This window comes from Coprococcus sp. AM11-30B (assembly GCF_027674365.1).
GTDB lineage: Bacteria > Bacillota > Clostridia > Lachnospirales > Lachnospiraceae > Allocoprococcus > Allocoprococcus comes.
Window position 1 is genome coordinate 270 of sequence record NZ_JAQDVB010000027.1, and the last position, 49,693, is coordinate 49,962.

At 43.5% G+C, this 49,693-nt stretch carries 43 protein-coding genes, 1 tRNA gene and 1 riboswitch; of the genes, 35 read left to right on the top strand and 9 right to left on the bottom strand.

All coding sequences use genetic code 11. The annotated features are described in order from the left end of the window. Window positions 1-3: 3 nt before the first annotated feature. The 17 genes from PGU50_RS15320 to PGU50_RS15400 all read left to right on the top strand — a co-directional run bounded on the left by PGU50_RS15320 (window position 4) and on the right by PGU50_RS15400 (window position 21,278). Window positions 4-74: transfer RNA gene (locus tag PGU50_RS15320), tRNA-Cys, on the top strand. A gap of 272 nt (window positions 75-346) precedes the next feature. Next, window positions 347-430: riboswitch (cyclic di-GMP riboswitch) on the top strand. A 149-nt stretch (window positions 431-579) separates the two neighbouring features. Then, window positions 580-2,229, top strand: a complete 1,650-nt coding sequence (locus PGU50_RS15325) for a sensor domain-containing diguanylate cyclase (RefSeq protein ID WP_270247344.1) — start codon at window positions 580-582, stop codon at window positions 2,227-2,229. 19 nt (window positions 2,230-2,248) lie between these two features. Continuing rightward, window positions 2,249-4,180 (top strand): GGDEF domain-containing protein, encoded by a 1,932-nt coding sequence (locus PGU50_RS15330; protein ID WP_270247345.1) that lies wholly within the window; start codon window positions 2,249-2,251, stop codon window positions 4,178-4,180. Window positions 4,181-4,249: 69 nt separating this feature from the next. Next, window positions 4,250-5,395 (top strand): beta-aspartyl-peptidase, encoded by a 1,146-nt coding sequence (iadA, locus tag PGU50_RS15335; RefSeq protein WP_270247346.1) that lies wholly within the window; start codon window positions 4,250-4,252, stop codon window positions 5,393-5,395. Window positions 5,396-5,501: 106 nt separating this feature from the next. After that, a complete protein-coding gene (locus PGU50_RS15340; protein WP_044998914.1) occupies window positions 5,502-5,984 on the top strand; it encodes a LeuD/DmdB family oxidoreductase small subunit in 483 nt (160 codons plus the stop codon). Window positions 5,985-5,987: 3 nt separating this feature from the next. After that, window positions 5,988-7,238 (top strand): 3-isopropylmalate dehydratase large subunit, encoded by a 1,251-nt coding sequence (locus tag PGU50_RS15345; RefSeq protein WP_055249408.1) that lies wholly within the window; start codon window positions 5,988-5,990, stop codon window positions 7,236-7,238. Between the two features lie 33 nt (window positions 7,239-7,271). Next, window positions 7,272-7,763, top strand: a complete 492-nt coding sequence (locus tag PGU50_RS15350; protein WP_008371705.1) for a LeuD/DmdB family oxidoreductase small subunit — start codon at window positions 7,272-7,274, stop codon at window positions 7,761-7,763. Between the two features lie 17 nt (window positions 7,764-7,780). After that, window positions 7,781-9,025, top strand: coding sequence for a 3-isopropylmalate dehydratase large subunit (locus PGU50_RS15355; RefSeq protein ID WP_055157887.1), 1,245 nt, complete (start codon window positions 7,781-7,783; stop codon window positions 9,023-9,025). A gap of 11 nt (window positions 9,026-9,036) precedes the next feature. Continuing rightward, the gene (locus tag PGU50_RS15360) at window positions 9,037-9,915 is read left to right on the top strand and encodes an NAD(P)-dependent oxidoreductase (protein WP_022220458.1); all 879 of its coding nucleotides are present in this window, start codon (window positions 9,037-9,039) and stop codon (window positions 9,913-9,915) included. A gap of 512 nt (window positions 9,916-10,427) precedes the next feature. Beyond that, the gene (gene asnS, locus PGU50_RS15365) at window positions 10,428-11,819 is read left to right on the top strand and encodes an asparagine--tRNA ligase (RefSeq protein WP_270247347.1); all 1,392 of its coding nucleotides are present in this window, start codon (window positions 10,428-10,430) and stop codon (window positions 11,817-11,819) included. A gap of 110 nt (window positions 11,820-11,929) precedes the next feature. Next, a complete protein-coding gene (gene vanR, locus PGU50_RS15370; RefSeq protein WP_008371692.1) occupies window positions 11,930-12,619 on the top strand; it encodes a VanR-ABDEGLN family response regulator transcription factor in 690 nt (229 codons plus the stop codon). Then, a complete protein-coding gene (locus PGU50_RS15375; protein WP_117836170.1) occupies window positions 12,609-13,838 on the top strand; it encodes a sensor histidine kinase in 1,230 nt (409 codons plus the stop codon). Before vanR ends, PGU50_RS15375 begins: the two co-directional genes overlap by 11 nt. Next, window positions 13,744-14,805 (top strand): metallophosphoesterase family protein, encoded by a 1,062-nt coding sequence (locus tag PGU50_RS15380; RefSeq protein WP_195368745.1) that lies wholly within the window; start codon window positions 13,744-13,746, stop codon window positions 14,803-14,805. The genes PGU50_RS15375 and PGU50_RS15380 overlap by 95 nt, the downstream gene beginning before the upstream one ends. After that, window positions 14,802-16,355 carry an ATP-binding protein gene (locus tag PGU50_RS15385; protein ID WP_270247348.1) on the top strand — a complete coding sequence of 518 codons (1,554 nt, stop codon included), beginning with the start codon at window positions 14,802-14,804 and terminating at the stop codon, window positions 16,353-16,355. The genes PGU50_RS15380 and PGU50_RS15385 overlap by 4 nt, the downstream gene beginning before the upstream one ends. Window positions 16,356-16,375: 20 nt before the next feature. Next, complete coding sequence (locus PGU50_RS15390; RefSeq protein ID WP_117559018.1) at window positions 16,376-17,383, top strand: LacI family DNA-binding transcriptional regulator; 1,008 nt, start codon at window positions 16,376-16,378, stop codon at window positions 17,381-17,383. A 218-nt stretch (window positions 17,384-17,601) separates the two neighbouring features. After that, the gene (locus PGU50_RS15395; RefSeq protein WP_117824501.1) at window positions 17,602-19,275 is read left to right on the top strand and encodes a glycoside hydrolase family 13 protein; all 1,674 of its coding nucleotides are present in this window, start codon (window positions 17,602-17,604) and stop codon (window positions 19,273-19,275) included. Window positions 19,276-19,286: 11 nt separating this feature from the next. Then, window positions 19,287-21,278: a glycoside hydrolase family 31 protein gene (locus PGU50_RS15400; RefSeq protein ID WP_270247349.1), complete on the top strand. Its 1,992-nt coding sequence runs from the start codon at window positions 19,287-19,289 to the stop codon at window positions 21,276-21,278. 91 nt (window positions 21,279-21,369) lie between these two features. Here PGU50_RS15400 and PGU50_RS15405 read toward each other — a convergent pair whose 3' ends face one another. The 4 genes from PGU50_RS15405 to murC form a co-directional block, all read right to left on the bottom strand. Further along, complete coding sequence (locus PGU50_RS15405; protein WP_270247350.1) at window positions 21,370-22,557, bottom strand: ribose-phosphate pyrophosphokinase; 1,188 nt, start codon at window positions 22,555-22,557, stop codon at window positions 21,370-21,372. Then, the gene (locus PGU50_RS15410; RefSeq protein ID WP_270247351.1) at window positions 22,557-23,552 is read right to left on the bottom strand and encodes an ATP-binding protein; all 996 of its coding nucleotides are present in this window, start codon (window positions 23,550-23,552) and stop codon (window positions 22,557-22,559) included. Before PGU50_RS15410 ends, PGU50_RS15405 begins: the two co-directional genes overlap by 1 nt. Window positions 23,553-23,566: 14 nt before the next feature. After that, window positions 23,567-24,667: a DnaD domain protein gene (locus PGU50_RS15415; RefSeq protein WP_270247352.1), complete on the bottom strand. Its 1,101-nt coding sequence runs from the start codon at window positions 24,665-24,667 to the stop codon at window positions 23,567-23,569. A gap of 121 nt (window positions 24,668-24,788) precedes the next feature. After that, the gene (murC, locus tag PGU50_RS15420; RefSeq protein ID WP_270247353.1) at window positions 24,789-26,168 is read right to left on the bottom strand and encodes a UDP-N-acetylmuramate--L-alanine ligase; all 1,380 of its coding nucleotides are present in this window, start codon (window positions 26,166-26,168) and stop codon (window positions 24,789-24,791) included. A 210-nt stretch (window positions 26,169-26,378) separates the two neighbouring features. Here murC and PGU50_RS15425 point away from each other — a divergent pair, with 210 nt between their 5' ends. From PGU50_RS15425 to spoVG, 3 genes are all read left to right on the top strand, one after another. Then, window positions 26,379-27,653: a glucose-1-phosphate adenylyltransferase gene (locus tag PGU50_RS15425; RefSeq protein WP_055157904.1), complete on the top strand. Its 1,275-nt coding sequence runs from the start codon at window positions 26,379-26,381 to the stop codon at window positions 27,651-27,653. Beyond that, the gene (gene glgD / locus PGU50_RS15430) at window positions 27,650-28,768 is read left to right on the top strand and encodes a glucose-1-phosphate adenylyltransferase subunit GlgD (protein ID WP_117559025.1); all 1,119 of its coding nucleotides are present in this window, start codon (window positions 27,650-27,652) and stop codon (window positions 28,766-28,768) included. Before PGU50_RS15425 ends, glgD begins: the two co-directional genes overlap by 4 nt. 106 nt (window positions 28,769-28,874) lie before the next feature. Continuing rightward, on the top strand, window positions 28,875-29,162 hold the full coding sequence (spoVG, locus tag PGU50_RS15435) for a septation regulator SpoVG (protein ID WP_008368997.1): 288 nt from the start codon (window positions 28,875-28,877) through the stop codon (window positions 29,160-29,162). Between the two features lie 96 nt (window positions 29,163-29,258). Here spoVG and PGU50_RS15440 read toward each other — a convergent pair whose 3' ends face one another. Genes PGU50_RS15440 through PGU50_RS15455 form a run of 4 tightly spaced genes read right to left on the bottom strand, consistent with a single transcriptional unit; the run spans window position 29,259 to window position 33,703 of the window. Then, on the bottom strand, window positions 29,259-30,071 hold the full coding sequence (locus PGU50_RS15440; RefSeq protein ID WP_270247355.1) for a Cof-type HAD-IIB family hydrolase: 813 nt from the start codon (window positions 30,069-30,071) through the stop codon (window positions 29,259-29,261). A gap of 12 nt (window positions 30,072-30,083) precedes the next feature. Continuing rightward, window positions 30,084-31,460, bottom strand: coding sequence for a UDP-N-acetylmuramoyl-tripeptide--D-alanyl-D-alanine ligase (locus PGU50_RS15445; RefSeq protein WP_022221116.1), 1,377 nt, complete (start codon window positions 31,458-31,460; stop codon window positions 30,084-30,086). Window positions 31,461-31,487: 27 nt separating this feature from the next. Next, the gene (locus PGU50_RS15450; protein ID WP_270247356.1) at window positions 31,488-32,942 is read right to left on the bottom strand and encodes a nicotinate phosphoribosyltransferase; all 1,455 of its coding nucleotides are present in this window, start codon (window positions 32,940-32,942) and stop codon (window positions 31,488-31,490) included. 26 nt (window positions 32,943-32,968) lie between these two features. Further along, window positions 32,969-33,703: a lysophospholipid acyltransferase family protein gene (locus PGU50_RS15455; protein WP_022221115.1), complete on the bottom strand. Its 735-nt coding sequence runs from the start codon at window positions 33,701-33,703 to the stop codon at window positions 32,969-32,971. Between the two features lie 132 nt (window positions 33,704-33,835). Here PGU50_RS15455 and PGU50_RS15460 point away from each other — a divergent pair, with 132 nt between their 5' ends. The 9 genes from PGU50_RS15460 to PGU50_RS15500 all read left to right on the top strand — a co-directional run bounded on the left by PGU50_RS15460 (window position 33,836) and on the right by PGU50_RS15500 (window position 41,339). Continuing rightward, window positions 33,836-34,282 (top strand): protease complex subunit PrcB family protein, encoded by a 447-nt coding sequence (locus tag PGU50_RS15460; RefSeq protein ID WP_270247357.1) that lies wholly within the window; start codon window positions 33,836-33,838, stop codon window positions 34,280-34,282. Window positions 34,283-34,292: 10 nt separating this feature from the next. Then, complete coding sequence (locus tag PGU50_RS15465; RefSeq protein ID WP_055157918.1) at window positions 34,293-35,855, top strand: DUF3794 and LysM peptidoglycan-binding domain-containing protein; 1,563 nt, start codon at window positions 34,293-34,295, stop codon at window positions 35,853-35,855. Window positions 35,856-35,918: 63 nt separating this feature from the next. Next, a complete protein-coding gene (gene ispE / locus PGU50_RS15470; RefSeq protein ID WP_055157920.1) occupies window positions 35,919-36,794 on the top strand; it encodes a 4-(cytidine 5'-diphospho)-2-C-methyl-D-erythritol kinase in 876 nt (291 codons plus the stop codon). 2 nt (window positions 36,795-36,796) lie between these two features. Further along, the gene (locus tag PGU50_RS15475) at window positions 36,797-37,486 is read left to right on the top strand and encodes a GntR family transcriptional regulator (RefSeq protein WP_008368980.1); all 690 of its coding nucleotides are present in this window, start codon (window positions 36,797-36,799) and stop codon (window positions 37,484-37,486) included. A 64-nt stretch (window positions 37,487-37,550) separates the two neighbouring features. Further along, the gene (gene spoIIR / locus PGU50_RS15480; protein ID WP_173692356.1) at window positions 37,551-38,168 is read left to right on the top strand and encodes a stage II sporulation protein R; all 618 of its coding nucleotides are present in this window, start codon (window positions 37,551-37,553) and stop codon (window positions 38,166-38,168) included. A 67-nt stretch (window positions 38,169-38,235) separates the two neighbouring features. Further along, window positions 38,236-39,417: a cation diffusion facilitator family transporter gene (locus PGU50_RS15485; RefSeq protein WP_022221113.1), complete on the top strand. Its 1,182-nt coding sequence runs from the start codon at window positions 38,236-38,238 to the stop codon at window positions 39,415-39,417. A gap of 5 nt (window positions 39,418-39,422) precedes the next feature. Next, window positions 39,423-40,130: an acyl-[acyl-carrier-protein] thioesterase gene (locus PGU50_RS15490; protein WP_117824490.1), complete on the top strand. Its 708-nt coding sequence runs from the start codon at window positions 39,423-39,425 to the stop codon at window positions 40,128-40,130. A gap of 3 nt (window positions 40,131-40,133) precedes the next feature. After that, entirely contained in the window at window positions 40,134-40,955 is an 822-nt protein-coding gene (locus tag PGU50_RS15495) for a CvfB family protein (RefSeq protein WP_117835151.1), read from the top strand. Window positions 40,956-41,105: 150 nt separating this feature from the next. Then, window positions 41,106-41,339 (top strand): hypothetical protein, encoded by a 234-nt coding sequence (locus PGU50_RS15500; protein WP_008368971.1) that lies wholly within the window; start codon window positions 41,106-41,108, stop codon window positions 41,337-41,339. Between the two features lie 420 nt (window positions 41,340-41,759). On the opposite strand, the gene PGU50_RS15505 is transcribed toward PGU50_RS15500, so the two are convergent. Beyond that, window positions 41,760-42,347, bottom strand: coding sequence for a TetR/AcrR family transcriptional regulator (locus tag PGU50_RS15505; RefSeq protein ID WP_270247358.1), 588 nt, complete (start codon window positions 42,345-42,347; stop codon window positions 41,760-41,762). A gap of 239 nt (window positions 42,348-42,586) precedes the next feature. Between PGU50_RS15505 and PGU50_RS15510 the strand changes: the two genes are divergently transcribed. The 6 genes from PGU50_RS15510 (at window position 42,587) to pcp (ending at window position 49,323) form a co-directional block, all read left to right on the top strand. Further along, complete coding sequence (locus PGU50_RS15510; RefSeq protein WP_270247360.1) at window positions 42,587-45,634, top strand: M14 family metallopeptidase; 3,048 nt, start codon at window positions 42,587-42,589, stop codon at window positions 45,632-45,634. Window positions 45,635-45,715: 81 nt separating this feature from the next. Next, window positions 45,716-45,862, top strand: coding sequence for a hypothetical protein (locus PGU50_RS15515; RefSeq protein WP_270247362.1), 147 nt, complete (start codon window positions 45,716-45,718; stop codon window positions 45,860-45,862). Between the two features lie 33 nt (window positions 45,863-45,895). After that, window positions 45,896-46,588, top strand: coding sequence for a 5-oxoproline transporter, DUF969 family subunit (locus tag PGU50_RS15520; protein WP_117824487.1), 693 nt, complete (start codon window positions 45,896-45,898; stop codon window positions 46,586-46,588). Between the two features lie 14 nt (window positions 46,589-46,602). Then, on the top strand, window positions 46,603-47,556 hold the full coding sequence (locus tag PGU50_RS15525; protein WP_117824486.1) for a DUF979 domain-containing protein: 954 nt from the start codon (window positions 46,603-46,605) through the stop codon (window positions 47,554-47,556). Window positions 47,557-47,665: 109 nt separating this feature from the next. Then, the gene (locus PGU50_RS15530) at window positions 47,666-48,655 is read left to right on the top strand and encodes a peptidase (protein ID WP_243002857.1); all 990 of its coding nucleotides are present in this window, start codon (window positions 47,666-47,668) and stop codon (window positions 48,653-48,655) included. A 23-nt stretch (window positions 48,656-48,678) separates the two neighbouring features. After that, window positions 48,679-49,323 (top strand): pyroglutamyl-peptidase I, encoded by a 645-nt coding sequence (gene pcp / locus PGU50_RS15535; RefSeq protein WP_270247364.1) that lies wholly within the window; start codon window positions 48,679-48,681, stop codon window positions 49,321-49,323. Window positions 49,324-49,693 lie beyond the last annotated feature (370 nt).

Below are 49,693 nucleotides of genomic sequence, written 5' to 3' on the forward strand. Positions count from 1 at the left end.
TCTGGCGCCATAGCCAAGTGGTAAGGCAAAGGTCTGCAACACCTCTATCACCAGTTCAAATCTGGTTGGCGCCTCTAGGAGAAATCTGGAAACAATTGTTTCCAGATTTTTTAGTATACAAATATAATATACCATATATAAAAATGCGGTATGTGAAGAATGTGCTTCCTACATCAAAAAATAACAGAAAATATATTGAAAATCAGCTTTCGGGAGCCATTGAGCAGATGGAAGAATATATCAGAAAGTATCCGATGTTTCTTGTTATGGATTATGTGTAAAACTATAGATTATTATAATAATTAAAATATTGTTTCGTCATCTTGAATATGCTATACTTGAATTATGTTTATAGGGGCAAAGCTGTTGAAAAACTGTGACGCAAAGCCAAAGGGACTAAGGCAGTACGCTATGTCAGCCGGTTGCAATAAGAAGATGCGGATAGGTTAATAGAGTAAGTGAAAAAAGCTATTCGGCTTAAATTTTAGTCACCTGCGTTATACAGGTGACTTTTTTACATAGGAAATTACATTTTCTATGTAGAAAAGCTTCCGGCAGAATGCATAGGAGATGAGGGAAATGAAAAAAGGAAAGAAATGGAAAAAAATTGAAGCATTCTGCATTATGCTCATTGTGACATTGTTGCTTATTTTTGTCAGAATACTGTATCAGCCGGGTACGGAGTCGGAAAGGGGCGAGTTGTACACCTTCAGCAATGGATGGTATCAGCTGAAGGATGGGAATAAGACGGAGCTCAAATTGCCGTGTTTTGTTACAGCGGATAAAGATGGGCAGATCATTCTTTACAATGATATGTTATCAGAGGCTGATAAGGGAAAAATCTTGTCGATCCGAGGAATACAGGATCAGCTGGAAGTCTGCATAGGAGACCGGCTTCTCTACCAATATAAGGATAACAGATTTGAAAAAAACAGGCAGATGAAAGGGAAAATATGGGCAGATATTTCTTTGCCGGAGAAAATCGGGCAGGAAGTGTTATCAATCAGCTATGAAACTAAAAAGAATGCCAGACTATATGTGTATGCCCCGATGATCGGAGAGTTTTGTTCTGTTTTCAGACAGCATCTGCTAGGATCGATTTTTTCGATACTGGTAGTTTTGGGAATGACCGGTCTCGGTCTCGTTTCGGTGATTGTCTTTTTCTATACCAGATACAGGCAGATTGTAGAAAAGAGATTTTTAAATGTAGCATTGTTTTTGCTTTTATGCAGTTTGTGGTGTATTCTGGATTCAGGAATTTACCAGATGTATGGCAGTCAGAGTGCAGCAGGAACGTTGGTATCCTTTTATGCGTTTATGACGATGTCTGTTCCTATGCTGCTATTTATACAAAATACAGTAAGTGAAAGTGTAAGATGGATACCGCAGGTTTGGATTTTTCTTCTTTATGCAAATGCTGTTTTACAGGGGATCCTGCATCTTCTGTTTAAGATTCCTTTTATACATATGTTATATATCACACATCTCTTATTGTTTACGGGGGTTGTGTCTATGATTCTTCTTTTGTGGAAAGAGTATCGGAAAACGCAGGAGAAGGAAGTAAATCTCTGTCTAAAGGCATTTGGTGTATTAGGGATAAGCGGTGTAATCGCACTGGTACTGTACTGGGTATTATCCATTTACTGGTATGAATCTATTTTCCAGTTTGGCATTCTTCTTTATATTGCTGTTTTGTTTTGGGGATTGCTTTGTAAAGTATCCAACAACATTCAGTTTTGCCTGGAACAGGAGGTTTATAGGAGAATGTCCTTGGAAGACCGGATGACAGATATGAAAAACCGGAAATCATTTGAGATGTATCTTGAAGAGATCCAGGAGGGTGCGATTTTACTTGAAAATGTATTATTGTTGTTTGTGAAAATTGCAGAACTGAAGAAGATTAATGATATATCTGGAAGACAGATGGGTGATGAAACGGTTATCCGAACGGCAAGAAGCATCCAGAGTGCAGAAAGGAGTGTTCTGGAACAGCAGGCAGTAAGTTTTCGTGTTGATGGTGGTGAGTTTGCGATTATCGTAAAAAACCCGCAAAAGACACCGGAAGAATGGGAGCATTTTATAAAAAAAGAGATGGAAGAAGAATGTGGAAACAGACAGCCTGTGCGGCTGAAGTTCGGGTATAGTTATCTGAGAGAAAAGAATGGTAGTCTTCTTTCATTCAGTGACTGGAAACAGCAGGCAGACGATATGCTTTGTTCAAATAAATAAAAACCGGCGGAGGATAAATATGACTTATAATATAGATTTTCTTATTGCGGCAATGGTTATATTGTTGCTGGTTTTATGGTATTTTCTGGGACAGAAAAGAGCAGAGGATCTGAATAATCAGGTATTCCTTTTTTTTGCCATCATCGGTATTTTAGATGTGGTTGCGGAACTTGCCAGTAATTATTATATTTCTTTTCCAGATAGTAATTGTGAAATTGCTGCAATGCTTGCAACAACGATCTTTTATCTGCTTCAGGCATTGCTGCCGTTTACGGTGATCTGTTATATTCAGACATTACATGATAATAAGATCATTTCGGCAAAAAAGATGTTTTTATCAGGTGTGCCGACATTCATTCTGATGGGGATGATTCTGACAAACCCGTTCACGGAAAAGCTGTTTTATTTTGATATACCGGCAGGCTATATGAAAGGTCCATGGTATATGCTGATGTATTACAGTGCACTTTGTCATATGGCAGCAGCCTTGATCCTTATTGTCATATGGCGGAAAAAACTGGGCTATCAAAAAGTGAAGAGTCTGCTGGAAATCCTGTTGATATCCGGTGCGGGAGTGGTGATCCAGCTTTTATATCATCCGCTTCTTACAACAGGGTTTGGTATGAGTCTGGGAATTCTGGTACTATTTATTACGATCAACAATCCTCATGCAAATATCGATACACTTACCGGATTATACAATCATCTGTATCTGGTCAGAAAAAGCAATGAGCTGATCAGTGCGGAAAAATCATTTCACATTATTACGGTGTATCTTTATCAATTGAGGCACATTAATAAAATCGCAGGGGTACAGGGCGGTAATTCAATCTTAAAGCTGACAGCAAGAAAACTTGGTGAGATGTGCGGGAAAAAAGCATTTCGTACAACGGGAAAGCGTTTTATGATACTTACCGGTTCACTTGAAGAATATGAATATTATCTTACGCAGCTGAAGAGAATGTTTGATGGGAACAGTAAGCTGAATGTCAACAATAAAATTATTACGGTGCCTGTGATCATAAGCGGGATCATGAATGCGCAGAAACTTGGAGACAGTGGGCTTATTCTGGAATATGCAGAATATCTGGAAGCTTTATCTGCGAAAAGTGGTCTGACAGAGGTGATACAGGATGATCATCAGACGATGAATGGTTTTCTGTATAATAAACGGGTGGAGCAGTATCTGCATAAGGCGATTACAGAGGATCTGTTTGAAATTTACTATCAGCCGGTTTATTCTACACGGAAAAAATGCTTTATCACATTGGAAGCACTAAGTCGCCTTCAGCATCCGGAGCTTGGCTGGATCGCACCGGATGTATTTATTCAGATCGCAGAAAAGAATCACATGATCGAACAGATCACAGATTTACAGTTTAGCCGTGTCTGCAGATTTTTGGGAGAAAACCGGTATCTGATGGAGCATCTTCTGAATGTAAAAGTGAACCTGTCTTCTCTGGATCTGATGAGAAATGACTGTAGCAGACATTTTATCCGGATTATGGATGCTTATAAGATTCCACATAACTGGATACAGTTTGAGATCACGGAAACGGTTGCGACTGAATACAATGCAGGTCTGAGAAGAGTTGCGGAGGAATTTACGGCCGCTGGCATCGGTTTTTGTCTGGATGATTTTGGTTCCGGATATGCAAATCTGAATACGGTAATGAGGCTTCCGTTTTCTGTGATCAAGGTTGACAGATCTCTGCTTTTTGATATCTGTAGGGATGAGAAACGGGCAATTTTCTATGAAAGCGTTGTAGAAACATTTCATAAAATGAATTATCATATCGTTTCCGAAGGAGTGGAAACACAGGAAGAAATGGAACAGATCAGCAGCTGGGGAGTCGATATGATCCAGGGCTATTATTTTTCCAAGCCGCTTCCTGAAAAAGAGCTTTTGGAATTGCTGAAGAAGCAGGATAATATAGAAAGAGAAAATTAAGAGGCAATTCATCAGGCAGACAAATTAATGTATGAAAATAAAAGAATGTCATAAAGAGGAGAAAAGAAAATGTTACTTATTAAAAATGCAAAAGTTTATGCACCGGAGTATGTTGGAAAAAAGGATCTTTTAGTATGTGGGGGAAAAATTGAATGTATTGAAGATAAGATCGAGGATTTTCCGATCGCATGTGAAGTTATTGATGCAGAGGAAAGAATTCTTACACCGGGGTTTATTGATCAGCATGTTCATGTTACCGGAGGTGGTGGGGAAGGAAGCTTTCATACCCGTACACCGGAACTTCAGCTGTCAGAACTGGTAAAAGGCGGAATTACAACGGTTGTAGGACTTCTTGGAACGGACGGACTTACAAGGAGTGTTGAAAATCTTTACGCAAAAGTACAGGCTTTATGCGAAGAAGGGGTAAGTGCGTATATGCTTACCGGTGCATATGGATATCCAAGTCCGACTATTACCGGAGAGATAGATCGGGATATTATGTTTGTTGAAAAAGTACTTGGCGTGAAACTTGCCATTTCAGATCATCGGGCACCGAATGTGACGGAAAGTGAACTGATCCAGCTTGCGAGCAAGACCAGAACGGCAGGTATGTTAAGCGGAAAACCTGGAATCGTGGTGCTGCATATGGGAGATGCAGATGCTGGATTGTCGCCGGTGTTTGAAGCTTTGGAAAAGAGTATGATTCCGATCAAGATTTTCCGTCCGACTCATGTGAACCGCAGAAAAGGTCTTCTGGAAGAGGGGTATCAGTTGCTTGAAAAGGGTGGATACATCGATCTCACCTGTGGCATCAGTGAGGACTTTTGTCCGGGCGGATGTATTTTAGAAGCAAAAGAAAAGGGAATCCCGACAGAGCATATTACCATCAGCTCCGACGGACACGGAAGCTGGTCAAAATACAGAGAAGACGGAAGCCTGTTGGAAATCGGTGTTTCCTCAGTAGATGCGCTGCGGGAAGAACTTCTGTATATGGTACATGAGCTTGATATGAAGCTGGAAGATGCACTTCCATATATGACATCACATGTAGCGGAGGCACTGGGATTGCAGGGTAAGAAAGGGACAATACAAAAAGGAGCCGATGCAGATCTGCTTTTGTGGGACAATGACCTGAAGCTTGACAGTTATATTGCAGGTGGAAAAATCTTTATGCAAAAAGAAAAAATCATTTGCAAGGGAACCTATGAAAAATAGGAATTGAATAAAGTACAACGTTAGCCTGTTAAAATATTCCCTTGCGGAAATGCCGGAAAAGCCTTAAAATAAAGGAATCATGTGTATACAGAAAGGAATATGCTTTATGGAAAAAGGGACTATTTTTAAATTTCATAACGATCTGGATACAGACCAGATCATCGCATCCCAGTATCTGTTGCTGCCGAATCTTGAGGAGATGAAGAGCCACGCATTTGAATCTCTGGATCCGGATTTTGCACAGAAGGTAAAACCGGGAGATTTCGTGGTTGGAGGAGAGAACTTTGGATGTGGATCTTCCAGAGAGCAGGCTCCGGGTGTGTTAAAAGCGTTAGGTGTAAAAGCTGTTATCGCAAAATCATTTGCAAGAATTTTTTATAGAAATGCTATCAATATCGGACTTCCTGCTATCGTCTGTAAAGACCTTCCGGATGAAGTAAAGACCGGAGATCAGATGGAGCTTCATATGCTGGAAGGAACCGCTGAGGCAAATGGAAAGGTTTATTCCTGCACAAAACTGCCGGAATATATGCAGAATATTTTGAATCAGGGCGGACTTATTGCGTCTCTGAACCGTGAGGAGGAATAGACGATGGGAATGACAATTGCTGAAAAGATCATTGCAGCGGCAGCCGGTGTGGAAAGCGTAAAGCCGGGTGACATCCATACAGTAGAACTGGATCGTCTGATGAGTAATGACGGAACTACACATCTTACCGTTGATATGTATAATAATAAATTAAAAAATCCACATATTGCAGATACAAGCAAGCTGGTATTTATCGTAGATCATAACGTACCGTCTGACTGTCCAAAGACAGCCGCATCCCAGAAGAAGATGCGTGATTTTGCAAAGGCAAACCACATTGATTTCTGGGAAGGGAAAGGTGTATGCCACCAGATTATGATGGAAAATTATGTTCGTCCGGGAGAACTGATCTTTGGTGCAGACAGCCATACCTGTTCTTACGGTGCACTTGGTGCATTCGGAACCGGTGTTGGATGTACAGACTTCCTTTACGGTATGGTAACAGGAACTTCCTGGGTAATGGTACCGGAGACTGTGAAATTCAACCTGGTTGGAAAGCTGCCGGAAGGTGTATATGCGAGAGATCTGATCCTCACCATCATCGGTGAAGTCGGAGCCAACGGATGTAACTATCAGGTGATGGAATTTACCGGAGAGGGCGCGAAGACTCTGACAATCAGTGACCGTATCGCACTTTGCAATATGGCAGTAGAAGCCGGAGCTAAGACCGGTATTTTTGAAGTTGATGATGTGGCAATGGAATATTTAAAAGAGCATGGACGCGAGCCAAAGGCTGTATATCACAGCGATCCGGATGCGCATTATGTAAGAGAATATACATTTGACTTATCCAAGGTAGAGCCGGTTGTTGCAAAACCGGATTTTGTAGACAATCTTGCGCCGGCAAAAGACGTGCGCGGTATCAAGATTGATGAGGCATTCCTTGGATCCTGCAACAACGGACGTATCGAAGATCTCCGTGTAGGCGCACAGGTTATCAAAGGAAAGAAAGTATCTGAAAAAGTAAGATTCCTTGTTGTTCCGGCAAGTCAGACTATTTACAGACAGGCTCTGGAAGAAGGACTGATCGACATCTTCATGGATGCAGGTGCGATCGTGATGAACCCGAACTGTAGTGTATGCTGGGGAAGCTGCCAGGGCGTAATCGGTGAAAATGAAGTCCTGATCAGTACAGGAACCCGCAATTTTAAGGGACGTGCAGGACATCCGAGTTCCAAGGTATATCTTGGATCGGCTGCAACCGTTACAGCATCTGCCATTGCCGGAGAAATTGCACTGGCAAGTGATGTGTAAGAGACGAAATTACGTTTGACGAGGTGACATAAGATGGATAAATTTACAGGACGTGTATGGGTTCTTGGAGATGACATTGATACCGATATCATCATTCCAACTGAATACCTTGCACTCAAGACAATCGATGATATGAAGCAGTATGGCTTTTCTCCTCTTCGTCCGGAACTTGCCGGACAGATCCAGAAGGGGGATATCATTGTAGCAGGAAAGAACTTTGGTTGCGGTTCGTCAAGAGAACAGGCACCGGAGATCATCAAGGCAATGGGTGTGCAGTGTGTGATCGCCAAATCATTTGCAAGGATCTTTTTCCGTAATTCGATCAACAACGGACTTCTTCTGATTGAACAGCCGGATCTTTATGATGATATGAAAGAGGGCGACGAGATCACGGTAGTGATGAATGAGCATGTGGATTATAATGGCAAGGAATATCCGATTGCTTCTCTGCCGGAGAATCTGATGAGCATTATTCAGGCTGGCGGTCTGGTAAAAGCCATGCGCAAGCTGAATGGACTGGATTAACCGGAAAGGAGAAGAAAATGGGCGAGACGATTATTGAAAAAATTATCAGACACAATACAGGAAAAGCCGTAAAGCCGGGAGACATTGTGACAGTTAACGTTGACCGCGTGATGATCCATGATATTTTCATCCCCTTTGTGGCAGAAAAATTTGAAGAAATGGGATTTACGAAACTGCATGATCCGGACAAGGTTGTTCTGATCTATGATCATCTGGTTCCGGCAAGTCAGCAGGATGATACCAGACATTTTCGTACCGGAGATGCATTTGCAGATAAATACGGACTTACACATGTACACAGAAGTGATGGAATCTGTCATCAGCTTATGACAGAAGCAGGTTATGTTAAACCGGGAGATATTGCATTCGGGACCGACAGCCATACCACAACTTATGGATGTGTTGGAGCATTCTCATCCGGTATCGGTTATACCGAGATGGCAAGTATCCTTGGAACCGGAACGATGTGGATCAAGGTGCCGGAGACGATCAAAGTTGTGATCGATGGTGAACTTCCGGAAAATGTCATGTCAAAGGATATCATCTTACGACTGATCGGTGATTTGAGAGCAGACGGTGCGACTTACAGAGCACTTGAATTTGCCGGAAGCACCATTGAAAATATGACAGTTGCAAGTCGTATGACAATGGCAAACATGGCAATCGAAGCAGGAGCAAAATGCGCACTTTTCACACCGGATGAGAAAACTGCCGAGTATTGCAATATTGAATTAAATGATTATCAGAAGAGTCTGGTTGGTGATCCGGATGCAACTTATATGAGAACGATCACTTATAAAGCAGAGGACTTTGTACCGGTTATGGCCCTTCCGTCACAGGTTGACAAAATCAGAAATGTATCCGAGGTAGAAGGAACCGAGATCGATCAGGTATTTATCGGCTCTTGCACAAACGGACGTCTGGAGGATCTTCAGGCAGCAGCAGAAGTGTTAAAGGGCAAAAAAGTTGCGGATTTTGTAAAACTGATCGTGACTCCGGCGAGCCGTAAGATCTACAAACAGGCAGCAGATATGGGAATCCTTACGACTTTATCTGAGGCAGGTGCGATCATTACCCATCCAGGTTGCGGACTTTGCTGTGGACGTACCGGAGGAATTCTGTCAGACGGAGAACGTGTGGTTGCAACCAACAACCGTAACTTCCTTGGACGTATGGGAACTTCTAAGGTCGAGATTTATCTGGCATCTCCGAAAACAGCGGCAAGCTGCGCGGTGGCAGGAAAGATTGTAAGTCCAAAGTAGAGGAGTTCACTATGAAAAAAATTGGATTTATCGGTGTTGGCATCATGGGAAAATCCATGGTGCGCAACCTTATGAAAACAGGATATGAACTGCATATTTACGCAAGAACAAAAGCGAAAGTCGATGATGTGATTAGCGAGGGTGCAATTTTCCATGAATCTATCAAAGAATGTGTACCTGGATGTGATGCAGTGATCACCATCGTTGGTTTTCCGAGAGATGTGGAAGAGGTTTACTTCGATGAAGGCGGTATTCTGGAAAATGCAGATCCGGGAACCTATCTGATTGATATGACAACTACAAGCCCGATGCTTGCAGAAAAGATTTCAAAAGAGGGCACAGAAAAAGGATTCCATGTGCTGGATGCGCCTGTAACAGGTGGGGATACCGGAGCAAAAAACGCTACATTATCCATCCTTGTCGGCGGCGAGAAAGAAGATTATGAAGCTTGTATGGAGCTTTTCAAAGCAATGGGAACAAACATCAATTATCAGGGAAAAGCCGGATGTGGACAGCATGCAAAGCTTGCTAATCAGATTATGATCGCCGGTGCCTTAAGTGGTGTATGTGAGGCCTTTTCCTATGCGCAGGCCAAAGGACTGGATCTGAATGTCCTTTTTGATTCGGTCTCTACCGGGGCAGCAGGAAGCAAACAGTTGGATGCTTTCGGACCGAAGATCATTGCCGGAGATTATGCACCTGGATTCTTTATGAAGCATTTCATCAAGGATATGAAGCTTGCGCTGACTGAGGCGAATATGAGCGGACTGAGTCTTGAGGTGCTGAGTCTGGTACTGTCAAATTATGAAGAGTTGGCACAGGAAGGGCTTGGAGATCTTGGGACACAGGCGCTGATCAAGTATTATGATGTGCAGGATGTAGAAGAATAATTGTATGTGATTTAGGGAGCTGTTTTGCAGCTCCCTGATATTTTGTGTTTCATAAACAGTAACGAGAAAACCCACTGATCTTTCGACCAGCGGGTTTTCTTGTGCTTTTATTTAATTTCTAAAGGAATGAGAGTAAAGTGCGGCAATCGGGGTAACCCGATTGCGCTTACTTTATGAGGGGGGGAGATAGTTGTTTATCAACTATCTGACTCTTAGTATACAGATAAATTGTGTTCAAAATATGTCTATATCATAAAAGAAAAAGAAAATTTCTTAAGGAAAAATGAACTATCGATTAAGGAATATTGATTAGAGTACAATAAAAAAATCATTGCGAAAGTACTTTCAAATGTAATCAGATTCTTTTTACATCGTTGCAACTGCGGTAGTTTAATGGTATACTGGACATATTGCAAAAGTAAAAAATGGCAGCAGAAGCTGTCGGCAATGCTTACAAGGCTCATTGGGGTTATGTGAAATATATAAGAGAGTAATACGGAGGAACAGAACAGATGGATTTGGTAACAGTAAGAGAATTATACAGAAACAGAGAGGAATATCTGGATAAAGAAGTGACCATCGGGGGATGGGTGCGCAGTATCCGTGATTCTAAGACATTTGGATTTATCGTTGTAAATGATGGATCTTTCTTTGAAAACCTTCAGGTAGTATATCATGATAATATGGAGAACTTTGGCGAAATTTCCAAGCTGAATGTTGGTGCGGCAATCATTGTAAAAGGAACACTCGTTGCAACACCACAGGCAAAGCAGCCATTTGAGATCCAGGCAACAGAGGTTACAGTAGAAGGTGCGTCTGCACCGGATTACCCGCTTCAGAAAAAGCGCCACAGCTTTGAGTATTTAAGAAGTATCGCACATCTCCGCCCGAGAACTAATACTTTCCAGGCAGTATTCAGAGTTCGTTCCCTGACCGCATATGCGATCCACAAATTTTTTCAGGAGAGAGGATTTGTATATGTACACACACCGCTGATCACAGGAAGTGACTGCGAGGGTGCAGGAGAAATGTTCCAGGTAACAACACTGGATATGAACAATGTGCCGAAAAATGCAGACGGAACTGTTGATTATTCCAAAGATTTCTTTGGAAAAGAGACAAACCTTACCGTAAGCGGACAGCTGAACGGTGAAACTTATGCACAGGCATTCCGCAACATTTACACATTCGGACCGACATTCCGTGCGGAGAATTCCAACACCACACGTCATGCCGCCGAGTTCTGGATGATCGAGCCGGAAATCGCATTTGCAGATCTGGAAGATGACATGATCCTTGCAGAAAACATGCTGAAATATGTTATCCGCTACGTGATGGAAAACGCTCCGGAAGAGATGAATTTCTTCAATTCTTTCGTAGACAAAGGACTGATCGACCGTCTGAACAACGTTGTAAATTCTGATTTCGCAAGAGTTACTTACACAGAAGCAATCGAAATCCTTGAAAAGCACAATGACAAATTTGAATACAAAGTATCATGGGGAGCAGATCTGCAGACAGAGCATGAACGTTATCTGACAGAAGAGATCTACAAACGTCCGGTATTCGTTACCGATTATCCGAAGGAGATCAAAGCTTTTTACATGAAGATGAATGATGATAACAAGACCGTAGCAGCAGTTGACTGTCTGGTTCCTGGAATCGGTGAGATCATCGGAGGAAGCCAGAGAGAGGACGACTACGATAAGCTTGTTGCAAGAATGAAAGAGCTTGGACTTAAGGAAGAAGATTACGGATTCTATCTGGATCTGAGAAAGTACGGATCTACAAGACATGCAGGATTCGGACTTGGATTTGAGAGATGCATCATGTATCTTACAGGAATGTCCAACATTCGTGACGTAATTCCGTTCCCAAGAACTGTGAATAACTGCGAACTGTAAAAAAGAAGAATGAAGAAAAAGGGGACCGGGAACTGCATCAAAAGGGTGTGTTTTCCGGTCCGCTGTTTTATAACGCAAATCTTTCTATATACGGAAAGGAAAAGTGAAATATGAATATTTTAGTTGTAGATGATGAAAAAGAAATTGCGGATGTCGTAGAATTATATCTGCAAAATGAATACCATGTTTTGAAATTTTACACAGGGCAGGAAGCATTGGAATGTATTGAGAAGACAAATGTGGATCTGGCGATCCTGGATGTGATGCTGCCGGATATTGACGGTTTCACGATTCTGAGAAAGATCCGTGAGAAATACACATTTCCGGTGATTATGTTGACCGCGAAGACGGAGTACCGGGACAAGATCACCGGGCTTACGATGGGGGCTGACGACTATATTCCGAAACCATTCAACCCGCTGGAGCTGGTAGCGAGAGTGAAAGCACAGATGCGCAGATACACGCAGTACAACGATGGTAAGAAAAGTGATTCTGAGAATATCATTGATTTTGCAGGACTCTTGTTAAATAAAGAATCCCATGAATGCATCTATAATGAGCAGTCTCTTCCGCTGACACCGACGGAATTTGAGATTCTGTGGATTCTTTGTGAGAATCGCGGAAAGGTGATCAGCTCACAAAGATTATTTGAAGAGGTCTGGCATGAAGAGTATCTGAAGAACAGCAACAATACGGTGATGGTACATATCCGGCATCTGCGTGAGAAATTGAGTAAACCGACTGGAAAATCAGATCTTATCAAGACTGTCTGGGGAGTGGGATACAAAATTGAAGAATAATTACAGAAAATTAAAACTGAGCATATTGCTTCAGACGGTTTTTATTACGGCCCTGACGGTGCTGGTTGGCAGATTTATTCTGGAGTATTTTATCGATGGTATTTATAATGACAGCTTTGCCAATGGCTTTTTGCGAATATTGGAAGCTTTTCATGTGAGTGAAGAGACCGCAACATCTTTGTATTGGCAGTGGATCGGCAATAATAAAGTGTTCTTTATGATCCTCGGTTTTTTACTTTTATTTTCGTTGTTTTTTTATGTGGCACTTTCAAAAATGACGCGTTATCTGGAACAGGTAGAAGATGGGATTGAAAATATTATTTCAGCGTCTGACCAGCCAATCCGGTTGATTACGGAGTTAAAACCAATCGAGGATCGTCTCAATGAGATTAAAGAGACATTAAGGAGCCAGGAGGAAGAGGCAGAAAAGCTTGAGCAGAGGAAAAATGATGTCCTGCTTTTTCTGGCACATGATTTAAAAACACCGCTTACTTCTGTGGTGGCGTATCTGAGTATGCTGGATTCTCATCCGGAGATGCCGGCAGAGGAGCGCGCCAAATATACGCAGATATCTCTGGAGAAGGCGAATCGACTTGGGGATCTTTTGAAAGAGTTTTTTGAAAGTATAAAGTTGAATCTGCAGGATATTGAACTGGATAAGGTGGATATTGATCTGACCATGATGCTGGAACAGATTGCAGACGAACTCTATGGGGTACTTCAGGAGAAGATGCTGACCTGCAAGGTGGAAGCAGAGGAAGAGATCCTGATCGAGGGAGATCCGGATAAGCTTGCCAGGGTTTTTGATAATATTCTGCGAAATGCCATAGCATACTGCCGGGAGAAAAGTGTGCTTCTGATCCAGGCTGCCAAGGAGGAGAACCAGGTAAGAATCTGTTTTGAAAATGAAGGAGATACGATACCGGAAGAGAGCCTGAAGAGGATCTTTGATAAATTTTATCGCGCGGATGCGTCGAGATCCAGCAGTACCGGAGGAGCAGGACTGGGGCTTGCCATTGCAAAAGAGATTGTAGAGCTGCACAAGGGACAGATCATTGCCGAGAGCAGTGGGGGAAAGACACGTTTTATCGTGACACTTCCCCTTAAAGGAGGAGTAGAAAGTAATGAAATTCATACACACAGCGGACATTCATCTGGGGGCAGAGCCGGACGCAGGAAGTTCTTACACCGCAAAGCGACCGGAAGAACTGTGGAATAGCTTTGAGCGTCTTTTAAATATCTGTGAAGAAGAACAGACAGATCTTCTTCTGATCGCAGGGGATCTGTTTCACAGACAGCCGCTTTTAAGAGAGCTGAAGGAACTGGATTATTTATTTTCCAGACTGACACATACACAGGTCGTGCTGATGGCGGGCAACCATGATTACCTGAAAAGTACGTCCTATTACCGGAATTATAAATGGCAGGGACCGGTGCACATGTTTTTGTCTCAGAAACCTGCCTGTATGGAATTTAAAGAGCTTGGAGTCCGCATATACGGACTCAGCTATGAGGAACGGGAGATCACAGAACCGCTTTATGAGAAAATCCTTCCGGAAAAAAGAGGAATAGCCTCCATCCTTCTGGCCCATGGCGGCGATGAAAAGCATATCCCGTTCCGAAAGAACGAATTACTGAAGCTGGGATATGATTATATTGCTCTTGGGCACATTCATCTTCCGGCAGAGCTTGCAAAGGACCGGATGTATTACGCAGGATCCCTGGAGCCTACAGATAAAAATGACACCGGGAAGCATGGTTATATCAAAGGGGAGATTAAAAATGGAAGAACCCGGACGGAATTTATTCCTTTTGCATCCAGAGAATATGTGCATATGGAAGTAGAAGCAGGAAGAGAGATGACCGGACGGGAAATGAAAGAAAAAATTTCCCTTGCCATACGGGAAAGAGGTATACAGAACATTTATAAAATCATTCTGCGGGGATTTCGGGATCCGGATATGATCTATGATACCGACCGGATGGATTCCTATGGAAATATTGTCGAAATTCTGGATGAAACAAAGCCGGCATATGATTATGAAAAGTTGAAAAAACAAAATGCAGGAAATCTTCTGGGCTGGTATATAGAAAGTTTTGCAGAAGCAAAGGATGACAGTGTGGAGGCAATTGCATTGGCTGAGGGAGTACAGGCCATGCTGGAGGCAAAGGGGAGCAAATTATGAAGATAACAGAACTGATCCTGAAGAATTTCGGTAAGTTCACGAATAAGCAGATCCTGCTTGCGGATGGGATCAATATTATTTACGGAGAAAACGAATCGGGAAAAACAACGCTGCATACCTTTCTGAAGGGAATGCTTTTTGGAATGGAAAGAAAGCGCGGGCGTGCCGCCGCAACAGATACATTCCGTACCTATGAGCCTTGGGAGAATCCAAACTTTTATGCGGGAATCCTGCGGTTTACCTGTGGCGGTCGAAAATTCCTGCTGGAGCGAAATTTCGATCGGTATGCGAAAGGCGGCTCTCTGATCTGTGAAGATGATGGAGAAGAATTGTCACTTGAGCATGGGGATCTGGAAGTTCTGTTAGGTGGTATGACAGAAAGTGATTATGAAAATACAGTTTCGATAGGACAGCTCCGGGTACAGACCGGAGAAATACTGGCGGCGGAGCTGAAGAATTATGCGGCAAATTATTATGCAACCGGGAACAGCGAGATTGACCTCGAAGGGGCGCTTGCCCTTTTAAAAGAGCGGAAGAAAGAGCTGGAAAAAGAAGAACGTGAAAAGAGACAGCTGATCAGCGAAAAGAAAGAGCGGGCAGAGATGGAGGCATCCTATGTCTGGCGGGATCTGCATCAGTTAGAAAATGAAGCGGAACAGCTGAAAAGAAGCTGTGAAGAGAAACGCAGAGAATGGGAAAGCTGGGTAAATGAAGATAAAAAGCGGAAGAAACGGGAAGAGGCAGCAGGATATTTTGCCGGGTGGAGGATTCATCCACTGGAGGCAGTGAGTATGCTGGGGGCATTTTTTGTGACTTTTCTGCTTTTTCATAAGCCGTGGAATTTTCTTGTGGCAATCGTGGTGGCACTGGCTGAAGGACTGTATGTCTGGAATTGTCTGAAAGATGGAAAGAAGAAAAAGAAAGCCAGATTACAGGAGATAAAAGAACAGGGCATTTCTTTCAAGGCAGATTATGAGAGGCAGAAAGGAAAGCTTGCAAAAGTACAGGAAACCTATCATGAAAAAGAAGTGTTGTATGAAAATCTGCAGGAACGAGTCGGCGAGTTCGATGAGATGAACAGTGAAGAGATAGAGCGATTAAAAAACAAGCAGGGTGTTGAACTTGCTATGGAACAGTTGACCAGACTTGCCGCACAGATGCAGAGCCGGACAAGCGATCTTATGAATACAGAAGTATCTGCAGTCATGGATGCCATCACAGATGGAAAATATAACAGACTCTGGGTAGACGAAAATCTGCATGTGCAGCTTATGAGTAATGGGAAAAAGATATCCATGGATCAGGTGAGCCGGGGAACCCTGGAGCAGATCTATTTTGCAATCCGGATGGCGGCTACAAAAATTCTCCACGAGGAAGAATGCCCGATAATCCTGGATGATGCATTTGGCTATTATGATGACAGGAGACTTATCCAGACACTTCGCTGGCTGAAAGACAGTAAGCGGCAGGTGATCATATTCAGCTGCCAGAAGAGAGAGATGGAAATGCTGGAAAAGATGGGGTGTGGATATCATAAGATAATGTTGTAAAGAAAGAGGAGGAAGATTTTATGATTCGACTTCAGGATATTGCAGAAATGGCAGGTGTCAGCCGTACTACGGTATCTAATGTTATAAATGGCAATACCAAAAGAGTTTCCCAGAAAACGATTGATAAAATCACGACTATTCTTAAAGAACAGAACTATGTTCCGCATATGGGTTCCGTGATGCTTTCCGGCCATGGTTCCAGAATTATAGGTGTAGTACTCGGATTTTCTTATGCCCATGGTATGCAGTCACTTCAGGATCCATTTGTGGGAGAACTGATCGGAACGATTCAGATGGAAACGGAAGAAAATGGATATTATGTTATGCTTATTGGCGGTGAAAGTATTCAGAATGTAGTGGATATTGCCTCAAAATGGAATGTAGAGGGATTGCTTATCCTTGGCTACAATGAAGAACAGTATCGCAGGCTTTCGCGCAGATTAAACAAGAAAATGATTCTGATCGATGCTTATCCGGAAGGTGCTTATACCTTCCAGAATGTCGGTATAGATGATTATTCGGGAGGGTATCAGATCGGAGAATACCTGTATTCCTGTGGATATAAGAAAGCATTGTTTGTTGCGGAAACGGAGAGAGACAGTGATTACTATCGGTGGATGGGATTCAAACAGGCGATGGAAAAATCGGGGGGATTCTGCAGTCGCTCCCGATATATAATTATTCCGAGTGAAAAAAGATTGCGTCTCAGAAAATACAGAGAGCTTCTCCCACGTTTTTTAGAAGCAAAAGCACTTGCGTTTTCCTCAGATTATAATGCGATGGAAGCGATAAATTTCTTTTTTGATGAAGGCATCATGGTTCCAGATCAGATTTCTGTTACAGGATATGATGACAGTGTCTACGCAAGTATGGTTCGACCGAAACTGACAACGGTTCATCAGGATGTTCCGCAAAAGGCGCATGTGGCGCTGAAACGTCTGCTGAAATTAATTCAGGGAGAGACACTGGACGAATTAAATATAAAAAATCCAGTCTATCTGGTAAAGAGGGATTCTGTCAGGGAATGACAGGATCCTTTTTTCAACTTTGCATGTATACAGGTAAGCCGGTGGAATGGTCTGGTTGTTTTTGTGCAGACTGTATAAAAACAGGAAATAAACTTTGTTGTCTTTTATAGTTTCGCGAGAAACCTCTTGATTTTGCTAAGATGTATGGGGTATCATGAATAGTGTTATTACAGGAGCGGTTAAATAATACTAAACAATTATAAACGAGGAGATTTGGCATGGAGAAAAAATGGTGGAAAGAAAGTGTAGTATATCAGATATATCCAAAGAGTTTTAAAGACAGTAACGGTGATGGTGTGGGAGATATCAGAGGAATCATACAGAAACTGGATTACCTCAAAGAACTTGGGGTAAATGTATTGTGGATTTCTCCGATGCTGGAATCACCTCAGGACGATAATGGTTACGATATTTCTGATTACCGCAGAATTTATGAAGAATATGGAACGATGGAGGATTACGAGGAATTGTTGTGTGAAGCACACAAAAGATCCATCAGGATTCTGATGGATCTCGTAGTCAACCATACTTCAGATGAACATAACTGGTTTATTGAAAGCAGAAAATCAAAAGATAATCCATATCGTGATTATTATATCTGGAAAGATCCGGTAAACGGAAAAGAACCTAATAACTGGGGCGGAGTATTTGGCGGTTCTGCATGGGAATATGATCCGCAAACTCAGATGTATTATCTGCATCTGTTTTCAAAAAAACAGCCGGATCTCAATTGGGAAAATGAAAAAGTACGCCAGGAAGTTTATGACATGATGAAATTCTGGTGTGAAAAAGGAATCGATGGCTTCCGAATGGATGTTATCAGTATGATTTCCAAAGATCAGAGATTTCCGAACGGAGAAATGAATAACGGTCTTTATGGAGACTTTGGACCATATTGTGTACATGGTCCAAGAATCCACGAATTCCTTCAGGAAATGAATCAAAAAGTTCTTTCAAAATATGATATCATGACAGTCGGTGAGACCGCAGGAGTCACAATAGAAGAAGCACAGAAATATGCGGGTGATGACCGAAATGAATTGAACATGGTATTCCAATTCGAGCATGTGGAGAGTGGATGCGGAGATTATGGAAAGTGGACAACTGCAAAATATGACTTCAAAGAGTTCAAAAATATTATGATCAAATGGCAGGAAGAACTTCAGGGTAAGGCGTGGAACAGTTTGTTTTTAGGTAATCATGATCAACCGAGAAGTGTCAGCCGTTTTGGAAATGACAATCCGGTATACAGAGAAACCTCCGCAAAAATGCTGGCGACCTGTATTCATATGATGCAGGGAACGCCATATGTATATCAGGGTGAAGAGCTTGGTATGACAAACATTTACTTTGACAAACTGGAAGATTACCGTGATATTGAAAGTATTAATTACTTTGAAGAGTTTACGGAATCAGGTCTTATGACTCCGGAACACATGATGAAATGTCTGATGCTGAGAAGCCGTGACAATGCGAGAACTCCGATGCAGTGGGACGACAGTAAACAGGCTGGATTCACAGAGGGCGAGCCGTGGATCAAAGTGAATCCGAACTACAAGAAGATCAATGCAGCACAGCAGCTTGAAGATCCGGATTCTGTTTTCCACTACTATCAGAAACTGATCCGATTGCGTAAAGAAAAAGACATTATTGTTTATGGTGAATTTGAACCTCTTTACCGTGAGGATGAACAGATTTTTGCGTACACAAGAAAACAGGATCAGGAAAAGCTTCTGACTGTCTGCAACTTCAGCGATAAGAATGCAGAAGTAGAAGTGCCGGAAGAATTTAAAGGCGCAGAGTGTCTGATCACAAACCTTGGAAGAAAAGAATTTGAAGGAAAAATTGTTCTGAATCCATATGAAGCATTTGTACTATATTATAAACACTAGGTGGTAAAGAAATGATTAGAAAATATAGATATGGAACTCCGTTTGATACGGAGGCACTGACTGAAAAGATTGAAACAACTAAGGGCGTTCTCCCGTATGGAGAGGTCAGTCAGGAGGAAGGATTTGTTTTTACTTATATCATGGATGAAGATGACATTGTCTATGGTCTGGGTGAAGCCAATCGTGGAATCAACAAGAGAGGGTACTGTTATATCAGTAATTGTACAGATGATCCGGTACACACAGAGGACAAGCGTTCTTTGTACGGAGCGCACAACTTCATTATTGTGAGCGGAAAGAGGACGTTCGGATTGTTTTTTGATTATCCGTCAAAACTGACCTTTGATATTGGATATGACAGAGAGGATACCCTCAGGGTATCTTGCGAAAATCCTGATCTGGATATTTATGTGATCGAAGGAGAGAATGCTTACGATATCGTAAAACAGTTCCGCCATGTGATTGGGCGCAGCTATATCCCACCGAAGTTTGCCTTTGGTTTCGGACAGAGCCGCTGGGGTTATACGACGAAAGAAGATTTCCGTACTGTCGCAAAAGGATATCGGGAGAATCATATTCCGATCGACATGATTTACATGGATATTGACTATATGCAGTCATTTAAAGATTTCACAGTGAGTGAAGAGAATTTCCCGGATTTTCCGGAATTTGTACAGGAAATGAATGACCAGAGTATTCGCCTGATTCCGATCATTGATGCCGGTGTCAAGGTTGAGCCGGGATATGAGATTTACGAGGAAGGTGTCAAAAACAACTATTTCTGCAAGAGAGAAGACGGAAGTGATTTTGTTGCAGCTGTATGGCCGGGAGATACCCATTTTCCGGATATGCTGAATCCGGAAGCCAGAAAATGGTTCGGGGACAAATATCGTTTTCTGATCGAACAGGGAATAGAAGGTTTCTGGAATGATATGAACGAGCCTGCGATCTTTTATTCTTCCGAAGGCCTTGCAGAGGCAAAAGAACTTGCCGGAGAGTTTGCAAAGGATACCGAAGGCAAGATCCATTCCTGGGAAATGCAGGACAAGATGCTCAGTATTGCAAATAATCCGGAAGACTATAAAAGATTTTATCACAATGTGGATGGCAAAAAGATCCGCCATGACAAAGTACATAATCTTTTTGGCTATAATATGACAAGAGCGGCCGGAGAAGCATTTGAACGCATTGACCCGGAAAAACGTTTTCTGATGTTTTCCAGATCTTCTTACATCGGAATGCATCGTTATGGAGGAATCTGGACCGGAGATAATAAATCCTGGTGGTCACATATCCTTCTTAACCTGAAGATGCTGCCGTCTCTGAACATGTGTGGTTTCCTGTATACAGGTGCTGACCTTGGAGGTTTTGGTGCTGATACAACAAGAGAATTGCTGCTACGTTTTCTCGCACTTGGTGTATTTACACCATTGATGCGTAATCATTCGGCGACGGGAACAAGAGAGCAGGAGTGTTATCAATTCGAAAATATCGAGGATTTCCGTGCTGTCATTAACACCAGATATCGTCTTGTGCCGTATCTGTACAGCGAGTACATGAAAGCTGCGCTGAGTGATGACATGTATTTTAAGCCGTTAGGGTTTGTTTATCCGGATGACAAGAGAGCAATCCGAGTAGAGGATCAGCTGATGCTCGGAAACGAGATTATGATTGCTCCGGTTTACGAGCAGAACGCAAGAGGCCGTTATGTTTATCTGCCGGAAGAAATGAAATTTGTCAAGTTCCTGCCGGATGGAAGCATTTCGGAAGAGATTCTCGCGAAAGGTATCCATTATGTAGATGTGGCATCAAATGAAGTACCGCTCTTCATTCGAAATGGTAAATGTATCCCGGTTGCAGAAGCGGCAGAGTGTGTGAAGGATATTGATACCGAACATCTGCAGCTTATCGGATATAAAAACAGCAGTTATACCATGTATGAGGATGATGGAATCTGCAAAGATTACGATAAGAAAGAAAATTACCGAGTATTCACAAATTAACGTTTAAGAGTAAAAAAATACTGCTTAGATATCAAAATGATATTCAAGCAGTATTTTTTGTCATATAGCGGAAAAATTTCGCTCGTATAAATTAATCGATCGCTTCCCCTTTTTTATATTTCTCAACTACATTCTGGATACGTTCGCTTGGATCAAGGATGCTGCTGATAGAAGCATCATGGTTCAGTGTATCGATCACCAGTGCGATGTACTTGCTCATGTCGCAGTTGATGTAGTAAGGACGGCTGAGCAGTTCCGGTGTCTGATAGATCAGGTTTGTTGTGAGGATTCCGTTGATCAGTCCTTCTTCGTAAGCCTGGTCGAATTTTTCCATACCGTTTGTGAAAAGTCCGAAGGTTGCAGCAGCGTAGATACGTTTTGCTTTACGCATCTTGAGCTGGCGTGCTACATCGAGGATACTGTCACCTGATGAAATCATATCATCGAGGATGATTACGTCTTTTCCTTCTACGGAAGAGCCAAGGAATTCGTGTGCTACGATCGGGTTACGTCCGTCTATGATGGTTGTGTAGTCACGGCGTTTGTAGAACATACCCATGTCGAGTCCGAGTACGTTGGCAAAGTAGATTGCACGTCCGGTTGCACCTTCATCCGGGCTGATCGCCATCATATGGTCAGCATCGATCTGAAGATCCGGTACATGCTTTAAAAGTCCTTTTACGAACTGGTAAGTCGGACGGATCGTCTCAAATCCGTTCAGCGGGATCGCATTCTGGACACGTGGGTCGTGTGCATCGAAAGTGATGATATTGTCAACACCCATGCGGACAAGCTCCTGCAGACCAAGTGCACAGTCCAGTGATTCACGGCCGCTTCTCTTGTGCTGGCGGCTTTCATACAGGAAAGGCATGATGACGTTCAGACGACGTGCTTTTCCTCCTACAGCGGCGATGACACGCTTCAGGTTCTGGAAATGGTCGTCCGGTGACATATGGTTGGTATTGCCGCTGAGCGAATAAGTCAGGCTGTAGTTGCAGACATCGACCATCAGATAAAGGTCTTTTCCTCGTACAGACTCATTGATAATACCTTTGGCTTCACCAGATCCAAAACGCGGTACCTTTGCGTTGATCAGATAGTTCGGCTTTTCGTAGCCGTTGAAAACAAGATTGTCTTTCTGGAAACGAGTCTCTTCCTTTCTCCATTTTACGAGATAGTCATTGACTTTATTTCCCATCTCTTCACAGCCGTCTACAGCAATAATGCCGAGAGAGCCAACTGGAATATTATCCAGAATTCGTTCACTTCGATGTAACATCAGTGTTCCTCCCTGTACATAAGTTTCTTTTGAATGCGGATATCATCACCGGCAAGGCGAAGTATCTTATAATGGTTGCTTATCCGGGAAAATGTACGTTCTGTATAGTTCGTCTTGATTTCCTCCAGAGTAAGATTAGTAGAAATGATCGTGGATTTCCTATTCAGGATCCGATCATTTAAACACACAAAAAGCTGAGAAACGACAAAGTCTGTATTTCGTTCGGTTCCCAGGTCATCAATGATCAGCAGATCACACTGGTGGATCTGCTCATATAAAAGACAGCTCTCATCATTCCTGGTCAGTGCTTTTTCAAGGAGCGCATCGAAAAATTCAGAGGCAGTCAGGTAAAGAACGGAATGCAGAGAATCCATTACTTCTTTTGCAATGCAGTGACTGAGAAATGTCTTCCCAATACCAGTATTCCCAAAAAGGAGCAGATTACCATGTTCGGTATCAAAATTGTGGATGAAATTCATACATTCCTGATAAGCCCGCGTTGCAAGCTCGCGGGAATTCTGACCGGAAAGCCGGTCTCTATAATTGGATGAATAATAATCAAAATTAAAATGTTCAAAATTTTCCTGTTCGAGAAGCCCTTTTAAGTTGGACTGGGTGTAGAACAGATCAATGATCGCTTTTAAAAAGCAATGGCACTTTTTCGTGCCGACATAGCCGGTATCCTGACAGTCCGGACATTCAAAATGCTGTTCCAGATAGTCTTCCGGGAATCCGGCGTCGGAAAGGAGTCGGCGGCGTCTGTCAGAAAGAGACCGGATATCTTCCTTCAAAGAAGTGAGGGCAGTGTCATCGCCTGCGAGCAGCTTTTTCGCCTGATCAAGACTGGCAGAAGAAATAGAGGCATCAATCGATGCAAGCTCCGGAACCTTCTGGCAGGCATGCTCGTAGTGAAGATTCGCGAGGTCGCGGCTCTTCGCTCTTTTTTCTTCATATACGCGCATCAGCGCATTGTATTGTGAATTAGTTAACGGCACAGTGTTCCCCTTTCTTAGTTACTGCGTAATAATTTTTTGGTAAGCTCGTCCATATTGTAAGAACGTTCTTCAAAATTACGGAATTTGGAAGGCTGCTGGGCAGAAGGTGTATGGTTTTGCCCCGAAGGAGTTTTCCTCCGGTCTTTTTCCTGCTCAAAGGCAGAATCAAGACGCTCAACATCTGCCAGTGTACGAACGTTGCCCGTCTTCCAGTTTTCGAGAATCTTGTCAGTATATTCAAAACTTGGCTGGTGAATCGCACTGATGGTGCGGTTGCATGCTTCCAGAATGAGATCCAGTTCGAAATTCCCATCCTCCAGCCATTTGCGGATATAATCCAGTTCGGCAGATGCAGGTCCCCGCCCTTTGATGCCAAATGCATTCAGGATAGAATAGCAGGTTTTGTTGTAAAATGCAGAGGAATTACGTGCCTGATCGACGGTTGTAATATGTTCATCTGCCCATGAAAGTGCTACTTTCTGAATGTAATGCATGCTCTTATGTCCGTTCTCCACACAGTATTCGATCAGATACTCGATCAGGTCTGCGGAAAAACCAAGGGAATCATAAAAGTAGGTAATCGTATCAACATCGGTACGGGATAAGGTTTTGCCAAGATATTGTTCAGCAATAAAAAGAATCTGCTTTAATTCTCTTCTTGCAGCAAGGGAACGTCTTGATGCAGGAAGATTCTGACCGGCAGCTTTGTCTGAAACAGTGGTATTTCCATCAGACTGCGCGACCGGAGATTTTTCATGAACGGAAGCAGACTGTGCGGAAGGTGTATGGAAAGCCGCTTTGACAGGTGTCTGATGAGTTGGTGCTTTTCCGATACAGATTCCGGCGAGTTCATTTGTTTCGTCATATTCGAGAGAAAGAATTCCTTCTTTTTCCCAGTATTTGAGTGCGCGCAGGATATCGCCTTCGGTATTCTCCAGAAGGTCTGCCATCTGCGGGATATCCGGAAGCTGCTCCGGGATATTCTGATAACGGAGAAGAAGAAGATAGACTTTTACATATTCTCCGTTCGCAGATACCATATAATGATCGATAAAGTCATTCTCCACGATCGTTATGTTATTGTGGGAATGATTGCGCAAAATAAGTGCACTCATAATTTCCGCTTCCTTTCTTTTCTGACTTTGTTCATTATAACATCATCCCAGATTGTAAAAAAGAATTTTCTGACGGAAATTTTTGTTATTACAAATAAAATTTCGCAAATATTGGAGAAAATCAGGCTTTTAACAGGTCTTCCCCAATGGTTACAACATCTCCGGCACCCATTGTGATCAGAAGATCGCCAGGCTGGCAATGGGTGGTGACGAACTCTTCGATGGCTGCAAAGCTTGGCAGATAAGTTGCGTCGCATCCATGTTCTTTGACTGCATCTGCAAGCTGTGCGGAAGAGATGCCTAAAGTATCTGTCTCACGCGCTGCATAGATGTCAGCAAGGATTACATGGTCTGCATGTGCGAGTGCTTCAGCAAATTCTGAGAATAATGCTTTTGTACGGGTATAAGTATGTGGCTGGAAAATACACCACAGTTTTTTATGTGGATAATGTGCAGCACTTTTCAGCGTTGCAGCAATCTCTGTCGGATGGTGTGCGTAATCATCAATGATGGTCACTCCGCCGACTTCACCTTTGTATTCAAAACGGCGGTCTGTTCCGTGGAAGGAAGCAAGACCTGTCTGGATCGTCTCCGCAGGAACACCAAGAATATCGGCAACTGCGATTGCCGCAAGTGCGTTATATACGTTGTGCTCACCGCCGACTGCAAGAACGAGATGTGCAACATTCTGTCCGTTTTTTACGACATCGAAAGAGGCATTGCCCTGTTCGTTATAAGTAATATTGGCTGCACTGTAATCCAGGGAAGCTTCTTTGCCAAAAGTGATAACACGACAGGAAAGATCGGAGGTGATCTCTTCAATTTTATCAATATCTCCGTTGATGACGAGAGTTCCGTTTTCCGGAAGAAGCTTAGCAAAAAGGTGGAAAGAATTACGGATATCGTCCAGGTCTTTAAAAAAGTCCAGGTGATCCGCATCCACATTCAGAATAATACCGATTTTCGGGAAAAAGTGCAGGAAACTGTTGGTATATTCGCATGCTTCCGTAATAAAAAGGTCAGGTCCGCCGACACGGATATTGCCTTCGATCGCTTTCAGGATACCGCCGACAGAGATTGTCGGGTCCAGGTCTGTTGCAAGAGCAATATGAGAAAGCATAGAGGTTGTGGTTGTCTTACCGTGTGTACCGGATATAGCAACCGGTGTCTTATAGTTAGTCATAAGCTGACCGAGTAATTCTGCTCTGGATAACATCGGAAGATTCTGACGCTTTGCTTCTGCAAATTCTTCGTTGTCTTCGTGGATCGCTGCGGTATAAACTACAAGGTCGATACCGTCTATAATATTGGAAGCTTTCTGACCGTAAAATACGGTTGCACCATTCTGAGACAGATGATCCGTAAGTGCCGATTCTTTGTTATCGGATCCGGATACTGTGAAGCCTTCTTCAAGAAGGATCTCAGCGAGTCCACTCATACTGATGCCGCCAATTCCGATGAAGTGGATATGGCAAGGCTGATTAAAATCAATTTTATACATAATGACACTTCCTGTTCTGTGAATTTGTTTCATAGTATTTGACTTACGTGCATAATTATAACATAGATAGGTCAAAAACCAAACCTTTTCTTTTTGTGATATTTCTATAAAAAAGATAGGTAAACAGAAATATTTTTGTAAAATATGTTCACTATATGTATGTAATATGTTATAATGAAAAAACCAGAATTACTGAGAAGGGGTGAAGACATGATAAAAAAGGAAATGATAGCAATGCTATTGGCAGGAGGACAGGGCAGCAGACTTGGCGTCCTGACTGCAAAAGTTGCTAAACCGGCTGTTGCATTTGGCGGCAAATACAGGATCATTGATTTTCCGCTGAGTAACTGTATCAACTCAGGAATCGATACAGTCGGTGTCCTGACCCAGTATCAACCACTCAGGCTTAATACACATATTGGAATTGGTATTCCGTGGGATCTGGACCGGAATATCGGAGGGGTGTCAATTCTTCCGCCGTATGAGAAGAGTACAAGCAGCGAATGGTATACAGGAACGGCGAATGCAATTTATCAGAATCTGGAGTATATGGAGACATTTAATCCGGATTATGTACTGATCTTATCGGGAGATCATATTTACAAGATGGATTACGAGGTCATGTTGGATTTTCACAAGGAGAATCATGCAGATGTGACGATCGCGGCAATGCCGGTTCCGATCGAAGAAGCAAGTCGTTTCGGAATCGTAATTACCGACGAAGACAAGAGAATCACCGAGTTTGAGGAGAAGCCGGCGAATCCGCGGAGCAATCTTGCGTCCATGGGAATTTATATTTTCAGCTGGCCGGTGCTCAAAGAGGCACTGATCAAGATGAAAGATCAGCCGGGATGTGATTTCGGAAAGCATATCATTCCGTACTGTCATGAAAAGAAGCAGAGACTGTTTGCATATGAATATAATGGTTACTGGAAGGATGTCGGTACATTGAGTTCTTACTGGGAAGCTAATATGGAACTGATCGACATTATTCCTGAATTTAATCTTTATGAGGAATTCTGGAAAATTTATACGAATAATTCAATTATACCGCCACAGTATATCTCAAAAGAAGCTGTGATCGACAGAAGCATCATTGGCGACGGAGCTGAGATATACGGCGAGATACATAACTGTGTGATCGGCGCAGGTGTTGTTGTTGGACAAGGCTGCGTGATCCGGGATTCGATCATCATGCAGGATGTTGCGATAGGAAATGACTGTGTGATCGACAAAGCGATCATTGCGGAGAATGTTAAGGTTGGAGATAATGTAACCCTTGGAATCGGCAATGAAGCACCGAACAAGCTCAGGTCTGATATCTACAATTCCGGACTGGTTACGATCGGTGAGAATTCTGTGATTCCGGCAGGAGTACAGATTGGAAAGAATACTGCGATCAGCGGTATTACCGTGAAGGAGGATTATGTACAGGGTGCTCTTGAAAGCGGCGGAGTATTGATAAAGGCGGGTGACAGATCATGAGAGCAGTTGGAATCATTTTAGCAGGCGGTAACAACAACAAGATGCGGGAGCTTACACAGAGGCGTGCAGTGGCAGCGATGCCGATCGCAGGAAGCTACCGGGCAATTGATTTTGCACTCAGCAATATGTCCAATTCGCACATTCAGAAGGTAGCAGTGCTTACTCAGTATAATGCACGTTCACTGAATGAACATCTGAATTCTTCCAAGTGGTGGGATTTCGGACGTAAGCAGGGTGGTCTTTATGTATTTACACCGACGATCACCGCAGACAATGGCTACTGGTATCGTGGAACGGCAGATGCGATCTATCAGAACCTGGATTTCCTGAAGAGGTGCCATGAACCTTATGTGATCATCACATCCGGTGATGCGGTTTACAAGATGGATTATAACAAAGTACTGGAATACCACATTGCCAAGAAAGCAGATATCACTGTGGTATGCCGGGATCTAGATCAGGGCGAGGATGCAACCCGTTTTGGCATTCTGAAGATGAATGAAAATATGCGGATCGAAGATTTTGAGGAAAAACCGATGGTGGCAAATTCCAACACGATTTCCACAGGAATCTATATCATCCGTAGACGTCAGCTGATCGATCTGATCGAGCATTCAGCTGAGGAAGACAGATATGATTTTGTAACGGATATCCTGATCAGATACAAGAATCTGAAAAAGATATACGGTTATAAGATAAAAGACTACTGGAGCAATATTTCCACGGTCGATGCCTATTATAAGACAAACATGGATTTCCTCAAACCGGAAGTCCGGAACTATTTCTTTAAGCAGCTTCCAAGTATTTATTCCAAGGTGACAGACCTGCCTCCGGCAAAATATAATCCGGGTGCGGTCGTTAAGAACAGCCTTGTGGCAAGCGGAAGCATTATCAACGGAACCGTTGAGAATTCGGTTCTGTTTAAAAAAGTGTTTGTTGGAAATAATTGTGTGATCAAAAACTCAATTATTTTAAATGATGTGTATCTTGGGGACAATACTTACATTGAGAACTGTATTGTAGAGAGCAGGGATACGATCCGTGCCAATACACGGCATGTTGGTGAAGATGGCGTGAAAGTAGTAATAGAAAAGAACGAAAGGTACGCATTATAAAAACTGAGGGGGACTTGTAAGAGTCCGGATCAGAAGGCATGCCGGTCAAATAAAGGAAAAGGAGCGGACCGGTATGTGCGTTACTGGAGAAAGGGGCTAGAAAGTTATGCAGATTACAGATGTACGCGTGCGCAAAGTAGCAAAAGAAGGAAAATTAAAGGCAGTAGTATCAATTACAATGGACGAAGAATTTGTCGTTCACGATATTAAAGTCATTGAAGGGGAAAAAGGACTTTTCATTGCAATGCCGAGTAAGAGAGCACTGGATGGGGAATATCGTGATATTGCGCATCCAATCAATTCCGGTACAAGAGACAGAATCCAGAAGATCATTCTGGACAAGTATGCGGAAGTACTGGAAGAGACTGACGACGCGGAAACTGCAGAAATCTAAGTACAGAAAAATACTGAAAACAAAAATCCCGGAGACTGGAAGTAAAACCAGTTCTCCGGGATTTCTATATTTTGAGAAATGATATTTCTACGACGGTCAATCGCGCATAAACTGATCGATCACATAGAGAACTCCGTCATCATCATTTGATTTTGTGATAAAATCTGCTTTTTCACGGACCAGTGGCTGTGCATTTTCCATTGCCACTCCAAGACCTGCGGTTTCGATCATAGTCAGGTCGTTGTATCCGTCACCGCAGCAGATCATTTCATCAGCAGTCAGACCGATGCTGGTAAGAAGCTTCAGAAGAGAGGCGGCTTTGTCTACATTCTTTGGAACAATTTCGAGGAAAAATGGATCCGAACAGTAAACATCGATATAACCATGGAAATGAGCGGACATTTCCTCTTTAGCAGCAGCGATGCTATCCGGTTCTCCGGTCAGGAGAAATTTATTGTTTGGAAATGTGGATACTTTCTCGCAGAAATTATCAATTTGTACAATTGGTAAATGGTTGATCCGGGATTCTAATTCGGAATATTTTGTCGGGGTAAATCCGGACAGGAGCTGTCCATCCTCATAAGCCAGAATATCAACCGGGTAGTTGGAAGCGATTCGGTAGATATCCGGAATCACGTCCTGCGGAAGTGTTTTGTTGTAAATGACCTGGCCGGTGCGGCAGTCAGTGATCCGTGCTCCGTTGAAGGATAGGATATAGCTTCCGTAACGTTCCAGATGGAGCTGCCTGGCAAGGGGAACCACGCCGTATGTAGGGCGATCGCTTGCAAGAACAACTTTTTTTCCGGCTTCCTGGATCTCGATCAGAGCCTTTAACGTTGGTGGAGTGATTTCTTTCCTGGAGTTGGTAAGTGTTCCGTCCAGGTCAAGAACAAGTATCTGATATTTCATGTCTTACCTCTCTTAAAACTTCATCTGTCTGAGTACATCAATGATCTCAGGAAATTCCATACCGTGGGAAGCTTTGACCAGAATGGTATCATCTTTTTTGACAACATTCCGGATTTTTCCCAGGAAGTCCTGTTTGGTTTTAAAGTAAAGTACGGCACTGCTCTTTGCACAGGCTTTTGCACCTTCATATGCGTGGTGGGAAAGTTCTCCGATACAGCAGATCACATCAATGCCGATCTCGGCAGCATGTGCGCCGGTATTGTAGTGAAGTTCATTCTCCTTATCACCAAGCTCATACATATCGCCCATTACAGCTACGGTTCTTCCTGTTGCGGTAGAAAGTACATCCAGAGAAGATTTCATGGAAACCGGATTAGCGTTGTAGCAATCATCGATGATCAAAAGAGATCCTGTGTCGATCAGATTGGTACGTCCGGCAATCGTCTTCAGGGAAGAGATCCCGGTCTGGATTTCCTCCAGAGTAAGTCCAAGCTTCATGCCGACACATGCTCCGGCGAGAGCATTATAAACCATGTGATTTCCAGGTACCGGGATATGTACGTTGATTTCACCAAGTGGAAGGTGGAGTACAGCGTCAGTTCCGCGAAGTCCCTGACTTACGATTCCGTCAGCATAGGCATCCAGCTGGTCTGAAAGACCGAAGAAAACAGGCTTTTTCCCTTGTACCTCTGCGACTGTGGAAAGTTTGTCGTCATCTCCGTTTAAGATGACAGAAGCATTTGGACGTAGATGATCAAAAACTTCGGTTTTGGCTTTTAAGATTCCGTCGCGGCTTCCGAGATTTTCCATGTGTGCAAGACCGATGTTGGTGATTACACAGATATCCGGCTGGCTGATGGATGCAAGTTCATGCATCTCTCCGAAATGGTCAATTCCCATCTCCAGGACAGCGACTTCATGTTCTTCGGTAAGATTGAAGATGGTAAGCGGAAGTCCGATTCCGTTGTTAAAGTTTCCCTCTGTCTTAAGAACATTGTATTTCCGGGAAAGGACAGAGGCAATCGTCTCTTTGGTGCTGGTCTTGCCAACACTTCCGGTGATGCCGACAACCTTGATGTCAAGCTGCATGCGGTAAAACGCTGCGATATCACGAAGTGCTTTTTCGCAGGATTCTACATGAATGCAGGGACAGGTAAGGGAAGAAGGATCTTCTTCTGTAAGAGTAGCAAGTGCACCCTGTTCCATAACCTGTGGGATAAAGGTGTGGCCGTCTACACGGGCTCCTTTGAGTGGGACAAAAAGAAATCCCGGTGCTGCTTTCCGGCTGTCGATTGCAACGCCGGTAATCTCTTTTTCAAGAAAACTGCTGTCACCATGGAAGGTTCCATGGCAGGCAGCGGTTATATTTTTTAATGTCATATTTTTCATCGGTAATACCTCTTTTCAAATTGTAACCTAGTCATCAGCACTCATGCGGTCAAGAAGCTGTTTCTTTACTTCATAAAGTCTTGGAGACAGATCGATATACATCTGGTGAGGATTGAAGAGTCGTTTGGATTCATCCCACAGGGTATCTTTTTCCTGACGGCAGTAAGCGGCAATCTCTTTGACAGACGGGGAAGTGTAGACACATTCACCGTTGATGAAGATTGGCTGCATCATTTCGCGGACGGTATAGGTTCCGGCTTTCATCTTTGTCTTTTTCCATGTCTCGCTTGGATCAAAGAGGAGAAGATCTTCCTCCGGATTGATTTCTTCGTCTACAAAGCAGATATAATCAGCTTTCATCTTGCCGGTTTCTTTTTCGTAAATACGGTAAACCGTCTTGTTGCCCGGATTGGTGATCTTTTCTGTGTTCTCAGAAAGTTTGATTTTAGGTTCGAACTCACCATTCTTATTCTGGATGGCAGCGAGCTTATATACACCACCGAATGAAGGACAGTCTTTGGAGGTGATCAGATTGGTTCCGACACCCCATGAATCGATCGCTGCGCCCTGCATCTTGAGGTCGTGGATCAGATATTCATCAAGGTCGTTGGATGCGCAGATCGTTGCTTCTTCAAAGCCGGCCTCATCCAGCATTTTACGTGCTTTTTTGGACAGGTAGGCAAGATCGCCGCTGTCAAGACGGATACCAAGCTTTCTCGGGCTGATGCCGGCATCTTTCATCTCCTGGAAGACACGGATCGCATTCGGCACACCGGATTTTAAGGTGTCGTAAGTATCGACAAGAAGGGTACATCCTTCAGGATAAAGATCTGCATAGGCTTTAAATGCGGTATATTCATCCGGGAAACTCATGATCCAGCTGTGTGCATGGGTTCCCATAACCGGAACGTCAAAAAGCTTGCCGGTAAGTACGCAGGAGGTTCCCACGCAGCCGGCGATCACGGCAGCACGTGCGCCGTATAATCCGGCATCCGGTCCTTGGGCACGGCGAAGCCCGAATTCCATAACACCGGTATTACCGGCAGCGTATACGATACGGGAAGACTTGGTCGCGATCAGACACTGGTGGTTCAGAATGTTCAGGATTGCGGTTTCCACAAGCTGAGCTTCCATGATCGGGGCAACGACTTTGAGGATCGGCTCCTTTGGGAAGATCAGGCTTCCTTCCGGAATTGCGTAAATGCTTCCGGTAAAGTGATAGCCGCTCAGATACTGAAGAAAATCTTCAGAAAAAATGTGGAGACTGCGAAGGTAATCCACATCATCATAGCTGAAGTTCAGATTTTTCACGTACTCAATAACCTGTTCAAGTCCGGCTGCGATTGCATAACCGGAAGAAAATGGGTTGGAACGGTAAAATACATCAAAAATTACGGTAGGATTGTCCTGCTTATCGTAATAACCCTGCATCATAGTCAGTTCGTATAAGTCTGTAAGTAATGTTAAATTTTTAGAATGCATAATCGTACCTCTTTTCTGTTATAGGTTTAGATCAGACTGGCGTTTTTCTTAATTGTGTCCTGAATAAGATCATGACAATAGATTCCAAGATGTTTTCTTGTCTCTTTATCCAGTTCTTTTGGATAGATTGGTTTGCCGTATTCGATGACGACATGTACTTTTTTTACACGTGGGAAATGTGCTTCAAAAATGTCAGCAGTATTGTTCATGCTGATCGGAATGATCGCACACCCGGTCTTTTCGGCAATTTTAAGTGCACCGTCACGGAATGGAAGCATAGAAAGCTCTTCGCCATTGTTGCGGGTTCCTTCCGGGAAAATGCAGATGGAAATGCCATTTTTTACATAATCAATTGCCTGAAGGATCGTCTTCAGACCTTCTCTCATATTGTCTCTGTCAAGGAAGAGACAGTACAGATTCTTCATCCATGTGGAAAGAAGCGGAATCTTTTCCATTTCTTTTTTGGCAACATAACCGGTCAGACGCCTGCACCGGCTGTAAGTAAGGAGAATATCAAAATAACTGCGGTGGTTGCCGATAAAGAGTACCGGTTCATCCGGAACATTTTCTTCACCGATCACGGTTGTCGTGACACCGGTCATCTTAAGAATCACTTTAAAGCCCCACTGAACGATGCGCAGAGAACTGATATCTTTGGCTCTGCGATTGAATTTACCAATGATCCATTCCACCAGAAAAACCGGAATGGACAGGATCAGGTAAAGAATTAAAAAGACTGCGATACAGATAAATCGTATCATTACCCCAAAATCCTCTCTTTCATTGTATAAAGTAACATACTTTTCTTCGATTATACTATTCGAGGCATGAAAATACAAGGAAGATAATATGATAATAAAGAGACAAAAAAATGGAAAAGTTTGTGAATAATTATGAGAATAAAATGCCGTGTGACAGGGGTGATCTGGATGCTGATTTTCCTTGGCGGCTGTCAGGTCATGGAAAAAGAGGAAGCGGGTGGAAAAATGCTGGAATATTCCATTGTGGATGAGAAAAAAGTTCCGGCGGAAATGACCGAACGCATTGCCGAGATGGAAGAAACCCCATTTCAGATCATGTATGTGCAAGGAGACCGGCTGTATGTCGGACAGGGGTATGGGAGACAGGAAATGGAGGGATATGCGATCCGGGTTGATGGCTGTACGGAAGAAAAAGATGTGATCTGTGTACAGACAACACTTCTGGGACCGGGAAGTGACGAGACAGAAAAAGATGGGGAGGAGATGGGAAATATCTGTATGCGGGAAGATGGATTTTCCCAATACCCATATGTTGTCCTGGAAATGGCAAAAAGCGAAAAACCGGTGATATTTGAGTAGGAGGCTGACTATGGAACTGATAAGAAAACAGGTACGCATGAATCAGATGGGCAAAACAGTGACGGATCAGTTTATGATCGGTGGGGATTATAATGTACCAGATGCGAAAAGTGACGTGGGAAGAGTGCTTTCCGGTGAGGGAAGTCTGCGGATTGAAGAGACAAGAAGAGTGGAAAATTATCTCCGTGTGACGGGAAAACTGAATTTTAAAGTTTTGTATGTGACAGATTCGGGAGATCCGCGTCCCGGAGCTTTGGAGGGAATGATTCCGTTTGAGGAAATGGTCTACATGGAGGAAGAGAACGGAGAAGGCGAAGACATTGTGCAAGTTCAGCGGGTGGAATGCGGGGTATCACTGATCCATTCGAGAAAGCTTGCGGTAAAAGCGCTTGCGGAAATGACGGTACATACAGAGCAGATCACAGAAAAACAGGTGACACTTGATGTGGATGGGGAAGAGGGAATCTATCTGAAAAAATGTCCGGTGGAGCTGCTGCAGCTGTTTACCGCGAAGAGAGACATTTACAGGATCAAAGAGGAGATTAAGATACCGGGGACCAAAGAGAATATCGGAACGCTCTTGTGGACAGAGGTAAGCTCCCGGAAAATGGATACCAGACTTGTGCAGGATGCTATGCTGATAAATGGAGAATTACAGATCTTTGTTCTCTATGAATCTCAGGAGGGCAAGACAGACTGGGTGGAGCAGACGGTTCCTTATGAGGGGCGGATCGAGTGTGCCGGCGCAGAAGAAGGTATGTATCATCATGTCTATGACCGGCTGGATGATATCAGTGTGGAAGTGCGGATGGATGAGGACGGTGAGATGCGTGCGCTTGGCATTGAAGCGGCACTTCAGGTTCGTCTTTTTGTCTATGGGGAAGAAAAGCTGGAGCTTTTAGAGGATGCGTATTCCCTTGATAAAAAATGTGTTTTGGAGACAGAAGAAGTTGTTGTTGAGGAGCTTCTGATGCAGAATCATTCAAAAAGTAAGATCACAGAACGATTAAGTCTGCCGGAGCTGAAAGATGAGATCCTTCAGGTGTGCCACAGCAGCGCAGACCTGCAGATAGAAAAAATGGAAGTGCAGGATGGAGGAATTCTGGCAGAGGGGATTTTAAATGTCAGCTTTCTGTATGTAAAGGCAAATGATGAAGTACCATTTGGTGTGTGGAAGGGGATGGTTCCGTTCTCGGCAATGCTTGAATGCCGGGAAGGAAGCAGCGATATGAAATATGACGTCACATATGCAGTGGAGCAGCTTGCGGTAGATCTTGCCGGAAATGATGAAGTAGAGATCAAAGCGGTCGTGGCGTTCAGGAGCTTCATGCGAAAAGCGGAAAAAATACAGATGGTGACAGAGGCTGCACTTGTGGATTATGAAAAAGAAGAGCGGATGAACCAGCCGGGAATTGTGGGATATATCGTAAAAGACGGAGATGATCTGTGGAGCCTGGCAAAGAAATATTCGACCACAGAAGAAAGCATTCTGCTTAATAATGAATTATTATCAAAAGAATTGAAAACGGGTGATAAAATATTGATTTTTCGGGAGAGTTTGAGTATACTATAGTAATGAAATGATGTATACAAGATACAAAAAAAGGTCGAAAAAATACAATAAGGAGATACACGCATGGATAAACTGGAGTTAAAAGCACTTGGGAAGATCAATCTTGGACTTGATGTGCTGGGGCGGCGGGAGAATGGTTATCACGATGTGCGCATGGTCATGCAGACGCTGTATCTGTACGATAATGTGACGCTGCAAAAGAAGTCGGCCCCAGGTATCGAGATCGATTCAAATCTTTTTTATCTGCCGAATGATGAGGACAATATTGCATGGAAAGCGGCAAAGCTTCTGATCGATGAATTTGATATCAAAGACGGGATCAGAATCCATCTGGACAAGCATATACCGGTTGCAGCGGGAATGGCAGGCGGAAGTTCCAATGCTGCGGCAGTGCTTTACGGAATGAACCAGATGTTCCGGTTGGGACTTTCTCAAAATGAGCTGATGGAAAGAGGCGTGAAGCTTGGGGCGGATGTTCCTTACTGCATTATGCGCGGAACGGTACTAGCAGAAGGAATCGGGGAAAAACTGACGCCGCTTCCTCCGATGCCGAAATGTCAGATTCTGATCGCCAAGCCGCCGATCAGTGTATCGACAAAGATGGTTTATGAAAAGCTGGATTCCTGTGAAATCAAGGAGCATCCGGATATAGATGGTATCCTGGACGGATTGAAGAACCAGGATCTTGAGCAAGTGGCAGCATCCTTGGGTAATGTGCTGGAAAAGGTTACGGTTGAAGCATATCCGGTCATTGCACAGATCAAAGAATGTATGATGGAAGCAGGTGCTCTTGGGGCGATGATGAGTGGAAGCGGTCCGACTGTATTTGGGATTTTCAGGGATCGCAGGACAGCGAAGGAAGCATTTACAAAAGTAAAAGCACAGAATCTGGCAAAACAGATTTATCTTGCAAATGTGCATAACGTCAGGAGGAGATAAGAATGGATATGGATTTTGAAGTAAATATGAATGAATACCTGCCGTTGAGAGATGTTGTGTTCAATACACTTCGGAAGGCAATTTTAAGAGGAGAACTGAAGCCAGGAGAACGGCTGATGGAGATCCAGCTTGCCAACAAGCTTGGAGTAAGCCGCACCCCGATCCGTGAAGCAATCCGTAAACTGGAGCTGGAAGGTCTGGTTCTGATGATTCCGCGAAAAGGGGCAGAAGTGGCACAGATCACAGAGAAGAATATGCAGGATGTGCTGGAAGTCAGAAAGGCACTGGAAGAGCTTTCCGTACAGCTTGCGTGTGAACGGATCACGCCGGAGCAGGTTGAAGAAATGAAGATGGCAGCTGAAGATTTCCGTAAAGTCTTAAAGAGTGGTGATGTGACGAAGATCGCTGAAGCAGATGTAAAATTCCATGATATTATCTTTGCCGCAACCAATAACCAGAGACTGATCACGCTGCTGAATAACCTGCGGGAACAGATGTACCGGTTCCGCGTAGAATACCTGAAGCAGAAGGAATGTTATCCACAGCTCCTGGAAGAACATGATAAGCTGATCGCACTGATTTCGGGTGGAGAGGTTGAAGAGGCATGTGAGCTTATGGGATGTCATATTGACAATCAGGCCTCTACAGTATCGGATGTTATCCGGAGAGATCAGGTAGAATATCACAGATAAAAATGTATAGTTTTCCATATGTTGTCAATACTCCTGGTATCAAAGACAGGAGGTACATACGAAAATGAAAAAAATAAAAGCAGTGGCGCTGGTACTGATCATGATTCTGTGTGGTGCGGCATTTGCAAGGGGAATGCAGGTGGAAGCGAAGGCGAATGCAGTGCAGGAAAAGTTATCCGGTGAGGTGTTCCGCTTTCATGTGCTTGCCAACAGTGACAGCAAAGAAGACCAGGAACTTAAGATGAAGGTGAAAGAGGCTGTTGTAGATTATATGTGTGAGAATCTTTCGGATGCAGGGAATGCAGCGGAGGCGAAAGCATGGGCGATCCGCCACAAAGAAGAACTGATCCGGACGGCCAGGGAAGTCTTGCAGGAAGAAGGATGTAACGATCAGATAACAGCTGAGGTCGTGCGGTGTGAATTTCCGGACAAAACTTACGGAGACATCACCTTTCCCGCAGGCTGGTACGATGCACTCCGGATCAAGATCGGAAAGGCACAGGGGCACAACTGGTGGTGTGTTCTTTATCCGAATCTCTGTTTTATGGATTCTGTCCATGCAATTGTTCCCAAAGAAGGGAAGGAAGAGCTGCGGAGTGTGCTGACGGATGAAGAGTATGCGATGATCGTAAAAGGCACACCGGTAAAAATCAAATGGTTTTTCTTGCAATTGACGGAGTAAATGTGTAGAATATACTTCAACGAAGATGGCAGGAAAATTTGTTTCGCCTAAGGTAAAGGAAAGTTTAATGACGGATATACTTGTAAAATTATTTGTAAAAGATTATAAAGATGTAGAAAAGGTGTCTGTCCGTACAGCATATGGAGTGCTGGCAAGCGGAGTAGGCATCTTTTGTAATGTTCTGCTGACGATTGCGAAGATGGTGATAGGAATCCTTCTTCACAGTGTGTCTGTTACTGCAGATGCATTTAACAACTTATCGGATGCAGGTTCTTCGATCATTGGAATGATCGGAGTGAAGATGGCAGAAAAACCGGCAGACAAGGAGCATCCTTTTGGGCATGGCAGGCTGGAATACATAGCGGCACTGATCGTATCCTTTCTGGTGATCGAAGTTGGATTTACCTTTTTCAAAAATGCGATCGTGAAGATCCGGGAGCCGGAAGAGTTAAAATTCAGTCTGGTGTCGATCCTGATCCTGGTGTTGTCCATAGGTGTGAAGCTGTGGCTTGCGATGTTTAACCGGAAACTTGGTGAAAAGATTTCTTCCCAGGTGATGATGGCGACGGCAGCAGATGCACTTGGAGATGTGATCACGACAGCAGCGACGATCCTGTCGGTTGTATTCTGGCGGATCACAGGGATCAATATCGATGGCTTTGTCGGACTTGGTGTTTCACTGGTCGTTATGTGGGCCGGATTTGGGATTGCGAAGGATACGCTTGAGCCGCTGATCGGAATTCCGGCGACATGGGAAGATTATGAGAAGATCAAGCATTTTGTGGAAAAATACGCTGGAATCGAGGGCAGCCATGATCTGGTGATCCATAATTACGGACCGGGAAGAAGTATGGCGATCATTCATGCAGAGGTTCCGAATGATGTCCCGATTGATGTATCCCATGAGATCATTGACCGGATTGAGAGAGAGGCAATGGAACAACTGGGGATCTCGCTGACAATTCATATGGATCCGGTGGAGACTCGTAATGAAGAAGTACTTCAGGCAAAACATGAGACAGAAAAAGCTGTGGAAGCACTGGATCCGAGATGCAGTATCCATGATTTCCGCATGGTGAATGGAGAAAAACAGATCAATCTCATTTTTGATTTTGTCATTCCGAGAGAGTATTCTGAGGAAAAAGGGAATGAACTGACACTGACTTTGATGGACCGACTGCAGCATCATAACCCAAAGTATCAGTGTGTTATCACATTAGACAGAAGTTATGTGGAAGAACAGAGGTAAAAGAGATGTATACATTTGAAAGCAGAGTACGATTCAGTGAAGCAGACCATACGGAGCTTCTGACATTACCGGGGCTTGTTAATTATTTTCAGGACTGTAGTACTTTTCAGTCTGAGGATATCGGATATGGCGTGGAATCACTGAAAAAAAGCGGGCAGGCATGGATTCTTTCCGCATGGCAGATTGTAGTAAACCGTTATCCGAAGCTCGGGGAATATATCAGGGTGTCCACCTGGGCAACGGATTTTACCGGACTTTTCGGACTTCGTAATTTTAAGATGGAGGATGAAGCAGGCGAGATGACAGCCTGGGCCAATTCGGTCTGGGTATATATGGATATGAAAAAAGGAAGACCATGCAGACCGGCGAAAGAAGAGGTCGAGGCTTATCGGCCGGAAGCACCACTGGATGTAGAGTTTGCGCCGCGTAAGATCGTGCTTCCAAAAGAACTGGAAGATGGAGAAAGTTTTCCGGTAAGACGTCATCAGATCGACACAAACGAGCATGTCAATAACTGCCAGTATATCCAGATGGCAATTGATGTGGTGCCGGAATGTGAGCGTGCCGGACAGATCCGGGTAGAATATAAAAAATCCGCAGTTATGGGTGATATTATTTATCCAAAGATGGCGGTAGAGGAACAGAGAAAAATAGTGGAACTTTGTGATGCGGAGGGAAATCCGTATGCGGTAGTAGAATTCAAGGAGAAATAAGAGATGGAATTAGGAAAAAAACAGATGCTTACGGTAGTAAAGGTAGTTGATTTCGGAGTATATCTGGGAGATGACAGAGAAAAGGTTCTTCTTCCGAAGAAGCAGGTTCCGGCAGGAATCGAACCGGGCGATCCGATTGAGGTGTTTTTGTATAAGGATTCTTCTGACCGTCTGATCGCAACGGTAAATGAACCGAAGCTTACACTGGGAGAAAGTGCAATCCTGAAGGTAGTGCAGGTAGGCAAATTCGGTGCCTTCCTGGACTGGGGACTGGAAAAGGATCTGTTCCTACCATTTAAGGAGCAGACTTATAAGGTGAAACCGGGGGATGAATGTCTGGTAGGACTTTATATTGATAAGAGCCAGAGACTCTGTGCGACCATGAAGGTATATGAGTATCTGACCAGTGATTCTCCTTATCAGAAGGATGATCAGGTAGAGGGAATCGTTTACGAAGTGAGTGATAATTTTGGGGCTTTCGTTGCAGTGGACGGAAAATATTCTGCGCTTGTGCCAAAGAGAGAAGCACCGAAAAGTCTAAGACCGGGAATGAAGATCCATGCGAGAGTGACAGAAGTAAAACCGGATGGAAAGCTGAATTTAAGTGTCCGTGAGAAAGCATTTATCCAGATGGATAAGGATGCGCTTCTGGTACTGGCGCGTCTGGAAGAAAAGGGCGGAGTCCTTCCGTTTAACGATAAAGCAGATGCGGAGGTGATCCGTGCGGAGTTTGATCTGAGCAAGAATGCATTCAAGCGTGCAGTCGGACATCTGTATAAAGAGCGTAAGATCGAGATCCGTAAGGACAGTATTGTTTTGAAATAGACATTGTGATTATGCACAAAAAACAGACTGTTAAATTGTTCACAATGCCCAAAACGCTGATTTGAAAAAAACCCCTTGATTTTCAAAAAAAAATTGTATATATTGAGGGGGTAAAAGATAGGAAGAGATAAAAGAAAAGGAGTGTACATCATGAAGGTACAGAATATTACAAACATTGATAAGTTTTTTGAAGTAGTAGACAGCTGCAAAGGAAAAGTAGAACTTGTAACAGGAGAAGGCGACAGACTGAATCTGAAATCTAAACTTTCTCAGTATGTTTCTATGGCAAATATTTTCTCTAACGGAGAGATTCCGGAACTGGAAATCATTGCATACGAAAAAGAAGACATCGATAAACTGGTTAACTTCATGATCAATGGCTAATTTATATAAATACCAGGAATAGTGAGAAGCAGGAATCAAAGTGATTTGGTTCCTGCTTTTTTGTGTATACGATGAGCCAAGTGCAGATTTGTGCTTGCACAAGGATCTGCATTTGGCGAATGTACATCATCGAGCTGTTAAGCGAGATGGTGTACAAAGTATACAAATCGAGTAGGAGTCAGCCTACTCGATTGTGGAGAGAGACGGTCTGCGAGGGGGAGGTTGTGTGGCGGATTTAGAAAAAGAATAGGTGTGAAGTCCATTGCACAATAAGTGCCTTCACACCTATTCTTTTTCTAAATTCGCCCTCAAGACTTTGGGCGCAGACCTGGCGGCTGCTAAACATAAAAATTCAGGAAACTATAGAGAGATAGTTTCCTGGTATATGGGAGAGGGTATTTATATTGAGGGTGGGTTAGGTTAGTTTGCGCGTAAAGATTCAATAAATGGTGTCAGGAGGAATTCGCCGTATTGAAGCAGGGAGAAGCTTCTCTGGGTGAGACACCAGGAGTAGGTGAGACCGATCTGGGCAGAGGTGATCATCTGGGAGAGCTCGACGTAGGAGTAGTCTGACTTTAGTTCTCCACATTTGATCCCGTCGAAAAGGATCTTGCGCAGAATTTTATAATAATTGCGATCCGGGTTTAAAATATGTCTGGTTCCGGTAGTAGCTACCTGAAGACCGTAGAGGGACGCAAAGAGATCCATATATGGTGAGTGCTCCAGGTTATTCAGCACAAAATGGTTGAAGGCGAGCAGCAGATCGGCGGCTGGAAGCGTCCGGTCACAGGTCTGAAGCCAGCTATCATAGTCACTGTCGTAGGAATAGGCGAGGCTGAAGAGAAGCTCGTCTTTTCCGCGAAAATGATGATAGAAGGTGCTGCGGGATTTGCCGGAAAGCTCAATGATCTGGGAAATCGTAGTTTCATCATAGCCCTGTTTTGTGAAAAGCTTCCATGCTGCATCCATGATGTCCTGTTTTGCATGTCGTTTGCCGTGCGTTGTCATAATTGATCGTTCCTGCCTTCTTAAAAGTATTGAAGCTATTGTAACACAGGGATGTGGAGAGTGCAATGTTTTGTTTCTGCATACATTTTATTGAAAATGTCCATATAAGGATAATATGGTTGACTTTATTTGAACACTTTAGTAGAATGAAGGATATAAAAAGCAGAACGTAGTTCGGAATACAGTATCTTTTTAGACCGTAGTACGAAAACGAACTACAGTGCTTTTGGAGGTGTAAGATGGAAAAATTAAAACTTGCAGCCGGCATGACAGGAGAACAGAAGCGTTATGCGGTTGAAGCGGCACTGCTTCTGGGATTTCAGACAGAGACAGCTACATTTCCGGTGATCACAGCGGACGGTGAGATTCCGGTGCCGAAGAATATGGAAGAGCTGAAAGCCCTGTGGAAAAAGAGTACAGGGGAGGTGCCGGAAGAGTACGAATCAGCATCAAAGCATACAGGTCCGATCTTTGATCTGGATTTCCGTAAGGAAAAAGGGCTGGAGACGATGCTTCAGAAAGGGGATTTCCTGAAAGACGAGAATCAGGATCTTCTTCCGGATGTGTTGGATGTGAAGATTGTACTTCCGGAGGATGCAGATGATGCGATGCTCGTTGCAGCATGTAACCTGGCATGGCGTTTTGGTATGGAGACAACCGGATATAAAGGAAATATTACGGCAGATGCAGCTTATACAGGCAACCGGCTCGTTCTGGAAAAAGCAGAGCAGACAGAGCTTGTACGGGAAAAAGAAGGAGAAAGTGTAAAAGTATCTCTTCGCGGTGACGGAGAGGAACTAATTGCATTTACCTCCAGCCTCTGTATGGAATTTCCACAGATCAATGGTCAGAGAAGCTGGAAAGACCTGCTGATGGATATGGTGGATGACTTTGTACTGCGCAGCGCAGATGGACAGCTTGCAGCTTTGAAAGCGATGCAGAAAGAGCAGACAGGAGAATACGAAGTGTACGGATCTCCGCTCTGGAATGATACACAGAAAAAAGAAGCCGGGGATGCAAAGATATATAATTACAAATCCGGACAGAAGATGTACGAGAAGGTGTATGAGCTTCCGTGGGAAGTGGAAGTTTTTGAAAAACTTCTGGAAGAAAAGGTTTATCCGCAGATTAGGAAAGGAAGCAAGGTAAAGATTACCGGTGCGGTAAGTGAAAATATAAAAGTACGCCAGAAGATAAAAGAAAAAATCGAAGACAGAATCCAGATGTTAGGTGCCAAGCCTGAGGATACCTCTGTTATCTGTGCATACAAACAGGGATATTCCTGGATCGTTGAAGAGATGCTTCCGGTGATGAAGGAAGCGCAGGCAGATCAGGTTGAGATTTATTTCAAACCGTTCCTGCCGGAAGATCAGACAGACTGGCTGGATGAGAACGGTGCAACCCCGTCCTATCACAATCTGAATGCAGACACTCCGGACAAGTGGTATGATCTTCCGATCCGCTATCTGCAGGAACTGTATCCGGTAGAAGATATTCTGGTAAAAGAGCTTGGAATTGAAAGAGATAAAGTCATTTTCAAAGCTTATGAAGGCGAAGAAGATATCACTTATCTCTGCAAGGGGATCAAGGACGAAAAGGTCTGCTGTGAGGATACTTACAAAGCAGTCTGGTCGGAAAGACCATATATGGATGAATATCCGCAGATGGGAAAGGTTCATCCGGCAACCGGTTATGTAAAAGCAGAGATTGACGGACAGGAAGTATTTTATCAGACCGTCCGTACCGATATGGAAGAGATCTGGGATGTTTACCAGAAGGAAGTTCTTCCGGATTGCAGACGATATATTGAGGAAAAGACAGGCGGAAAGATTTCCGCAGACCTGCAGCCGTTCTTCCATGACCTGCGTCTGGACGTGACCGCAAGTGAACCGGACTATGCGACCGGATCAAGAGAGGATCTGATCTCTTCACTGGATGCTTTGCATGAAGATATGTATTTTGTCGGAAGCGACTATTTTAAAAATTACGGTGTGAAGAAAGCAGATGTCATGCTGGATGCGCCGGGACTGATCCTTCCGGTGATCCATGAAAAAGAAGGCAGACCGGTATTTAAAGTGACACTGACCGAGCCGTTAAAAGAAGAAGCATGCATTGTAAAAGATGGAAAAACGGTTCTTTTACAGAGAAAACGGGAAGAAGCAGATGCATGGATTCGTGCTATTTCATGGGAAAATGATAATTTTACTTTCCATATCCGCACAAATGGGGTACAATCTAATGTATTACACACTTACTCAACATTGTGGTCAAAGGGTGTACTAGCAGAGTGTGAAAGTGTTGCAGCAGGTACGAAGCTTTTGTTTGAAAGTGAGCAGGGCGAGATACAGTATGTAGCACTTACACCGGAAAGAGAAGAAAAACCAAAGACGAAACGGATTGAAGAGATTGACCTGCATGAGCATGAACTGATCGGATATGATACTTACCGTGAGATCATCGAAGAATTGAAGCAGGTTCCTGGAATCGAAGTGTTCCGGACTGCGGTATCTTATACAGGACGTGAACTCTATGCAGTATGGATCAAACCGGAATACGAAGGCTATCTGTCCATGACGAAGCGTATATCAAGAATTCCTGGCGAGATGATCAATGCAAGACATCATGCAAATGAAGTATCTTCGACAAATGCAGCATTTATCCTGATCAAGAAGCTGCTGACAGAAGATGTTTACAAAGATTTACCGGATAAACTGAATCTGGTGATCGTTCCGATGGAAAATGTGGATGGTGCGGCAATCCATTATGAATTGCAGAAAGAGCATCCAACCTGGAAATTCCATGTGGCAAGATTTAATTCGCTTGGAAAAGAGTTCTACTATGAACATTTCCAGCAGGATACGATCCACAGCGAGGCGATGGGATTAACCCGTATTTATGACCGGTATGTCCCGGATATGATCGTGGACAATCACGGAGTACCGAGTCATGAATGGGAGCAGCAGTTTTCAGGTTATACCTCCCCGTCTTACAAAGGCTTCTGGCTTCCGAGATCTCTGCTTTATGGTTATTTCTGGTATGTGACCAATCCAGAGTACAAGGACAATTACCCGGTCAATAAGGTAATGGAAGATGTGATTGCAGACAAGATTGCCGAGTATCCGGAGATGAGAGAATTGAACCGTGAATGGAGTGCTCAGTTTGAAAAATATGCACATGCATGGATGCCGAAATTGTTCCCGGCAAACTATTATAAAGAAATGATCAACTACTGGATCCCGTTCGCGGCAGATCCAAACCATCGTTATCCGTCGATCCGTTTTCCGTGAATCACAACGGTTGCTTATACTAGCGAGGTTGCAGATGAGACCGCACAGGGTGAATACCTGAATTTGTGTGCAAGGGCTCATGTGGCACATGACGAGGCGACTATCCGGATGTTGATGGAAGCAGTGCATGTGATGGAATGTCATCTGGAAGAGCAGGATGGACAGATTTTGACCAGTTACATAAGACAGCGTCCGATGATTGTCAAAGTGACTGGAAAAAATAAATAACTTTTTAATATTTTTCTAAAGGAGGAGTTAGGTATGGAACTCATCAAATTACTTGGCGTGTTGATCGTAATCGTTGGATTCGCGCTGAAACTGGATTCAATCCTCATCATTTTCCTGGCCCTTATTACAACAGGGATTGTTGGAGGACTTGGAGTGGGCGGACTACTGGAAACAATCGGTACAAACTTTGTAGCGAACAGAAGTATGGCGATTTTTATCATGATTCTGCTTGTTACAGGTACTCTTGAAAGAAACGGTCTGCGTGAAGCAGCCGCAAACCTGATCAGAAAGGTTAAGAGTGCGACAGCAGGTAAACTGGTTGCTGTATATGGTATTCTGAATGCACTGTTTGGAGCATTTAATGTCAGTTTCGGTGGTGTAGCCGGATTTATCCGTCCGGTACTTCTTCCGATGGAAGAAGGTGCGATCACCAACAAATTTGGCAAAGCAAATGAGGATCACGTGGACGAGGCAAAAGGACTTTCCGTTGCAATGCAGAACTTCACATGGTTCTTCTTCCAGGTACTGTTCGTAGGTGGAGCAGGTGGAATCCTCGTACAGACAACACTTGCTGGTCTTGGATATGAAGTAGAACTGATCGACCTTGCCGCAGTTGAAATCCCGGTAGCATTAGTCGCACTGGCTGTTTCTTGCATTTTTGTTATCGTGAAAGACAACCGACTGATGAAGAAATATTACGGGAAATCAGCAGATACTAAGAAGTAGAGGGAGGAAGACAGATGAGTAATTTAAAATTTATACAGATCGGTGATTCGTTTAATGCCAACGGACTGAATGTAGTATGGCTCATTATTGGACTGATCACAATTTATGCAGGAATCAAGAACCTTCTGGACAAAGAGAATCCGTCAAGAGTCGGAACCGCTGTTTTCTGGTGCTCTTTCGGTATCGTATGTGGATTCGGTACATGGCTGCCGGCAAAAGTTTCCGGTGCCCTTGTTCTGATCATGTGCCTGCCGCCGATCTTTAAGAAGGTTAAAATCGGCAAAGTCGATAATCCGACAAAAGAACATACAGAACAGCAGTTTAAGAAGATCGGTATGAAAATTTTCATCCCGGCATTCTCCGTAGCTGTATGCTCCCTGTTCTTTGCATTATTCAGTAACATGAGTTCAATGGTCGCAATCACACTTGGTGTCGTTGTTGCAATGATCTTACTGATTGCTTACGATTCAAAACAGAATAAACCGGTAGTATTCTTAAAGGATTCGGAAAGATTCCTCGGGATTACAGGACCACTCAGTATGCTTCCACAGTTACTCGGATGCCTTGGTGGTGTATTTACAGCAGCAGGAGTCGGCGATGTTGTCGCACAGCTTGTTGAAAAGATCGTTCCGAAGGGAAATGTAAACATTGGTATCATCGTATATGCGATCGGTATGGTACTCTTTACTATGATCATGGGAAATGCATTTGCAGCGATCACTGTTATGACCGTTGGTATCGGTGCACCATTCGTACTTGCTTACGGTGCCAATCCGGTAGTGATCGGTATGCTCGCACTTACATGTGGATACTGTGGAACTCTGCTTACACCAATGGCAGCAAACTTCAATATCCTGCCGGTAGCGATCCTGAATATGAAGGACCGTTGGGGCGTAATCAAAAAACAGGTTCTGGTTGCAATTATTATGCTTGTGTTCCAGATCTGTTATATGATAGTATTAAAGTAAATAAGACATAAGTAGCTAAGGTCATTATTTCACTGGAAAAGCAGAAAATAATGGCCTTAGAATTCGTAAGCTTATTCTAGTTTTTGGTATGGAGAAAGAAGAGGGACATATGACACCGAATATGGAACGGGGTGCCCGGATCATTATTCACGAATGGGTAAAAGTAAGGGCGTGGGACAAAGTACTGATCGTGACATCGAAGGAATATCTTGCAGAAGCAAAAGCAATGGAAAAAGAGGCTTCCGGAAAAGCACGGTCAGTGAATACACTGCTTGTCGAGAACAAGGGGCGCCATGTGGGAATCTTTTTTGATGATAATGAAGCAGTTTTTGATCCTTATACGGCAATTATCGCGGCGACAGAGTATTCGCTGGTGACAACGAAAGCCGCAAAGCGTGCGATACAAAGACACAAGAAATTTCTGTCCTTGCCACTGGCAACCAATGACGGAAGATCTTTTCTGGAATACGATTTCCTGACGATGGATACGAAGAAGAGCCGGCTGATGGCAAAGGCATTTATCAAATATCTCAAGTATTCAGAAAAAGTCCGTGTGACAACTCCGGCAGGAACGGATATGATGTTCTACAAAGTGGGCAGAGATCCGGGATTTTTTAACGGAGTTCTAAAGGATGGAAAGGGATATTCTTCTTCCAGTATTGAGGTCTATGTCCCGATCGAGGAGACAAAGACAGAAGGTGTGATGGTGCTTGATGGTTCTCTGGGATATATTGGTCGCGCAGAGGAACCGACAAGGATTTTATTTAAAGGCGGACGGATTACGGAGATTGAAGAGACTCCGACCGGTATTCGGTTGAAAAAATACATGGAAGATTATCAGGATTCCCGGATCTATATTGCGGGGGAACTCGGAATCGGGCTTAATTCATGCTCACAATGCCTTGGAAACTGCTATATTGAAGATGAATCTGCTTATGGGACATTCCATGTAGGACTTGGGCGTAATATTGCTCTTGGAGGTATTCAGAACGCCAAAGGGCATTTTGATCTGGTATGTATGGAACCGGATATCTACACGGACAACCGACAGATTATGCAGCAGGGGAAGGTTATTATCCCGGAGCCTGTGTTATACTAAGAGATATAAAGGAGGAAATTAACATGAAGGTTTTATTAACAGGATTTGATCCATTTGGAGGAGAAAGCGTAAACCCGGCATTCGAGGCAATCAAGCTTCTTCCGTCAACAATTGCGGGGGCAGAGATCGTATATGTAGAGATCCCTACAGAATTCAAGAAAAGTGCACCGGCAGTTGAAGCGGCAATCAAAGAACATAACCCGGATATAGTGATCAATGTAGGTCAGGCAGGCGGACGTTCCTGCGTCACTGTAGAAAAAGTAGGAATCAACCTTGCAGATGCCCGGATTCCGGACAATGCAGGTGACCAGCCACTTGATGAGCCACTTCAGGCAGACGGTCCAACCGGATACTTTGCAACAATTCCGGTAAATGCAATGGTTCAGAATGTACGTGCTCACGGACTTCCATGCCATGTATCTTTCACGGCAGGAACCTACGTATGCAACTGTGTAATGTACAATGTACTGCATATGTGTGCAACCAAATACACTAACATCCGTGCCGGATTTATCCATGTACCATATGCTTGCGATCAGGTTGTAGATAAGGCGAACGGAATGGCAAGTATGCCGCTTGAGACAATCGCAAAGTCTCTGGAATATTGTATTGAAGCTGTAGTGAATAATACAGAAGATGTAAAAGAGGCTATGGGAACTACCCACTAGTTTTATGAAAGAAAAAAGTACCGCTGTGTCAGAATGAAGCTGATGCGGCGGTTTTTTTGTAAAAATTCTATTGAAAATATAATTTCATGTTGCTTAATGAAAATGGACGTTCATTATATATTAAGAAATTCTATTATAAAGAAAAAGAATTGATTTGTCACGGGCAGGAATGTTATGTATAATATGCATAAAGAAAGTCGAAGCGGAAATAAGAAAAATGAACAATTTTATGAACGGAGAGAGCTTTTTTCAAAAAACAAGTTGATTAAGAAGGTGAAGAAAAAAATCTAGTGGGGAAAAGATTATCGTAAAAATAGCCTGCAAATAAAAAGTCAAGGCTAAATTGAAGAACATTGAAAATTTTATACAG

What these genes read in the sequence shown, in the direction of transcription:
- PGU50_RS15325 (WP_270247344.1), top strand. Translation starts at nt 580, where the DNA reads ATGAAAAAAGGAAAGAAATGGAAAAAAATTGAAGCATTCTGCATTATG.
- PGU50_RS15330 (WP_270247345.1), top strand. Translation starts at nt 2,249, where the DNA reads ATGACTTATAATATAGATTTTCTTATTGCGGCAATGGTTATATTGTTG.
- iadA (WP_270247346.1), top strand. Translation starts at nt 4,250, where the DNA reads ATGTTACTTATTAAAAATGCAAAAGTTTATGCACCGGAGTATGTTGGA.
- PGU50_RS15340 (WP_044998914.1), top strand. Translation starts at nt 5,502, where the DNA reads ATGGAAAAAGGGACTATTTTTAAATTTCATAACGATCTGGATACAGAC.
- PGU50_RS15345 (WP_055249408.1), top strand. Translation starts at nt 5,988, where the DNA reads ATGGGAATGACAATTGCTGAAAAGATCATTGCAGCGGCAGCCGGTGTG.
- PGU50_RS15350 (WP_008371705.1), top strand. Translation starts at nt 7,272, where the DNA reads ATGGATAAATTTACAGGACGTGTATGGGTTCTTGGAGATGACATTGAT.
- PGU50_RS15355 (WP_055157887.1), top strand. Translation starts at nt 7,781, where the DNA reads ATGGGCGAGACGATTATTGAAAAAATTATCAGACACAATACAGGAAAA.
- PGU50_RS15360 (WP_022220458.1), top strand. Translation starts at nt 9,037, where the DNA reads ATGAAAAAAATTGGATTTATCGGTGTTGGCATCATGGGAAAATCCATG.
- asnS (WP_270247347.1), top strand. Translation starts at nt 10,428, where the DNA reads ATGGATTTGGTAACAGTAAGAGAATTATACAGAAACAGAGAGGAATAT.
- vanR (WP_008371692.1), top strand. Translation starts at nt 11,930, where the DNA reads ATGAATATTTTAGTTGTAGATGATGAAAAAGAAATTGCGGATGTCGTA.
- PGU50_RS15380 (WP_195368745.1), top strand. Translation starts at nt 13,744, where the DNA reads ATGAAATTCATACACACAGCGGACATTCATCTGGGGGCAGAGCCGGAC.
- PGU50_RS15385 (WP_270247348.1), top strand. Translation starts at nt 14,802, where the DNA reads ATGAAGATAACAGAACTGATCCTGAAGAATTTCGGTAAGTTCACGAAT.
- PGU50_RS15390 (WP_117559018.1), top strand. Translation starts at nt 16,376, where the DNA reads ATGATTCGACTTCAGGATATTGCAGAAATGGCAGGTGTCAGCCGTACT.
- PGU50_RS15395 (WP_117824501.1), top strand. Translation starts at nt 17,602, where the DNA reads ATGGAGAAAAAATGGTGGAAAGAAAGTGTAGTATATCAGATATATCCA.
- PGU50_RS15400 (WP_270247349.1), top strand. Translation starts at nt 19,287, where the DNA reads ATGATTAGAAAATATAGATATGGAACTCCGTTTGATACGGAGGCACTG.
- PGU50_RS15405 (WP_270247350.1), bottom strand. Translation starts at nt 22,557, where the DNA reads ATGTTACATCGAAGTGAACGAATTCTGGATAATATTCCAGTTGGCTCT.
- PGU50_RS15415 (WP_270247352.1), bottom strand. Translation starts at nt 24,667, where the DNA reads ATGAGTGCACTTATTTTGCGCAATCATTCCCACAATAACATAACGATC.
- murC (WP_270247353.1), bottom strand. Translation starts at nt 26,168, where the DNA reads ATGTATAAAATTGATTTTAATCAGCCTTGCCATATCCACTTCATCGGA.
- PGU50_RS15425 (WP_055157904.1), top strand. Translation starts at nt 26,379, where the DNA reads ATGATAAAAAAGGAAATGATAGCAATGCTATTGGCAGGAGGACAGGGC.
- glgD (WP_117559025.1), top strand. Translation starts at nt 27,650, where the DNA reads ATGAGAGCAGTTGGAATCATTTTAGCAGGCGGTAACAACAACAAGATG.
- spoVG (WP_008368997.1), top strand. Translation starts at nt 28,875, where the DNA reads ATGCAGATTACAGATGTACGCGTGCGCAAAGTAGCAAAAGAAGGAAAA.
- PGU50_RS15440 (WP_270247355.1), bottom strand. Translation starts at nt 30,071, where the DNA reads ATGAAATATCAGATACTTGTTCTTGACCTGGACGGAACACTTACCAAC.
- PGU50_RS15445 (WP_022221116.1), bottom strand. Translation starts at nt 31,460, where the DNA reads ATGAAAAATATGACATTAAAAAATATAACCGCTGCCTGCCATGGAACC.
- PGU50_RS15450 (WP_270247356.1), bottom strand. Translation starts at nt 32,942, where the DNA reads ATGCATTCTAAAAATTTAACATTACTTACAGACTTATACGAACTGACT.
- PGU50_RS15455 (WP_022221115.1), bottom strand. Translation starts at nt 33,703, where the DNA reads ATGATACGATTTATCTGTATCGCAGTCTTTTTAATTCTTTACCTGATC.
- PGU50_RS15460 (WP_270247357.1), top strand. Translation starts at nt 33,836, where the DNA reads ATGAGAATAAAATGCCGTGTGACAGGGGTGATCTGGATGCTGATTTTC.
- PGU50_RS15465 (WP_055157918.1), top strand. Translation starts at nt 34,293, where the DNA reads ATGGAACTGATAAGAAAACAGGTACGCATGAATCAGATGGGCAAAACA.
- ispE (WP_055157920.1), top strand. Translation starts at nt 35,919, where the DNA reads ATGGATAAACTGGAGTTAAAAGCACTTGGGAAGATCAATCTTGGACTT.
- PGU50_RS15475 (WP_008368980.1), top strand. Translation starts at nt 36,797, where the DNA reads ATGGATATGGATTTTGAAGTAAATATGAATGAATACCTGCCGTTGAGA.
- spoIIR (WP_173692356.1), top strand. Translation starts at nt 37,551, where the DNA reads ATGAAAAAAATAAAAGCAGTGGCGCTGGTACTGATCATGATTCTGTGT.
- PGU50_RS15485 (WP_022221113.1), top strand. Translation starts at nt 38,236, where the DNA reads ATGACGGATATACTTGTAAAATTATTTGTAAAAGATTATAAAGATGTA.
- PGU50_RS15490 (WP_117824490.1), top strand. Translation starts at nt 39,423, where the DNA reads ATGTATACATTTGAAAGCAGAGTACGATTCAGTGAAGCAGACCATACG.
- PGU50_RS15495 (WP_117835151.1), top strand. Translation starts at nt 40,134, where the DNA reads ATGGAATTAGGAAAAAAACAGATGCTTACGGTAGTAAAGGTAGTTGAT.
- PGU50_RS15500 (WP_008368971.1), top strand. Translation starts at nt 41,106, where the DNA reads ATGAAGGTACAGAATATTACAAACATTGATAAGTTTTTTGAAGTAGTA.
- PGU50_RS15505 (WP_270247358.1), bottom strand. Translation starts at nt 42,347, where the DNA reads ATGACAACGCACGGCAAACGACATGCAAAACAGGACATCATGGATGCA.
- PGU50_RS15510 (WP_270247360.1), top strand. Translation starts at nt 42,587, where the DNA reads ATGGAAAAATTAAAACTTGCAGCCGGCATGACAGGAGAACAGAAGCGT.
- PGU50_RS15520 (WP_117824487.1), top strand. Translation starts at nt 45,896, where the DNA reads ATGGAACTCATCAAATTACTTGGCGTGTTGATCGTAATCGTTGGATTC.
- PGU50_RS15525 (WP_117824486.1), top strand. Translation starts at nt 46,603, where the DNA reads ATGAGTAATTTAAAATTTATACAGATCGGTGATTCGTTTAATGCCAAC.
- PGU50_RS15530 (WP_243002857.1), top strand. Translation starts at nt 47,666, where the DNA reads ATGACACCGAATATGGAACGGGGTGCCCGGATCATTATTCACGAATGG.
- pcp (WP_270247364.1), top strand. Translation starts at nt 48,679, where the DNA reads ATGAAGGTTTTATTAACAGGATTTGATCCATTTGGAGGAGAAAGCGTA.